Genomic DNA, 55,413 nt, shown 5'->3' on the forward strand with positions numbered 1-55,413 from the left:
GGGCTGATGCTGAAGGCGATCCGCAAGGGGCCGGATCCGGATCATGAGCCGGAAGCGCCGCTCGTTCCTGAAAAACTCGTCGCTGCGGAGTAAATTATCATGATCCTGCACCAACTCATCGACTATGAAATTCTTCGTATCATCTGGTGGCTGCTGCTCGGCGTGCTGCTTATCGGCTTCGCCGTAACCGGCGGTTTCGATCTTGGCACCGGCGCGTTGCTGCCCTTTGTCGCGAAGACGGATATTGAGCGGCGTGTCGTCATCAACTCCATCGGCCCGGTATGGGAAGGCAATCAGGTCTGGCTCATTCTCGGAGCAGGTGCGATCTTCGCCGCCTGGCCGCCGCTTTATGCGGTGTCGTTTTCAGGGTTTTACCTGGCAATGGCGGCCATCATGTTCGCGTTGATCCTGCGGCCGGTCGGTTTCAAATATCGCTCCAAGCGCGAGAGCAAGGCATGGCGCAGCGGCTGGGACTGCGCCTTGTTCGTCGGCGGCTTCGTGCCGACGCTGATCTTCGGCGTGGCCATCGGCAATGTGCTGCAGGGCGTCCCGTTCTACTTCAATGATGACCTGAGGATTTTCTACGACGGCACGACGCTGTTCGAACTTCTGAACCCCTATGCTATTCTCTGCGGCCTCGTTTCCGTCGCCATGCTGGTGATGCATGGCGCGGCCTGGCTGGTGCTGAAAACCGAAGGTCCTGTTGCCACCCGCGCCCGCAGTTTTGGCAGCATCGCGGCACTTGCCACCACCGTTCTTTTCGCGCTTGGCGGCATTCTGCTGTGGTTCGGTGTCGATGGTTATCGTTTCACCTCGGAAGTCGTGACCGATGGGCCGTCCAATCCTTTGGCAAAGACGGTTGAGGTCGCAACCGGCGTCTGGTTCTCCAATTATGCGGCGCATCCGTGGATGATGCTGGCGCCGGCACTCGGTCTGGCCTTCCCGCTGGTCGCCTTCGTCTTGTTCAGGCTCCGCAGGGAAGTGATGGCGTTGCTTGCCAGCTCGCTTGCCATTTTCGGCATCATCGCCACCGTCGGGCTTTCGATGTTCCCCTTCATCCTGCCGTCTTCGGTCGATCCGAAGTCGAGCCTGACGGTGTGGGATGCTTCGTCCAGCCATATGACGCTGTTCAACATGCTGGTCGTCACCCTCATCTTCGTTCCCGTCATCGTCGCCTACACCTCATGGGTCTATCGCGTGTTGTGGGGCAAGGTGGATGAAAAGGCGATCCGCGACGACAGCGGCCACGCATATTGATATCGACAGAAGGAGATCGAACATGTGGTATTTCGCCTGGCTGCTCGGCCTGCCTCTCGCCGCCATCTTCGCCGTCATGAACGCCATGTGGTACGAGCTGATGGAAGAAAACGCCAAAAAGGCTGAGGCAAAGCTGGAAAAATAACACTTCGGCATGAGGCATAAAAGGGCGGCATCCGGTCCGGATGCCGCCCTCTCGTAAAACAGCCGTGCCTGTCGCGCGGCCTTAGTGGATGGCGATGCCGCGCTTGTCCGCTTCTTCCTTGATGATGTCTTCGACGATTGCTCTCTTGAGGTTTGGATTTCCCAGGAGATAGTCGTCGGCGATCTCGAAAATCGACTTCGGGTTGTCGGTCCCGTGCAGGGTGTCGAGGTCCTGGCCGATCTGCTCGCGCAGGCTGGAATAGTCGTCCATTGCGGCTCTCCCGTTTACCGGTTCAATCCAAAAGGTCGGCCGGCACCTTGCCGCCGTTTTCGGAGAGTTTCTTGATGACGGCCTTGTGCAGCCAGATATTCATCGTCGCCGAATCCGAGGTGTCACCGGTGTAACCCAGTTCAGCCGCCAGTTCTTTTCTGGCGGTGAGGCTGCTGTCCAGATCAAGCGCTTTAAGAAGGTCGACGATGGAGTGTTTCCAGTCGAGCTTCTGTCCGTTCTTTTTGACTGCCGCATCCAGAATGGAGGCGACGTCAACGTTGCCGGTGGATGCTGGAGCGCTGGCTGTCGGTGCCGGTGAGGCGGGTTGGGCCGGTGCGGCCGGACTTGCGGCGGTCGTTGGCGTGCCGGCCGGGGCCGAAGTCTGTGGTGCGGCCTCGGCCTTGCCAAAAATCGCGTTTTTGATCTTGTCGAAAAAGCTCATTTTTATGCTCCCTTATCGGCGAAATGCACGCCCGATGGCGATGAGGATGCAGGCGCCGATGAAACCGGCGATGAGATAACCAATCCAGCCTCCCAGCGAGACGCCGATGAGCCCCAGAAGGAAATTCGCGACGATGGCGCCGACAATGCCGAGAATAATGTTCATGAAAACACCCATATTGCTTTTCATGAACTGTTCGGCGAGCCACCCGGCTACGCCGCCGATAATGATTGCTGCAATCCAGCCAACTTGTGCGTCTTCCATAACAGGCCTTTCCTTTGTGAGAGAGGTCCCAGGCATATGGACAGGCTTTTGCGCGCACTGATCCCCCCGCCTTAAATAGACCCCCGGCGGGGTAACAACGAAGATGGGGACATTTGGTTCCGTGTGGTCCGCCCTTACTGCCTTATTTTTTACTCTGGCTTTGAAAGTCCAGCCCGATATCCAGAACCGGTGCGCTGTGGGTCAGCCAGCCGATGGAGATGAGATCGATGCCGCTTGCAGCGATGGCTGCCGCCGTCTGCGGATTGATACGGCCGGAGGCTTCGGTGATGGCGCGCCCGGCGACGATCGCCACGGCCTCGCGCAACTGTTCCGGCGTCATGTTGTCGAGAAGAACCGCGTCGACACCTTCGTCCATCACCTCGCGCAATTGCGTGAGCGTATCAACCTCCACCTCGATTTTGACGAGATGGCCCACACCCTGTTTGGCGCTGTGGATGGCGGCACGCACGCCGCCCGCCACGGCAATGTGGTTGTCCTTGATGAGGACGGCATCATAAAGCGCGAAACGGTGGTTCATGCCACCGCCGGCGCGCACGGCGTATTTTTCCAGCGCCCTGAGGCCGGGCGTCGTCTTGCGGGTGCAGGCGATTGAGGTCTTGGTGCCGGAGATGGATGCGGCGATTTTTGCGGTAACGGAGGCGATGCCCGAGAGATGGCCGAGAAAATTCAGCGCCGTGCGCTCCGCCGTCAGCAGCCCGCGTGAGGGACCTTCGATTGTCGCGATGATATCGCCGGGCACCACGGACGCTCCATCCTCAACGTGCCGCGTTATCATGATCGCCGGGTCCACCAGCTGGAAGGCAAGCTCCGCCGCATCGAGACCGGCGATGACGCCCGGTTCGCGCGCCGCCATGACGACGACCGAGCGATGATCGGCGGGAATGACGGCGGCGGAGGTTATGTCGCCCGCAAGCCCCAGATCTTCCAGAAGGGCGTTGCGCACGAGCGGCTCGATGATGAGGCGTGGCAGGGGGGCAAGGGTCATGTCAGGCGCTCCGCGCAATGCTGGAAGAAGAAAAGCTGGATGAGGAAAGGTCATGGCCGATGGCGATCACTTCGGTCAGGCTCAGCCTGCGTCTTGTGGCGACCGCGTCCTTTCCGGGAAAATCGTCGCGGAAATGCGCGCCGCGCGATTCCGTGCGCAGGGCCGCGAAGACGGCGATGGTGAGGCCGACGAGGGCGGGATCGGATGCCGGGCCTTCCTGTTCGGCAAGCGGCAGCAAGTCCCGGATCGCTTCGCGCAAGCCTGCTGCATGTCTCACAATGCCGAGATGGCGGGAAACGATGGGTCGGACGGCAGCGGGATCGGCGGCTCCACAGTCGGGGGCTGTGCGTGGCGCAACAGCTGCCGGCCCTGCCGTGCGTGCCTGTCGACCGGCGAGATCCTGCGCTGCACGCATGCCCATGGCGGCGGCTTCCAGCAGGGAATTGCTGGCGAGCCGGTTGGCGCCGTGCAGGCCCGTGCAGGCGGTTTCACCGGCAACCCACAGACCCGGCACCGAGCTTTGGCCTCTGCCATCCGTGGCGACGCCGCCCATATGGTAATGCACCGCGGGACGCACGGGCACAAGCTCGCGGGCGGGGTCTATGCCGGCCTCGCGGCAGAGCAGGTCGATGGAAGGGAAGCGGGCGGAAAAGCCGGAACCCAGCGCCTTGCGGGCATCGAGAAAGACCGCGCCGCCGCGCAGGATTTCCCGGTCGATGGCGCGGGCGACAATATCGCGTGACGCAAGCTCGGCGCCCGGCACTGTCGCCATGAAACGTTCGCCGTTTTCATTGAGCAGAAGTGCGCCTTCGCCCCGCACCGCTTCGCTGACCAGCGCCAGCGGCCGTCTGGGCGAGGAAAGCGCGGTCGGGTGGAACTGGACGAATTCCATATCGGCAAGGATGGCGCCGGCGCGCGCGGCGAGCATGATGCCCTGCCCGAAATTGCCGGAAGGATTGGTCGTCGCTTCGTAAAGCCCGCCAAGGCCGCCGGTTGCAAGAATGACCCGTGTGGCCGGCAGAATGAAACTGCCCTTCGGGCCGGCGCAGGCAAGAGCAGCGATCGCGCCCTCTTCCGTCAACAGGCGGCGGACTTCCGTGCCTTCGAGAACCGTGATGGATGGTGTGCGAAGGACTGCGGCTGCGAGCGCCCTGACAATGGCCGCGCCCGAACCGTCGCCTTCCGCATGCAGGATGCGCCGTCGGCCATGGGCAGCCTCCAGCCCGAAGACGAGTTTCCCCTCAGCATCGCGATCGAAGCGCACGCCGGCCCGCTCCAGCGCCTCGATGACGGCGGGGGCGGTGGAGACGATCTCCTCGGCCATATCGGCGTCGCAGAGCCCGTCGCCTGCGGCGAGCGTGTCGGCAAGATGCAGTGCTGCATTATCGTCCGGGCCGAGACTCGCGGCAATGCCACCCTGCGCCCAGGCGCTTGAGGTTTCGCCGCCGAGCGCGCCGCGTGTCAGAAGCAGCACGGGCTGCGGCGCAAGCGTCAGCGCCGCCATCAGGCCCGCAATGCCGCTGCCGACAACGACTGTCCAATCCTGCTGCGGCGGAAGGCGTTCGCTCATACCTCCAGCATCCTCTCCACGGCGCGGCGGGCAGCGACCGCGATTGCCGGGTCGACCGTCACCTCATGGCGGTTTTCCTCCAGTGCCGTGCGGATATTGCCAAGCGTGATGCGCTTCATATGGGGGCAAAGATTGCAGGGGCGGATGAATTCGACATCGGGGTGATGCACGGCGACATTGTCGCTCATCGAGCACTCCGTCAGAAGCACCACGCGGGCGGGCTGCTCCCGGCCGACATAATCCGACATAACGGCGGTGGAGCCGGAAAAATCGGCGGCTTCCACAACATCCGGCGGACATTCCGGATGTGCCAGAACGATGACGCCGGGATGGCTTTCGCGCAATTCCCTGATGTCATCGGCAGTGAAAAGCTCGTGCACCTCGCAATGGCCGCGCCAGGCAATCAGCTCGACATTGGTTTCCCGCGCGACATTCTTCGCCAGATATTCATCCGGCAACATCAGCACACGTGGCACACCGAGCGATTCCACCACCTGGCGGGCATTGCCCGAGGTGCAGCAGATGTCGGAAGCCGCTTTTACCGCTGCCGAGGTATTCACATAGGTGACGACCGGAACGCCGGGGTAGGCCTTGCGAAGAAGGGCGATGTCTTCGGGCGTGATGGAATCGGCCAGCGAACAGCCAGCGGCCATATCCGGAATGAGAACGGTTTTTCCCGGATTGAGCAGCTTTGCCGTCTCGGCCATGAAATGTACGCCGGCAAGAACGATAACATCCGCCTCCACTTCCATCGCCTTGCGCGCAAGGGCGAGGCTGTCGCCGACGATATCGGCGACGCCGTGGAAGATTTCCGGCGTCTGGTAATTATGGGCGAGAATGACGGCGTTGCGTTTGCGCTTCAACTCAAGGATCGCATCCACATCGTCCTGAAAGCCCATCCATTCCGCCTTGGGAATGACGCGGCTGACCCGATCATAAAGGCTTGCGGCAGATATCTGTTCGTTCACGACGCTCTCCCATTTATACTCTTTTTGAGTATATCTAGGACAAAGAGATATTCTCATTGTGAGCATATGTCAATTGCGAGAGAGCGGCAGTTTCGTTCCGGAGAGGGCGCGTTCGTCGAGAACGGTCTGGCGGAAGCGGAAAAGCTTTGCCGGGCGTCCGCCGGTTTCGCTCGTCATGTCGCCGGTCTCTTCCACCAGTTGCTGCTGTTCGATCAGCCGGCGGAAATTCTGCTTGTGCAGGGTCAGTCCCGCCAGCGCTTCGATCGCGCGCTGTAATTGCAGCAGGGTGAAGGTATCAGCCATCAGCTCAAAAACCACCGGGCGATATTTGATCTTGGCCCTCAGGCGAGCGATGCCGGTGGCGAGAATGCGGCGGTGATCGGCAAACATCGGCCTGCCGAAATTGATCCGTGGCTCGCTCTGGGCTTCCTCGACAAGGCCCGCCTCGTACAGCAATTCGTAGCGCTGCAGCGTCAGTTCTTCGTTCCAGCCGCCACCATCGAGGCCGAAGGTGAAATCGGCCCGCAGGTGACGCTGGCTTTTGCAGGCGGGATCGGAATCCGCCCAGGCCCGCAACCTGTCGATGATGGTATCCAGAACCGCCGGGCGGCCCTGCCGATGATCCTCCCAGGGTAGGTATTCATACCAGCCGTGCCAGAGCGCGTGCCCGTTGCCCGACGATTCATGCTCGCGAACCAGCCCCAGATAACCGATGGAGATGGTTCTTCCTCCTGGAATATCGTTGTTACGGTCGCGATCCGCGAAGGTGTAAAGCTGCTCGAGATAACCGACCGGATGATGGGTCTGCTCGTGGATCCACTCCCGCAGCCCGCTTTGCAGCGTTCTGTGCCCGAATTCGAATGGGCCTGAGGGAAGTGCCGCGCCCGCCCGGACGGTCATCACCCGCGGTTCGTCTCGCGTAATGGCGGTGACGACGGCAATGAGTTCTGCATGGGCAAGCCCGATGGTCACGGCGACTCCTGTTTTGGGTTACGATGTCAACCTTCTTTGGCACAGGAAGGCTGCTTCGCCAACAAGGGGCGGGCGGCAAAGTGCTTTCTATATCCGCATGAAGTCTAAAGTAGAATATCATCAAATAAAAGGATAAATTCTTGTGATTAGTCATGCATTTTTTGTTATGTTATAAAAAAGTTATAAGCATTCATGTAGTGTAGAAAGCCGATGTTAGAAGATATATCTCTGGAAGAGACGCTGATTGGTTATTATACGTGGAGCATCGGTCAGAATCTGGTTTATCTGGATGCTGTGGCGTCGCGTTTGCGCGATTTCTCCTTTGAAGAGGCTTCTCGCGGCATTCCGGTGGAGAAGTTCATCGCCCAGGTCGAGGTTGGTTCACAAGCCCGGGTGGCGCGAGCGGTCCATAATTCGCTGATAAGCGGTGAGTTTTATGATCAGGAGAGCCGGATTGATCTCAAGGCTGGTGGGTTTCGTTGGCTCAGGACGACTGGCAGGGTGATTCACGACTGCGACGGCATTCCGATCATGGCAATGGGGACAATTCGCGACGTTACCGCTCGCAAGGTCCTGTTGATGTAATGCTGCGTCTCTTCTACTCTGGAGCGGGATAGGTTCATATTTTATCGCTTTTGATGTTTCGGTGATATGGCTCGGCAGATCGCAATTTTGCTGTTTCAGATCGTTTTGGTGATAGGGCTCGGCATTGCCGGCATGCGCATCGCTTCGTTCCTCAATGGCGAAGATGGCTATGAGACTGCCGGTCTTGCGGCGAACACGGAGATGCTGTGGACGACCTCCCCGGTGAAGGTCGATACCCGTCACCAGAACTATGAGCGCATCCCGACCCCGCCCGACCCCTATCCGCTAAAAATACATGGCGACCAGCGCCTGCGCGTGGTCGCCAGCAATCGCTTCACCTTCAAGGGTCAGGAATTCCGCCTTGCCGGCGTCGAAGACATCGACCGTAATCGCGTCTGCGCCGGCGCTGATGGCCGCCGCTATGCCTGCGGCCTGAACGCCTTCAAGGCGCTGGAGAACCGGCTGCGCGGCAAATATCTCGAATGCCGGGTGGTGGTGGAGGGTGGGGCAGTCCAAATTGTTGAATGCCGGATCAAAGGGCAGGACGTGCGAACGCTATTGCGGGAGACGATCTTGCCGGTAGCCGGCCGATAAGGCGTCCGGGAATGTCCGTCAACGGGTGATTTATCGTGTCTGGGAAGATTTGGTGGAGCTAAGCGGGATCGAACCGCTGACCTCTTGCATGCCATGCAAGCGCTCTCCCAGCTGAGCTATAGCCCCATAAGGGTTCCGGCATTTCGTCCGGTTCCGGGAACCGAAGCGGCTGTTGTTCCGTTCGGTGGCGGCTTACTACTTCGGCTAATCGAAGAGTGCAAGCACAAAAAACAGCCCGGCTTCATTTTTTTGTCGCCGGGCTGGTTTATCCAATAAGATCAAGCTTCTTCGTCGTCGCCCGTAACGCCGATGATGCCGGACATGTCGTCATCGTCGTCGTCTTCGTCGGCTTCGAGGAAGGTGTCGTCTTCGTCGCCGATTTCCACGTCGTCTTCGTCATCACCCATATCGGGGATTTCGTCGCCGCTGTTGTCGCCATCGGCATCTTCCAGCGATACGAGTTCGACTTCCGTGTTCTCGGCGTCGACTTCCGCTACTTCCTCTTCCTCAGCCTGCTCGAGCTTTGCCTGAGCCGTGCTTTCCTCGAAGAAGGAGAGCGGCCAAGACTTGCCGGTATAGGGAGAAACGACCGGATTGCGGTTCAGATCGTAGAACTTCTTGCCGGTATCGGGGTCTGTGCGCTTGGTACCAAGGTCCGCTTTTGCCACTGTCTAAGCCTCAAATTGTCGAATGAGTTTCGGTGTGTACGCCGTAAAACCGGCATAGACTGTAAAATTTCTAGCCGGTCCCCTTAATCGTTGCGGTCTTTCGTGTCAAAGACAAACTTCGGGCGTTGCCCTTGCAACGCACCTTATATGCCGGGCTGCTGATGAAGATTGGAAGCAGCCGAACGCTATATTATATGAATGACGCACACACAGGCAGAGAGCTTCATGACATTCACGATCGCCATAGACGGACCGGCTGCGGCCGGCAAAGGAACGTTGTCGCGCAGGATCGCGGAAATCTATGGGTTCCACCATCTCGATACCGGCTTGACCTATAGAGCCACAGCCAGGGCCCTTCTCGATGCCGGGCTACAGCTGGATGATGAGGCGGTGGCTGAAAAGGTGGCGCTGGAGCTCGACCTTGCCGGTCTCGACCGCTCGGTGCTTTCCCGGCACGATATCGGCGAGGCCGCTTCCAGAATTGCGGTGATGACGCCGGTGAGGCGCGCGCTTGTCAAGGCGCAGCAGCGTTTTGCGACAAAAGAGCCGGGCACGGTTCTGGATGGCCGAGACATCGGGACGGTGGTGTGCCCGGATGCGCCGGTGAAGCTTTATGTCACGGCTTCGCCTGATGTCAGGGCAAGACGTCGTTATGATGAAATACTCGCCAATGGCGGCAGTGCTGATTACGACGCCATTTTTGCAGAAGTGAGGAAACGCGACGAGCGCGACATGGGCCGCGCGGACAGCCCTTTGAAACCGGCTGAAGACGCGCACTTGCTAGATACGTCGGAAATGAGTATAGAGGCGGCGTTTCAGGCCGCGCGGGCGATCATCGACGCCGCCCTGAGGAAATAGGTTTTTCGCGGAACCGCTTCATTTCGGTCCGCGTTTAGTCCGGAATTGCCTGAAGACATGTCCTTGCGCCGGAAAGCCTTTTAAAAAGGCGGGCATGGGTTCGGGTATCAACAACACTAGCCCACCGGCGCTCTTGTATTCGCCCTCGTGCGGATGCAACCAGGAGATTTCATGTCAGTATCTACCCCCACGCGCGAAGATTTCGCAGCGCTTCTCGAAGAATCCTTTGCCTCTAACGATCTTGCCGAAGGCTATGTTGCCAAGGGTATCGTAACGGCAATCGAGAAGGACGTTGCCATCGTCGACGTCGGCCTCAAGGTTGAAGGCCGCGTACCGTTGAAGGAATTCGGCGCGAAGTCCAAGGACGGCACGCTGAAGGTCGGCGACGAAGTCGAAGTTTACGTCGAGCGCATCGAAAACGCTCTCGGCGAAGCCGTTCTGTCGCGCGAGAAGGCTCGCCGCGAAGAAAGCTGGGTCAAGCTCGAAGCCAAGTTCGAAGCTGGCGAGCGCGTCGAAGGCGTCATCTTCAACCAGGTCAAGGGTGGTTTCACCGTCGATCTGGACGGCGCTGTTGCCTTCCTTCCGCGTTCGCAGGTCGACATCCGTCCGATCCGCGACGTTACCCCGCTGATGCACAACCCGCAGCCCTTCGAAATCCTCAAGATGGACAAGCGTCGCGGCAACATCGTTGTTTCGCGCCGTACGGTTCTCGAAGAGTCGCGCGCCGAGCAGCGTTCTGAAATCGTTCAGAACCTCGAAGAAGGCCAGGTTGTTGACGGCGTTGTCAAGAACATTACCGATTACGGTGCGTTCGTTGACCTCGGCGGCATCGACGGCCTGCTGCACGTTACCGACATGGCATGGCGCCGCGTCAACCATCCTTCGGAAATCCTCAACATTGGCCAGCAGGTCAAGGTTCAGATCATCCGCATCAACCAGGAAACCCACCGCATCTCGCTCGGCATGAAGCAGCTCGAGTCCGATCCGTGGGATGGCATCTCCGCCAAGTACCCGGTTGGCAAGAAGATCTCCGGTACGGTCACGAACATCACCGACTACGGTGCATTCGTCGAGCTGGAGCCGGGCATTGAAGGCCTGATCCACATTTCCGAAATGTCCTGGACCAAGAAGAACGTACATCCCGGCAAGATCCTGTCCACGAGCCAGGAAGTCGACGTTGTCGTTCTCGAAGTCGATCCGTCCAAGCGCCGTATCTCGCTCGGTCTCAAGCAGACGCTTGAAAACCCGTGGCAGGCATTCGCTTACAGCCATCCGGCTGGCACGGAAGTCGAAGGCGAAGTCAAGAACAAGACTGAATTCGGCCTGTTCATCGGCCTCGAAGGCGATGTTGACGGCATGGTTCACCTGTCGGATCTCGACTGGAACCGTCCGGGCGAACAGGTCATCGAAGAGTTCAACAAGGGTGACGTGGTCAAGGCCGTCGTTCTCGATGTTGACGTCGAGAAGGAACGCATCTCGCTCGGCATCAAGCAGCTCGGCAAGGATGCTGTCGGCGAAGCCGCATCGTCCGGCGACCTGCGCAAGAACGCAGTCGTTTCGTGCGAAGTCATCGCCGTCAACGACGGTGGCGTGGAAGTGAAGCTCGTCAACCACGAAGACCTCACCTCCTTCATCCGCCGCAACGACCTCGCACGCGATCGCGACGATCAGCGTCCGGAGCGTTTCGCAGTTGGTCAGGTTTTCGACGCCCGCGTCGTCAACTTCTCCAAGAAGGATCGCAAGGTCATGCTTTCGATCAAGGCGCTGGAAATCGCTGAAGAGAAGGAAGCAGTTGCACAGTTCGGTTCGTCCGACTCGGGCGCTTCGCTCGGCGACATCCTCGGCGCGGCTCTGAAGAACCGCGGCGAATAATCGCTCTGATCTTTTGAAATGAAGAACCCGCCGGAATTTTCCGGCGGGTTTTTTATTGGCGCAGTTTTCGCGTCATCGGAGACGGGTCGGTCACTTGAAATTCAGAGCATGCCGCTCATTCTGAGGTAATAATTTTCTGCACCGTCGTCGTACGCCGCTTCCGGTGGGCTTTCCTGTTTGCCGGTCTCGTCATTGGCGGCCACCCGCTCTTCCACCTCGTCCGCCTCGTCCGGGCTTCCGGCGTTTTCGCCCTCCGCCTCGCCTTCCGCTTCATCCTCCGAAAACGGGCCGCCACCACGCGGTGGTGTTTCCGATTCATAATCCTCTTCCGCCGGCGGATAGGTGACCAGCGGCAGCGGCGTGCCGTCTTTTGCGAGAGCGGCGGCGATCAGCGATTGTGAGGCCGATTGTTCGAGCATCGCCATCCTCATTTCCGGATCGAGTGCTGCGCGGGGGAGGGATTGAGCCTCGGGACGATTGGTAACAGTCTCCGTTTCCTCACTGGACGGGCGAAGCGGCGTCGGCGTTGCGGTTTTTTCGGAGAGTTGCTCCTCCGGCTGCTGTGGCGCGACACCCGGCAGCGGAGCGGATGGCTGTGCGGCGGTCGCGGCTTTGGCGGGAAGTTTCCCGGCCATGGCGGCAAGCAGCAGGTTCTCCATATCCTTGACGCTGGCTGTGGGCTGGCTGGATGGCGCTGTCGAGCCTGTGCGGGCTTCCCTCTGTTCCGCTTTGATCATCTCCCGCTGCGCGAGGGCAGGGCGCGTTTCGCTGTTTTCAGCCCTTGGCGGATGTGCCGGTCGGAGCTCCGCCTGTCCTTCTTTTGCCGTGTCGCCCGCATGCGGCAGAGGCGGACGTGCCGCGCTTTCGGTTTCTCCGTCCGATTTTGCAGCGTCGGGCGCAGAAACGCGCGTTTCGGTTGGTGGGGTGGGAAGATTGGGCCGTAGATCCGACGGCGTCGCCTGCGTCATCACCATAGCTTTTATCGCTGCGCCACCCAGGGCAAGGGGGCCGATGAACAGCGGTGAGAGCCGACCGGTCGTGGCGGCATTTGCCAGCTGTGCTGCCGGGGTCACGTTCTGGCGGCCTTCTGTGCCCTGACTTTGGGTGTTTTGCTGTCTTGGTGGTGCTGCTGGCGATGCCGGTACTGGGCTGGAAGGATTATTCTGCTGATAGGAGGAAACCACCGCTTTCGCCGCCAGATCCATTCCCTTGTAGCGGGAAAGCTCGATCAGCAGGGCGAGGCGGGCCGCCTCCGGGCCGGTGGGCTGTTTCAGAATTTCGGCCAGCATCGAAAGGCTCAAGCCCTGCAGGGCCTTGCTGACCTGCTGTTCCAGCGCCAGGCGCTGCGCGGGGGGCATGGCGCGCAGCGCATCCGTCAGGCGTACCACATAAGTCTCGATGGCTTCACCGTCGCGCCGTGGCAGATTCATCAATTTACCGAGCGTTTCCGCAAGCACGGCGGTGCTGCGGGAAAGCCGAAATTCACTGGTCAGCGAGGCGACCGCTGCTTTTGCAAAAATACTGCTGCCATTGTCGGGAGCAGGACTGGTCACGTGGGGCATTGCGGCTTCTTTCGGCTGCCCGCGCGTCGCCGGTGGAATTGTCGCTCCATAGGTGGCATCGGCTGCCGAAATTTTCGGTACAGGCGGTAACATGGGTGCGCTCCGTTCCTATCGATTACCGCCGCTGGCTGCGAAAGGGCCAATCCCTGGCTCTCTTGATCCGCATCTGACCCGTCTGCTGAAAGATTTACCGCGTCGGTGATGTACAGGTGTCATCTCGCCCGCTCATGCGGGAGCGCCCGTATATGCCGCTGGCGCGAATGCCAGCTCTCTTCGGCACACACAGAATCATCAAGTTGAAGCTTGCCGCGCAGATATTAATATTTGGCTAACCATAAATTATGCCGGACGGCGTCGCTCAGGGCGAAACGCCGATGAACATGCGGTAAAGTCCGTTATCGTCGGAGTTGACCGAAGAAATGTGGTCGGGTTCGCTGAGGGGCACTTCCATGGCCTCCGGTGGCATGGCATCGAGCCAGCTCGCCTTGGGAAAACGTCTCTCCGGCCGAATTTCCACGGGATCGATGGCTTCATCGTCTTCGCCGGGCGTGAGGAAGGTTGTGTTATCTGGGGCGAGCGGCGGGGCGGCCATCGAGAGCAGCGCCTGCGCTGCATTCGGTTCGGCATCGAGACCGGCGCTGCCGGATAGGCCGGAAATATCTGACATGTCTGAACTCACATCATGTTTCGCTCAAATACGGTCGGAAGCGGCAATCATGCCGCCTTTTTCTTCAGCAGTTCATAAAGGCCATTATCGTCGATCGAGATCGGCAAAATGGCGCTGCGGGCGTCATCGACAACCGCCATCGCATCCAGCAATGCTTCCGCATCGGCCGGTGTGGTGGTCGCGTCTGTTTTGGCCTTGTTCGCCTTGGCAGGCGCGTTGTCGTTTTCAGTCGGAGCAGCTTCTTCGTCCGGCGCGGCCGCAAGCACCGAAATCAGGGCGATTTCCGATGAAATATCGACCGGACCTTGCCCCTCCGTGCCATCGGTTTTTTCCCCGGCTGAAGCGTCGATGTGTTCCTTCACGACATCCTGAAGTTCCTGCACATCTTCGAGTTTGCCCTGCGCATCACGGGTCTGGATATCCTGTTCCCGCTCGGCCTTCACTTCGGCATCATTGACTTCGCCGATGCGATCTTCGCCGCGCTCAGCCTGCAATTCTTCCTTGGTTTTCGGGTCGGCGACATCTTCCAGGCGCTGGATGACCTTCAGGGTCTCGCGTGTCATGAAGCGGGTGCCCTGTGCCTGCTCGTTCAGGGCATCCTTGACGGCGCGCGCCGCGTCGCCGAAGGGGTTGGCGATGGCGGCGATCATCTGCTGCGCTGAAACGCCGAGTTCCTTCAGGCCGGTGGATTCCTCCAGATCATTGACACTTTTTGGCAAGGTCGCACGCACCGCCATGATGGCGTCCGACATCTGCACGCCGAAATCTTCTTCCTTGCCCGTCAGGCCGGCACTCTCTGCAATGCGCGCGGCAAGGGCGGCCATCGGGTCGGTCTTGGCGGTGACGCCATTGTTCAGGATGTCTACGACCTGCGCTTCCGAAACGCCGAAGGATTTCAGGGAAATTGTCGTGGCTTTTCCCTGTGCGTCGGCCTTTTCGAAGCTGCCTGTCAAGGTCAGCGCGTCCTGAAGCCTTCGCGAAAACGAGAAGCTCGATTCATCGTTTTCCTGGGTGACGCCAAGGGCGGAGGAGAAGCGGGAGACGAGCGAGGCAAAGGCATCGGCGTCCGGTTTCATGATGCCGAACAGATAGGCGCTTATCTTTTCATTGGCGACACGCAGGCTTTGGTCCGGCTGCGGCTGGGTCTTGACCGCCTCATCCTTTTTGGTGCCGTTCGCCTTTTCCTGCTCTTCGCGCTGGCGTTCCTCGATGGTCTCGACCATCGACCTCATGAGGTCGCTGACGGCTATGCTGGCTGTCTGCTGCAGCGGAGTAATCATCTGAAAAATCCCGGCCACCCAAAGTTGCGGCCGAGAATAGGCAATTCTGGTAAATCAGAGCTTAAACCAAGCGTAAAAACGCTCAGCTATGGGCGAAAATATCCGTTTCTTCCCAGCCGAGAAGATCGAGCTTGGCGCGGGTCGGCAGAAACGCGAAACAGGCGTCGGCATGATCAAGGCGGCCATCGCGCACAAGGCGGTGGGTCAGCTTGTCGCGCAGCGCATGCAGGTGGAGCACATCGGAGGCGGCATATTCGAGCTGCGCGGGCGATAGCGTCTCTGCGGCCCAGTCGGACGATTGCTGCGCCTTGGAAATATCGACTTCCAGCATTTCCTTCAGATTGTCCTTCAGTCCGTGTCGGTCTGTATAGGTGCGGGTGAGGCGCGAGGCGATCTTGGTGCAGAAAACCGGCGTGGTTGTCACGCCAAAGGTGTGGAACAGAACGGCGATATCGAAACGCCCATAATGAAAAATCTTCTGGTGGGCGGGATCTTCGAGCATGCGCACGAGGTTGGGGGCCTGTTTCTGGCCGGCGGCGATGCGGATGACATCCGCGGTGCCGTCGCCCGGCGAAAGCTGGACGACGCAAAGACGGTCGCGGCGCGGCACCAGCCCGAGTGTTTCCGTATCGATTGCGATGGCCCCGGTATAACGCGCGGTATCTTCGGCGGAAATATCGCCTTCGTGATAGCGAATGGTTGCGGCCATGTCTTGCTCCAGAAATTGCAGTCGGTTGCTCCGGCTATAACGGAAAGAATGGCCTGATGATACCGTTTTATGGGCCGGTTCGGCGCGGCTTCGCGCTTGCCTTTGCGAAAGTCTCCGGGTTAGGTTCGGGAAATCCTTTTCTTACAAAACGCATGAATTCCCGATGACAAAGAAAATCTATCTCGCCGGACCGGAAGTTTTCCTCCCGAACGCGCGTGAAATGCTCGATCTCAAGGCCTCACTTGCGCGGGACGCCGGTTTTACGCCGCTTTCACCGGGTGATCTGCAGATTCCGCCGGCCGATACCCGGATCGGCCATGGCTGCAACATCAATGCCGTTGACGAGCGGATGATGCTGGAAGCGGATGCGGTGATTGCCAATCTCACACCGTTTCGCGGTGTCGCCGCTGATACGGGAACAAGCTTTGAGCTGGGTTTCATGTGCGCGCTGGGCAAGCCGGTTTTCGCCTATACCAATGTTGCTGCCAATCATTTCACCCGCATCAAGGCGCATTATGGCGGCGTTGCCACCATCGATGAAACGGGCCGGTATCGCGGGCCGGACGGGCTGTCGATCGAGAATTTCGACATGGTCGACAATCTCATGCTGCATGGTGGAATCCTGCGGCGCGGTGGGGTCATCATTGTCGGCAATGCGCCTGAAGAGGCGCTCTATACCGACCTCGACGCCTATAAACGGTGCCTTGAGGCAGCGGCGGAGAAATTATTGGGACAGACTGATCCTGACAGAGCGAAATTAGCGGAGACATCATCATGAGCGGTACCATTCTCATCACCGGCGCTACATCCGGCTTCGGCCAGGCCACGGCACGGCGTTTCATTGGGGAAGGCTGGAAGGTCATTGGCACCGGCCGGCGGGCGGAAAGGCTGGAGGCGCTGGCGGCCGAACTCGGTTCAGCCTTTCATGGCGTCGCCTTCGATATTACCGATGAGGATGCGACGGCAAAGGCGCTGGCCGCTTTGCCGGAGAGTTTCCGGGACATCGATATTCTCGTCAACAATGCCGGCCTCGCGCTTGGCACTGCGCCCGCGCCGCAGGTACCGCTGAAAGACTGGCAGACCATGGTGAATACCAATATCACCGGCCTGTTGAACGTCACTTACCTTCTCTTGCCGACGCTGATCGAGCGTAAGGGCATCGTCGTCAACCTCTCTTCGGTCGCTGCGCACTGGCCCTATGCCGGCGGTAATGTCTATGCCGGAACGAAAGCTTTCCTGCGGCAATTCTCACTCGGCCTTCGCTCGGACCTGCATGGCAAGGGCGTGCGGGTGACCTCCATCGAACCCGGCATGTGCGAGACCGAATTCACGCTGGTTCGCACCGGCGGCAACCAGGGTGCTTCGGACAATCTCTATAAGGGCGTCAATCCGATCACGGCCGACGATATTGCCAATACGATCCATTGGGTCGCCTCGCAGCCGAAACACATCAACATCAACAGCCTCGAACTCATGCCGGTCAACCAGTCCTTTGCCGGTTTTCAGGTCCATCGCGAAAGTTGATTTCAGTGGCTTTCAGGGAGTGCTGAAAAACCGGGCAGGTATTTTTGAGCTATGCAAAAATGCAATGCTGCATTGCGAGACTTGCTCTGTTAAAAATCACAAATGTCGCTATATTCAAATCATCGAAGCGGCGCACTCCTCCTCCCAGTGCCGCTCGATGTGGATCGGTGGCACTCCTCCTCCCAGTCGCCGATCAAGTTTGAAGCCTGCCGCACCTCCTCCCGCGGCAGGCTTTTTCCTTTTTAGAGCTATTTTCCCGGAGCAATCTCTCGCTGAGTTCCGCCTGATGCCATAGCTGCTGGCGGCTTACCTGCGTTTCCCCCTTGGATTTCCGGGGGATTTTAGATTTCTGCGTCAAGGCGATGAGTGCGGGAATCGGACGCGTGTCGATCACGATTTCGTTATGTCTAGATGAATATGCACAGTTTTGTGGCGGTGCGTGGTGCTGGCCCATTGCTTAGCCCCCGGCCTGTGGTTATTCATGGGCAAAAGAACGCTTGGGAGGTGGCCGACACGCTTGTGTCTGTGCGCCCGAAAGCGGCGGGGAGAGAATGGCAGACTTTCAAGAGGCGCTGAAGCGGTTTCAGCCGATCGCGGTTTCATCGATCGCTGAAGACGAGCTCAGGTTGCGGCTACGCGGCCTTCAAGCGCGGATGATCCAGGACAATGTCAAGGCGGTCTGGCTCGATGCATCATCGTCGCTGACCTATTATACCGGTCTGTCGCTTGGCCTTTCCGAGCGAATTCATGGCGCTTTGGTGCCGGCCGAGGGGGCACCGGTCTATATCAGCCCGACATTCGAAGAGCCGAAACTCCAGACCCTAATCCGTATTCCGGGGACGGTTGCCGTCTGGGAAGAGGATGAAAATCCCTTCGACCTGATGGCAGGACGCGTTGCGGCGCTTTCCTGTCCCGGCCATCTTGTCGCCATCGATCCCGCTACCCCGTTTGTTTTCGCATCCGCCCTGATGCAGCGTCTGGAAGGACGGATCATTTCCGCCCAGCCGATGATCGTTGCCCAGCGACAGGTCAAGTCTGCGGCTGAAATTGCCCTTATCCAGACGGCGATGGACGCAAGTTACGGTGTGCAGATGGCCGTATTCGAAGGGCTTCGTCCCGGCATTTCCACCACCGAAGTGGCTGATTTCGTTAACGCCGCGCATATCGCCCTTGGCATGAAACCGCTTTTCGTGGCGGTTCAGTTCGGCGAGGCGACGGCCTATCCGCATGGCGTTCCCTATGCGCAGACGCTGAACGAAGGCGATATGGTGCTGGTTGATCTCGGCGCCATTCTTCATGGTTATCGGTCCGACATCACCCGCACCTATGTCTTCGGCAAGCCGACAGATAGGCAGCGTTTCCTCTGGAACGCTGAACGCGATGCGCAGGCTGCGGCTTTCGCCGCGGCCCACGTCGGTGCCGCGTGTTCGGATGTCGACAAGGCCGCGCGCGACAGCCTGAAGGCGGCCGGTTTCGGCCCTGGTTATCAGCTTCCCGGCCTGCCGCACCGCACCGGCCACGGCCTTGGGCTGGATATTCACGAAGAACCCTATATCGTTGCAGGAAATGCGACGGCGCTTGAACCGGGCATGTGCTTTTCCATCGAGCCGATGCTGTGCGTTTATGGGGAATGCGGCGTTCGTCTTGAGGACATTGTTTATATGACGGAGGCGGGACCGCGCTGGTTCTGCCCGCCGGAAAAGAACCTCGATCGGCTGTTTCAGCCGGTCGCCGGGTAATTGGTCGGGAGGCAAAGACCGAACGGCGGCGCGGGTTCCCGTGTTGCTGCTGACCAGAAGAGGTAGGCCCCCAAACGGGGCCGCAGGAACTCAGAAAAAGAGGGAAAGGACCACCAGATGAAAACGCTGACCCGCAGTTTGCTTATCGCCTCTGCGATTGCGATGACTTCCGCCGTGCCTGCCATGGCGAAGACCTTCGTTTATTGCTCCGAGGCGTCGCCGGAAGGCTTCGATCCGTCGCCTTACACCGCCGGCGGCACCTTCGATGCCTCCGCGCATCCGGTATACAACCGTCTGGCCGAGTTCAAGAAGGGCACGACCGAAGTTGAGCCGGGCCTTGCGGAAAAATGGGATGTTTCGAGCGATGGCCTCGAATACACGTTCCACCTGCGCAAGGGTGTCAAGTGGCACTCCAATGAGAAGTTCACGCCGAGCCGCGATTTCAACGCCGATGACGTGATCTTCAGCTACAACCGCCAGGGCGACGCGAAGAACCCGTGGAACCAGTATATCGCAGGCATCACCTACGAATATTACAATTCCATGGAAATGCCGTCGTTGATCAAGGAAATCGTCAAGGTTGACGATTACACCGTCAAGTTCGTGCTGACGCGCCCGGAAGCGCCATTCCTCGCCAACATCGCCATGCCTTTCGCTTCGATCGTGTCGAAGGAATATGCCGACACGCTTGATAAGGCCGGCACTAAGGAAGACTTCAACAACCTGCCGATCGGCACCGGTCCGTTCAAGTTCGTCGCCTATCAGAAGGACGCGGTCATCCGCTACCAGAAGAATGCCGACTACTGGGGTGACGCGCCGAAGATCGACGACCTGATCTTCGCGATCACGCCTGATGCCGCCGTGCGTCTGCAGAAGCTGAAGGCCGGCGAATGCCACCTGATGCCTTACCCGGCTCCGGCCGATCTCGAAACCATCCGCGCCGACAAAAACCTCAAGCTCGATGAGCAGCCGGGTCTGAACGTTGCCTACTTCGCTTACAACACCACCGTTGCGCCTTTCGACAAGCCGGAAGTCCGCAAGGCGCTGAACATGGCGATGAACAAGCAGGCGATCATCGACGCCGTGTTCCAGGGCGCCGGCCAGGTTGCCAAGAACCCGATCCCGCCGACAATGTGGTCCTACAACGACAGCATCAAGGACGATCCGTATGATCCGGAAGCCGCCAAGAAGGCTCTCGAAGCCGCTGGCGTCAAGGATCTGACGATGAAGATCTGGGCGATGCCGGTGCAGCGTCCCTACATGCCGAACGCGCGCCGCACGGCCGAGCTGATCCAGTCGGATTTTGCGAAGGTTGGCGTCAAGGCCGAGATCGTCTCCTTTGAATGGGGTGAATATCTCAAGAAGTCGACCGAAGTGAACCGCGACGGTTCTGTCATCCTCGGCTGGACCGGCGATAACGGTGACCCTGATAACTTCATGGGCGTTCTGCTCTCCTGCGCCGCGACCGGCGAAGGCGGTGCAAACCGTGCTCAGTGGTGCAACAAGGAGTTCTCCGAGCTGCTTTCCAAGGCAAAGCAGACCACTGACGTTGCCGAGCGCACCAAGCTTTATGAGCAGGCGCAGGTAATCTTCAAGGAACAGGCTCCGTGGGCGACGCTTGCGCACTCCACACAGTTCGTTCCGATGTCCGCCAAGGTTTCCGGCTTCACCATGAGCCCGCTTGGCGATTTCACCTTCGAATCCGTCGATATCGCTGAATAATCCCAAACAACAGGACGCGCGGAAGAACCCTGTTCTTCCGCGCGTCTTTTCAGGAAAAAACCATGATCCGGTTCATTTTCGGCAAACTTCTCTATCTCGTTCCGACCTTCCTCGGGATCACCATGGTCGCCTTCGCCTTCGTGCGTGTTCTGCCGGGCGACCCTGTACTGTTGATGGCGGGTGAGCGCGGCATTTCGCCTGAAAGGCATGCGCAGCTTGCCGAACAGCTCGGCTTTGCCCAGCCCATCTGGCAGCAATATCTGCATTTTCTCGGACGGCTGCTTCAGGGCGATCTCGGCAATTCGCTGGTCACCAAGAAGCCTGTCTTGACCGAGTTCCTGTCGCTCTTCCCCGCGACGGTCGAGCTTGGCCTCGTTGCCATTATCATCGCAACGCTGATCGGCGTGCCGGTCGGCGTCATCGCCGCCATTCGCCGTGGCTCGTGGTTCGACCAGATTTCAATGACGACCGCGCTGATCGGCTTCTCCATGCCGATCTTCTGGTGGGGTCTGCTGCTGATCATCATGTTCTCCGGCATCCTGCAATGGACGCCGGTGTCGGGCCGCATCTCGCTGATGTATTTCTTCCCCTCCGTCACCGGTTTCATGCTGATCGACAGCCTGATTTCGGGGCAAAAGGGCGCTTTCGCCTCGGCCTTGTCGCATCTCATCCTGCCCTCGGTGGTGCTTGCCACTATTCCGCTGGCGGTAATTGCGCGACAGACACGCTCGGCCATGCTGGAAGTTCTGGGTGAGGATTATGTCCGCACCGCCCGTGCAAAAGGCATGTCGGCCTCCCGCGTCGTCGGCGTTCATGCGTTGCGCAACGCCATGATCCCGGTCATCACCACCATCGGCCTGCAGATTGGCGTGCTGATGGCGGGTGCCATCCTGACCGAAACCATCTTTTCCTGGCCGGGCATCGGCAAGTGGATGATCGATTCCATCTCGCGCCGCGACTATCCGGTCGTGCAGAGCGGCCTGCTGCTGATTGCGGGCCTGGTGATGGTCGTCAACCTGCTTGTCGATCTGACCTATGGCCTCATCAATCCGAGGATCCGTCACAAATGAGCGATGTGACCACCACCCCCGGCGTCCGCCTTTCGGACGCCGCCATCCGCCGCCGGATGATCGCCGATTTCTGGTTCTACTTCCGCCAGAATCGTGGCGCCGTCATCGGCCTTGCCGTTTTCCTTCTTCTGGTGCTGGTGGCGGTTTTCGCAGCCGTGATTGCGCCGCATGATCCGACGCAGCAATATCGCGATGCGCTGCTCGTCCCGCCGGTCTGGCAGGATGGCGGCCGTGCGGCATTCCTGCTCGGCACCGATGCGGTCGGCCGTGACATGCTGTCCCGGCTGATCTACGGCGCGCAATATTCGCTGTTCATCGGCGTCGTCGTCGTTTCCATCGCCCTTGTCGGCGGCATCGTCATCGGTCTCGTCGCGGGCTTCTTCGGCGGCTGGGTGGATAGCGTCATCATGCGCGTGATGGACGTTATCCTGGCGTTTCCTTCGCTGTTGCTGGCGCTGGTGCTGGTCGCCATTCTCGGGCCGGGCCTTACCAACGCCATGATCGCCATCGCCATCGTCTATCAGCCGCATTTCGCGCGTCTGACGCGCGCGGCTGTCATGAGTGAATTGCGCCGCGAATATGTCACGGCCGCCCGCGTGGCGGGTGCTGGCAATTTCCGGCTGATGTTCAAGACCATTCTGCCGAATTGCCTTGCACCGCTGATCGTGCAGGCGACGCTGTCCTTCTCGTCCGCGGTTCTCGATGCGGCGGCCCTCGGCTTCCTCGGCATGGGCGCCCAGCCGCCCGCCTCCGAATGGGGCACGATGCTGGCCGAAGCGCGTGAATTCATTCTGCGCGCCTGGTGGGTTGTCACCCTTCCCGGTCTGACGATCCTCATTTCGGTACTCGCCATCAACCTGATGGGCGACGGTCTGCGTGATGCGCTCGATCCTAAACTGAAGCGGAGCTGAGCGATGAGCCTGCTGAAAATCAAGAACCTCACCGTCAAATTCGCCACCGCCACCGGCGCCTTCACCGCCGTCAATGGTATCGACGTCTCCGTCGACAAGCATGAAGTATTGGCCATCGTCGGTGAGTCCGGTTCCGGCAAGTCGGTGTCGATGCTCGCCGTCATGGGGCTTCTGCCCGATACGGCAACGATTACCGCCGATGAGATGACCTTCGACGGCAAGAACCTGCTGGCGCTGACGCCGCAGGAGCGCCGCAGGGTGATCGGCCGCGAGATCACCATGATCTTCCAGGAGCCCGTCGCCTCGCTCAACCCGTCCTTTACGGTCGGGTTCCAGATCGAGGAAGTGCTGCGCCTCAATCTCGGCATGGGCCGCTCCGCCGCCCGCGCCCGGGCGCTGGAACTGTTCCGCGCTGTCGGCATTCCCGAGCCGGAAACCAAGCTTAACGCCTATCCGCACCAGATGTCCGGCGGCCAGTGCCAGCGTGTGATGATTGCCATCGCGATCGCCTCCAAGCCGCGCCTGCTGATTGCTGACGAGCCGACCACCGCGCTCGACGTTACGATCCAGAAGCAGATCCTCGATCTCTTGATGAACCTGCAGGCGGAATACGGCATGGCGCTCATCCTCATCACCCATGATATGGGCGTGGTGGCGGAAACCGCAGACCGCGTCGTTGTGCAATATAAGGGTCGCAAGATGGAGGAGGCCGATGTCTTAAGCCTCTTCGAGGCCCCAAAGCATCCCTATACCAAGGCATTGCTTGCGGCTCTGCCCGAAAATGCTACCGGCGACCGGTTGCCCACGGTTTCCGATTTCTTCGGCAAGGAGGGCGTTCAATGAGCATTGTTGTCGAAGGCAAGGGCATTACCCGCGATTATCATGTTCCGGGCGGCCTGTTCGGTGGCGCCAAGACGGTTCAGGCGCTGAAAGGCATCGATTTTGCCGTCGAGCGTGGCAAGACGCTCGCCATCGTCGGCGAATCCGGTTCGGGCAAGTCGACACTTGCCCGCATCATTGCGCTGATCGATCCCGCATCCGGTGGCGAGTTGAAGATCGATGGCCAGCCGGTCGATATCGCCAGGCGTCGTCCGGACACGCAGATGCGTTCCAAGGTGCAGATGGTGTTCCAGAACCCCTATGGCAGCCTCAATCCGCGCCAGAAGGTGGGTGACGTGCTGATGGAACCGCTTATCATCAACACGAAAATTCCGGCTTCCGAGCGTCGCGAGCGGGCGGAAGCCATGCTGGTGAAGGTCGGCCTCGGTCCTGAACATTTCAACCGCTATCCGCACATGTTCTCCGGCGGCCAGCGCCAGCGCATCGCCATTGCGCGCGCGCTGATGCTCAATCCGGCGCTGCTGGTGCTGGACGAGCCGGTTTCCGCGCTCGATCTTTCGGTGCAGGCGCAGGTCTTGAACCTGCTCCGGGATTTGCAGGAGGAATTCGAGCTGACCTACGTCTTCGTCAGCCACGATCTCTCGGTGGTCCGTTACATCGCCGACGATGTGATGGTCATCTCCAAGGGCGTGGCGGTGGAGCAGGGAACACGCGAGGAACTCTTCGCCGATCCGAAGCACCCCTATACGCGCCAGCTCTTCGCCGCGACACCGATCACGGATGTCGATGCCATCCGCGCCCGCGTGGAACGCCGCAAGGCAGCGCGGCAGGCCGCAACGGCCTGAGCGTAGAAACATCAAGTTAGAAAACAGGCCGGTTTTCCGGCCTGTTTGTTTTTCAGGACCTCAAAAACATGCCGATGGCGGCGAGTGCCCCTTGTTCGCGGATGTCGCGATAGGCGGCTTTCAGGGTGGGCACGAAGTTTTCGTTGCCCGGCAGGTCGTCGCCGAATGTGCGCCTGAAGGTGAGAAAGCGGTCAACGACAGCATCCGGCGCCATTGCCAGCTGGTCCGGCGCATCCCACTCCTTGAAAGCGGGGTCGAGGATGGTGATCGGCTGATCCTTTTCATCCTTGTCCGCACAGGATCTGATCCACAAAGCGACGGCAAAAATAACGGCGCGACAGGCGGCCTTTTCTTCCAGCAGTTCGCGTAACGGGCCAAGAATGCGCAGCAGCACTTTCTGTGAGGCATCGGAGGCGATCTGCATCGTCTTGTGCTGCAGGGAGGGGTTGGCGAAACGCTCTCTGAGGCCGGCTGCGAATTCCGCGCCGTCGACGGCAGGGTCCAACGTCCGGCCGACTTCGCGCCAATAGGCGTCGATGAAATCGCGCACGGTTTTTTCGCCCCATGCATCGGCAACCGTTTTAAGGCCGGCGATCTGACCTATGGCGGCGATGGCGCTGTGGGAACCGTTCAGCATTCTGAGCTTCATATGTTCGTAAGGCTCGACATCGCTGACGAACTCCACGCCCGATCTTTCGAGCGCCGGCCTTCCATGCGGAAAATTGTCCTCGATGACGAAGCGGAAATAGGGCTCCGCCACCACCGGCCAGGCGTCACGCACCCCAAGTGCTGTCGATATCGTATCCCGGTCCGCATCGGTGGTGGCGGGAACGATGCGGTCCACCATGGAGCAGGGGCAGGCAATATTGGCTTCGATGAAGGGTGCCAGTTCCGCGTCGGCGAGTTCCGCAAATTCCAGCAGCAGCTTTTGCAACACATGCCCGTTGGCGGGCAGGTTATCGCAGGAAAGCAGCGTCAGCGGCAGCGAGCCTTCTTTGCGTCTGCGTCGTGTAGCGGCGAGAATGAAACCGAAGATGGAGCGTGGCCGGTTCGGGTTTTCAAGATCGTGGAGAATATCGGGATGGTCACGCAGCAGGCTGCGGGAAGCGAGATTGGTGAGATAACCCTTCTCCGTCACGGTCAGAGTGATGATGAGCACGCGCGGATCGGATAGCCGCTCCACCAGCCTCTCGGGATCTTCCGGCGCAACAATGGTTTCCATGATGGAGCCGATGATGCGCAGGTGCTCGCTCTGGCCGTCGCGTAAGCAGAATGTGTAGAGATTGTCCTGCGGTTCGATGGCGTCGCGTGTGTCCGGGCTGCGCAGCGATGCGGCGACGATACCCCATTGTGTCTCACCACGATTGAGGCAGTCATCAATGAAAACCGCTTGGTGCGCCCGGTGAAACGCACCCACTCCAAGATGCACGATGCCGGGTGTGACCGTTTGGCGATCATAGGCGGGTGTTGCCACGGATTGCGGCAGGCAGGGAAGGGTGGCAGCGGAAAGCCGGTCTGTCATCAATGCGAAATCCCCATGCGGAGCAAGATGGTAGTGGCGGCATCCGGGTATTCGCGCATCATGTCAGTTCCTCCATTTGTCCCTGAATAGGTCGTATTTTGAATGGATCAGGCCCGAGCCTCTTTGAGCAGCCGGACCTGGCGCAGCGTATTCTGCCGGCTGCGCTCGAGATGCCGCCACAGGGCATCGACGATCTGGGCCTTGCTGCCGGCGGCGATGGCGTCGGCGATATTCTGGTGCTCTTCCACCGAACGGGCGTAATCCCCGAGGATCGAGACGAAAACCGTGTGGGTCTGGTCGAGAATGCGCTCATGCGAGCCGGAGATGACGGGAATGCGCGCGGCTGAAACCAGTGTCGTATGAAAGCTGCGGTCGTAAAAAAGCGCTTTCGACAATTCGTCGAGCGTCGGGCCTTTGGCGAATTCACGATGTTTGGCAAGGCTTTCCAGCAGCTGCGCATGCAGCGTTCCGTCCAGTTGCCCGGCATCGAAAGCCACTTCGACGGCGCCTTTTTCAAGCAGCATTCTGGCGGCGTAGAGCTCTTCCACATCTTCCACGGTGAAATCGCGCACTACCATACCGCGCCTTGACGAGTTGACCACCAGCCCGTCGGCCTCGAGTTTCACGCAGGCTTCTTTGACCGGCGTGGGGCTGATGCCGAGATCGGCGGCAAGCTCGTTGGGCAACAGGCGTTCGCCGCCGCGCAATTTGCCACTGACGATGCGCGCGCGCAGTTCCCGGTGCGCCTGTTCGGCGAGCGTGACTTTGACGAGTGTGTTCATGGCCGCATCATTGCCCAGCTTTGAGGGACAGGCAACAATCAAATATTAAAAATAAAAAATTTTTTATTTTACAAAATCCGTTTTTCCGTTAGCTCTATCTGCCATCGGAAGCTGGCTGCCGGAGGAGGGTGGTTCGGCAATCCCCTGACGGCTCAATTCCCGCAGTCATTGGATGTGGGACAATAACGTGACTTCACCAGCCAATCGGTGAAGCGTCGCTCAGAAAAGGGACTTCCGCCTTTCCTCCCCAGAAGCGTTCAAGCATCGAGGAATGACCGATCATGAAAATTACCGCTGTCGAACCTTTCATCCTGCATCTGCCGCTGACATCGGAGTCGATTTCCGATTCCACCCACAGCATCACCCATTGGGGCGTCGTCGGCGCAAAAATCACGACGAGTGACGGCATTGAGGGTTATGGTTTCACCGGCACCCACGCGCATCTGCCGTCCGACAGGCTGATTACGTCCTGTATCAGCGATTGTTATGCTCCTCTGTTGCTGGGTGAGGATGCGTCGGAACATTCGAGACTCTGGACGAAACTTGCCCGTTACCCCTCGCTGCAATGGGTCGGCCGGGCGGGCATCACCCATCTGGCGCTTGCCGCCATCGACGTGGCGCTGTGGGATATCAAGGCGAAAAAGGCGGGCGTGCCGCTCTGGCAATATCTCGGCGGTGCGCGCACGGCAGGCGTGGAAGCCTATAACACCGATATTGGCTGGCTTTCCTTTACGCTGGAGAACCTGTTGGCCGGCAGTGCAAAGGCCGTGGAGGAGGATGGCTTCACCCGCCTGAAGCTCAAGGTCGGTCATGATGATCCGAATATCGACATTGCGCGGCTCGCCGCTGTCCGGAAACGTGTCGGCTCCTCCATCCGCATCGCCATTGACGGCAATGGCAAGTGGGATCTGCCGACATGCCAGCGTTTTTGCGCGTCGGCCAGAGATCTGGATATCTACTGGTTCGAGGAACCGCTGTGGTATGACGACGTCACCAGCCACGCCCGGCTGGCGCGCAGCACATCCATTCCGATCGCGCTCGGCGAGCAGCTTTATACGGTGGATGCGTTCCGCTCATTCATCGATGCCGGCGCAGTCACCTATGTCCAGCCGGATGTGACCCGGCTTGGCGGTATCACCGAATATATTCAGGTGGCTGATCTCGCACTCGCCCATCGCCTGCCGGTGGTGCCGCATGCCGGGGAAATGAGCCAGGTGCATGTGCATCTGAGCTACTGGCATCCGGCTTCGACCATTCTCGAATATATTCCGTGGATCAAGGATCATTTCGAAGAACCGATCCAGGTGCGGGATGGTGTTTACAAACGTCCGGAGCACCCCGGCGCCAGCACGACGCCGCTGGCGGAAAGCTTCGCCCGTTATGGCAAGGCGGTAAAATGAATAAAGGCGGCGCATGGGAATGCGCCGCCTTGCTTATTTTCAGGAACAGCCGTTAGCGCCAGCCAAGAGCCGGGGCTACCTGCTTCAGGATCGTCTCGATCACATGGGCGTTGTAGTCGACGCCCAGCTGGTTCGGCACGGTCAGGAGCAGCGTGTCGGCCTCGGCAATGGCTTCGTCGGCTTTCAGCTGTTCGATCAGCGCTTCGGGCTCGGCGGCATAGCTGCGCCCGAAGATCGCGCGCGTCTTGTCGTCGATATAGCCAATCTTGTCGTCGCCTTCATTGCCGTAACCGAAGTAGGCCCGGTCACGGTCGCTGACGAGGGCGAAGATGCTGCGGCTGACCGAAACACGGGGCTCACGGGCATGTCCGGCTTCCTTCCAGGCTTCCCGGAAGGTGCGGATCTGCTGCGCCTGCTGGACGTGGAAAGGTTCGCCCGTTTCATCCGTCTTCAGGGTGGAGCTTTGCAAGTTCATGCCAAGCTTGGCCGCCCAAACCGCCGTCGCGTTGGAACTCGAACCCCACCAGATGCGCTCGCGCAGCCCTTCGGAATGCGGCTCCAGCCGCAGAAGGCCGGGCGGGTTCGGGAACATCGGTCTCGGGTTCGGCTGGGCAAACCCTTCGCCCTTGAGAAGTTCAAGGAACACCTCGGTATGTTGCCGCGCCATATCTTCTTCAGTTTCGCCCTCGGCGGGGCGAAAGCCGAAATAACGCCAGCCGTCGATCACCTGTTCCGGTGAGCCACGGCTGATGCCGAGTTGCAGGCGTCCGCCGGCAATGAGGTCGGCCGAACCGGCGTCTTCCGTCATGTAGAACGGGTTTTCATAACGCATGTCGATGACGCCGGTGCCGATCTCGATGCTCTTCGTTCTGGCGCCAACGGCAGCCAAAAGCGGAAAAGGCGAGGCAAGCTGGCGGGCGAAATGGTGGACGCGAAAATAGGCGCCGTCGGCGCCGAGTTCTTCGGCGGCCACGGCAAGGTCTATCGATTGCAGCAGCGTGTCGGCCGCTGAGCGGGTCTGCGATTGGGGCGAGGGCGTCCAGTGACCAAAGGATAAAAATCCGATCTTTTTCATGATGACCTTCCAGATGTCGGAGGATGCCGGCTTTCACAACCGGCTTCGTTGTTGTCAGTCATATAAGCAACCGCGCACATCCTCCAATGCGCCACCCGTAAACACGGTGTCGCCGAAATGTGAACGATGGCCGTTTCAGGCAATCGTCCTGCGGTTGAGGATGAAGAGATTTTCATGCGCGCGCGCAGTCGTCAGAATGAAATCCATCAGCGAGCGCACGCGCGGCACGTTGGCAAGGTCCTGATGGCTGGTCAGCCAATAGCCTCGCCGCAATTCCACTTCGTCGGCAAGAACCATCTGCAAGTCCGGAAAACGGGCGGCGATGAAGTTCGGTAATATACACAGGCCACGGCCGCTCAGCGTGGCGGTTAGCTGGGCGAAAATGCTCGATGACTGAAAGTTGGGGCGCAGGCCGGGCATCACGTCGCGCATATAATCGAGACCCGGCGAAAAAATCAGGTCCTGCACGTAACCGATGAAAAAATGGTCGGGCAAATCCTCACGCCGCGTGATTTTCGGATGTCCGGCGAGATAGGAACGCGAAGCATAGATATGCAGCGTGTAATCGATGATCTGTTCGTTGATGTAAGGACCGGCTTTCGGCGGATCGAGCGTGACGGCCACATCCGCTTCCTTTCTGGAAAGCGCCATGATCTGCTGGATCGTCACCATCTCCACCATGATGTGGGGATGGGTGGCGGCGAAGTCTTTCAGCCTCTCCACGAAGAAAAAATTGGAAAAACCTTCAGGGGCGCTTAAGCGCACCACGCCGCGCAGCAGGCTGCCGCTTTCGGAAATATCCGATTGCAGTCTTTCAGCCTCCGCCTCGATACGCTCGACCGTATCGACCAGCCGCCGCCCCACCGTCGTCAGTTCGTAACCACGCGGGTTTCGCTCGAACAGCTTGGTTTTTAGGGAGAATTCCAGGCGGTCGATGTGGCGGGAGACGGTCGCGTGGCTGGTGCGCAGGCTGCGGGCAGCCGACGAGAGTTGTCCGGTGCGGGCCACGGCCAGAAAATATTGCAGATCGTCCCAGGTAAAAGGCGTGGCCATTTTCGTCTCCCATCACGAGTTCTGTTCAAAAATGAACAGTCCCTGTTCGCAATTTGATGATGCCCGGCTCTTGTGTCAACGGACGAATTCGAGAAGTCTAGGCTCAGGATGCGCCGCTTTGAGGAGGGCGGCGTGACCATTCGAGTGCAACGCCGGAGAAGTGCGCCGCACTGCTTCGTTCACCGTTGCACAGACCAATCTGAGGCTCGCAATCATCTCTGGGAGGAGAAGTCATGCGCAAGAGTATCGTTTTATCCACGGCCATGGCACTGGCCGCTGGCACTGCCGCCTATGCTGCCGATGTTTCCGACGGCAAGGTCAAGATCGGCATCCTGAACGACCAGTCGGGTGTCTATGCCAACTTTGGCGGCAAATACTCTTACGAGGCCGCGAAGATGGCGGTTGAGGATTTCGGCGGCAAGGTGCTGGGTGCGCCGGTGGAAGTGGTGACCGCCGACCATCAGAACAAGGCGGATGTCGCCTCCAACATCGCAAGACAATGGTACGACACCGAACAGGTCGATTCGATCATGGAATTGACCTCGTCGTCGGTGGGGCTTGCCGTGCAGGCGCTCTCCAAGGACAAGAAGAAGATCACCGTCAACACCGGCGCGGCGACGACCGAGCTGACGGGGAAACAATGCAGCCCCTATGGTTTCCACTGGGCCTATGACACCTATTCGCTGGCGGTCGGCACCGGCGGCGCACTGGTGAAGCAGGGCGGCGACAGCTGGTTCTTCCTGACTGCGGACTATGCTTTCGGTTACTCGCTGGAAGAAAACACCGCCAATTTCGTCAAAGCCAATGGCGGCAAGGTTCTTGGTTCCGTGCGGCATCCGCTGGCGACAACGGATTATTCCTCGTTCCTGTTGCAGGCGCAGTCTTCGGGCGCGAAGGTCATCGGTCTTGCCAATGCCGGCCTCGACACCTCCAACGCCATCAAGCAGGCGGCTGAATTCGGCATCGTTGCCGGCGGCCAGCGGCTTGCCGCCCTTCTCTTCACACTTGCCGAAGTGCACGGGCTTGGTCTCGAAGCGGCTCAAGGGTTGACGCTGACGGAAGGTTTTTATTGGGACCGTGACGATGAATCGCGCAAATTCGGCGAGCGGTTCAAGGAACGCACCGGCGCCATGCCGAACATGGTGCATGCCGGCACCTATTCCGCCGTGCTGCATTATCTGAAGGCCATCGAAAAGGCCGGCACTGACGATGCCGATGCCGTCGCCAAGGCCATGAAGGAAATGCCCGTCAACGACGTGTTCTCCAAGGACGGTCACGTGGCCGCCAATGGCCGCATGATCCACGACATGTATCTCATGGAAGTGAAGAAGCCGGATGAGAGCAAGCAGCCGTGGGATTATTACAAGGTGCTCGCCACCATCCCCGGCAAGGAAGCCTTCATGGACCCCGCAAAAAGCGGTTGCCCGCTGGTAACGCAATAAAAGACTGACGCAATAAAGGGAAAAGTTTCATGACGATCGCTCCCGCCCTTGCCGGGCAGGCGGAACCTCGCGTCGTGCTGTCGGCGCGCGGTCTCTCCAAGACCTTCGGCGCATTCGCGGCCGTGAAGAATGTCGATCTCGATGTTCACCATGCCCGCGTGCATGCACTGATTGGTCCGAACGGCGCTGGCAAAACCACGGTCTTCAACCTGTTGACCAAGTTTCTCCAGCCGACAGGCGGGGCGATCACCTTCATGAGAACGGACATAACAAAGACGCCGCCGGACAAGGTGGCGCGGCTCGGCCTCGTCAGGTCTTTCCAGATATCGGCGGTATTTCCGCACCTGACGGTTCTGGAAAATGTGCGGGTTGCGTTGCAGCGGCCGAATGGCCTTGCAACGCAATTCTGGCTGCCGCTCTCCTCTCTCGACAGGCTGAATGCCCGCGCCGAGGAGCTGATCGCAACGGTTGGCCTGACCAGGGAAAAACATGCGCTTGCGGCCGATCTTTCCTATGGCCGCAAGCGGGTTCTCGAAATTGCCACCACGCTTGCGCTTGATCCGAAGGTTCTGCTGCTGGACGAGCCGATGGCCGGCATGGGTGGGGAGGACGTCTCCCATGTCGCCGAGCTTATCCGTGAGGTGGCCAAAACCCGCGCGGTGCTGATGGTCGAACATAATCTGAAAGTCGTTGCCGATATCTGCCATCACGTCACGGTGCTGCAGCGCGGTGAAATTCTGGCGGAGGGCGATTATGCCGCGGTTTCCGCCGATCCGCGTGTGCGCACAGCCTATATGGGCACGGAGGAGGCTTGATATGGCGGCAATGCTCGAAGTCTCCAACCTGAAATCCTGGTATGGCGAAAGCCAGGCCCTGCACGGCGTCGATCTGACGGTCGGCGAAGGGGAAACCATCACCATTCTCGGCCGTAACGGTGTAGGTAAAACCACGACGCTGCGCACCATCATGGGCATCATCCGCAATCGCAAGGGCGTCATCAAGCTCGGCGGCAAGGACATGATGCCGGTGCCGCTGCATCGCACGGCGAAATACGGCATCGGTTTCGTGCCGGAAGAGCGCGGTATCTTCGCAACGCTGAGTGTCGAGGAAAATCTGAAGCTGCCGCCCGTCGTTGCACCCGGCGGCATGACGCTCGATGAAATATACGAACTGTTTCCAAACCTTTACGAACGCCGCACCAGCCCCGGCACCAAGCTTTCCGGTGGCGAGCAGCAGATGCTGGCCATGGCGCGCATCCTGCGTACCGGCGTGAAGGTGCTGCTGCTTGACGAACCGACCGAGGGACTGGCGCCTGTCATCGTGCAGCGCATCGGCGAAGTGCTGCAAAAGCTGAAGAGCCGCGGCATGACCGTTGTTCTGGTCGAGCAGAATTTCCGTTTTGCCAGCCGCATTGCCGACCGTTTCTACCTGATGGATCATGGCCAGATGGTCAGCAGTTTTCCGGTGGGTGAGCTGTCCGCCCGCATGGGCGAACTCAATAAAGTGCTGGGGGTTTAACGATGACGATGATCTTCGGCATTCCGGTTCAGGCCCTGCTCGGGCAATTGCTGATCGGCCTCATCAACGGCTCGTTTTATGCCCTGCTGTCTTTGGGCCTTGCCGTCATTTTCGGCCTGCTGCGCGTCATCAATTTCGCCCATGGGGCGCAATATATGCTCGGCGCTTTCGTCGCTTTTCTAGGCCTGCAATATTTCGGCATCAATTTCTGGGTGGCGCTGGTGGTGACGCCACTGGTCGTTGCGCTTTTCGGCGCGATCGTTGAGCGTCTCATGCTGTCGCGACTTTATGATCTCGATCCACTTTACGGGCTGCTCTTCACTTTCGGTTTGGCGCTGGTGGTGGAAGGCACGTTCCGCTGGCTCTACGGTGCGGCGGGCCAGCCCTATTCGGTGCCGCGTGAGCTTGCCGGCGGCACCAATCTCGGCTTCATGTTCCTGCCGAATTACCGCGCCTTCGTCGTCGTCATCTCAATGGTCGCCTGCCTTGCCACCTGGGCGCTGATCGAAAAAACGAGGCTTGGCTCCTATCTGCGGGCGGCGACGGAAAACCCGACGCTGGTGCAGGCCTTCGGCATCAACGTGCCGGTGCTCTTGACGCTGACCTACGCACTGGGTGCGGGCCTTGCAGGCTTCACCGGCGTGCTGGCGGCGCCCATCTATCAGGTCTCGCCGCTGATGGGCACCAACCTCATCATCGTCGTCTTCGCCGTGGTCGTCGTCGGTGGCATGGGGTCGATCATGGGGGCCATTGTCACCGGTTACATGCTCGGCATCGCCGAAGGGCTGACCAAGGTGTTTTACCCGGAGGCCTCCAACATCGTCATTTTCGTCATCATGGCCTTTGTGCTGCTCATCCGCCCCGCCGGACTTTTCGGAAAGGACGCCTGATATGTCCAAAGCCTCCCATAACCCCACTGCCGGTGCGATGCCGCAGGCCGAAGTTTCGACGACTGCGGGAACCATCAAGACCGTGCTCATTCTGGCGGGGCTTGCCCTGCTCATCGCCGCGCCGATGTTTGTCTATCCGATCTTTCTGATGAAGCTCCTGTGCTTTGCGCTGTTTGCCTGCGCCTTCAATCTGCTGATCGGTTACACAGGATTGCTGTCCTTCGGCCATGCGGCGTTTTTCGGCGGTGCGGCCTATTTCACGGCCTATTCGGTGAAGGAATGGGGCGTGACACCGGAAATCGGCCTTGTCATCGGCATGGCCGGCGCTGCCCTTCTCGGCCTCGTTATCGGCTTTTTCGCCATCCGCCGCCAGGGCATCTATTTCGCCATGATCACGCTGGCGCTATCGCAGATGTTTTATTTCTTCTGCCTTCAGGCTCCGTTTACCCATGGTGAGGACGGCTTGCAGGGCGTGCCGCGCGGCCATCTCTTCGGCCTTCTCGATCTCAACGCGCCACTCAACATCTATTACACGGTGCTGGCCGCCTTTGTGCTGGCGCTTCTGGTCATCTGGCGTTTCGTCAACTCGCCCTTCGGCATGATCCTGAAATCCATCCGCGAAAACGAGCAGCGCGCCATTTCGCTTGGCTACAGCGTGCAGCGTTACAAGCTCGGCGCCTTCGTCATGTCGGCGGCGCTTGCCGGGCTTGCGGGCGGTCTGAAAGCGCTGGTCTTCCAGTTCGCGACGCTGACCGACGTCACCTGGCAGATGTCCGGCGAAGTGATCCTGATGACGCTGCTCGGTGGCATCGGCACCATGATCGGCCCGATTTTTGGCGCGGGCCTCGTGGTCACCTTGCAGAACTATCTCGCGACATCGGATTTCCCGGTCACCATCATCACCGGCCTTGTGTTCATGGCCTGCGTTCTGGTGTTCCGGCGCGGTTTGATCGGCGAGTTTTATGCGTCGCGTCTGGGGAGAAAACTCGGCTTCCAGCACCGCGGCTAGACATTTTTGAAAACACTGGAAAGGCCTCCCCCGCGTCCGGGACGACGCGGCAAGGGCGGCGCATGGAGAAGAGCATGGGCGAATATGACTATATCGTCATCGGAGCGGGGAGTGCCGGATGCGTTCTCGCCAACCGCCTTTCGAAAGATCCGAGCAACCGCGTGCTGCTCTTGGAAGCGGGCGGCAATGACAATTACCACTGGATCCATATTCCAGTCGGTTATCTCTATTGCATCAACAACCCGCGCACCGACTGGTGTTTCAAGACGGCGGAAGAGCCGGGGCTGAACGGCCGCGCGCTGATCTATCCGCGTGGCAAGGTTCTAGGCGGCTGCTCCTCCATCAACGGCATGATCTATATGCGCGGCCAGGCGCGGGACTATGACGTCTGGCGTCAGCTCGGCTGCGAGGGCTGGGGCTGGAACGACATCCTGCCCTATTTCTTGAAGTCGGAGGATTTTTATCGCGGCAAGAGCGACCTGCATGCCGCCGGTGGCGAGTGGCGCGTGGAAAAAGCCCGTGTGCGCTGGGATGTGCTTGATGCCTTCCAGAAGGCGGCGGGTGAAGCGGGTATTCCCGCGACCGAGGATTTCAACCGCGGCGACAATGAGGGTGCCGGTTATTTCGATGTGAACCAGCGCTCTGGCTGGCGCTGGAACACGGCCAAGGCATTTCTGAAGCCGGCGCTTGGTCGCAAGAACCTCACGGTCCTCACCAAGGCGCATGTCAAGCGGCTGATCATCGAAGAAGGCCGGGTCACGGGCGTGGAGTTTCACCATGACGGTGTCTTGAAAAAGATGCGGGCGCGGCGCGAGACGGTGCTTTCCGCGGGGGCAATCGGCTCGCCGCATGTTCTGGAGCTTTCCGGTGTCGGCCGTGGCGATGTGCTTCAGGCTGCCGGTATCGACACCGTGGCCGAGGTTCAGGGCGTGGGAGAAAACCTGCAGGATCACCTGCAATTGCGCATGGTCTACAAGGTCTCCGGCGTTCTGACGCTGAATGAGAGGGCCTCCACCCTGTTCGGCAAGGCGCGGATCGGTCTTGAATATGCGCTGACCCGCTCCGGGCCGATGTCGATGGCGCCCAGCCAGCTTGGCGTCTTCACCCGTTCTTCGCCGGAAAAGGAAACCGCCGATCTGGAATATCATGTCCAGCCGGTTTCGCTCGACAAGTTCGGTGATCCGGTTCACACTTTTCCGGCCATTACCGCAAGTGTCTGCAATCTGCGGCCGGAAAGCCGGGGCTCAGTGCATGTGAAAGGACCGGATTTCGCCATGCAGCCGGAAATCCGCCCGAACTATCTGTCCACGGAAGGCGACCGCCAGGTGGCCATCGATTCCATGCGGCTGACACGCCGCATTGTCGCCCAGCCGGCCTTTGCCCGGTTCAAGCCACAGGAATACCGGCCCGGCCCCTCCTTCGAAAACGACAATGATCTCGCCAGGGCGGCGGGTGACATTGGCACCACCATCTTCCACCCCGTCGGCACGTTGCGTATGGGGTCGGATGTGGAAAGTGTCGTCGATAACAGGCTGAAGTTCCGCAGGCTTGCCGGGCTGCGTGTCGCGGACGCCTCCATCATGCCGCGGATCACATCCGGAAATACCAATTCGCCGACGATCATGATTGCTGAAAAGGCTGCCGACATGATCCTTGCGGATAATCGCTGAAAGGAACGCTCCCATGAAGACCGTCGCTTTTATCGGACTTGGACATATGGGCCTGCCGATGGCCGCCAATCTCGTCAAGGCGGGTTATGCCGTGAGGGGTTTTGACCTTTCCGAAACCTGCCGCGCGGCGGCGATGGAAGCCGGCATTCCCGTTGCGGCGGATTCCGCCGAGGCGACGGCAGCGGCTGATGTGATCATCACCATGCTGCCGAAGGGCGAACATGTGGTTTCGGTCTATGGTGATCTGGTACAAAAAGTCTCCGCCGGGACGCTCCTTATCGATTGCTCGACGGTGGATATGGAAAGCGCCCTGAAGGCGCATGAATTGGCCGTTTCCGCCGGTTGCCCCTCGGTCGATGCGCCTGTCTCCGGCGGCACGGGTGGGGCGGCAGCAGGCACCCTGACTTTCATGTGCGGCGGCGAGGCCGACGCCTTTTCGGCGGCAAGGCCGGTGCTGGAGGCGATGGGCAAAAAGATCGTCCATTGCGGCAAGGGTGGCAACGGCCAGGCGGCGAAGATCTGCAACAACATGATCCTCGGCATTTCCATGATCGCGGTCTCTGAAGCCTTCGTGCTTGGCGAAAAACTCGGTCTTTCGCATCAGGCGCTGTTCGATGTCGCCTCCACCTCCTCGGGGCAATGCTGGTCGCTCACCACCTATTGCCCGGTGCCGGGGCCGGTGCCGACATCGCCCGCCAACAAGGATTACCAGCCCGGATTTGCTGCGGCCCTGATGCTCAAGGATCTGAAGCTTTCGCAGGAGGCCGCCAATGGAGCGGGGGCTTCGACCCCGCTTGGCGCAGCGGCATCGGCGCTTTATGAGACCTTCGTCGGCGAGGGCGGCAGTGGGCGCGATTTTTCCGCCATCGTCGAGATGCTGCGCGGGGGCGAAGCATGATAGACGCCACGCCTTCCGATATTTTGTGGGTACCGCCGAGGGAAAGGCTGGAGCGCTCGGCGCTTTTTTCCTTCGCGGAGAAAACGGCAAAACTGCACGGGCTGGCCGCCGATGACTATGCCGGCCTGTTGCGCTGGTCCATCGACGCTCCGGATGACTTTTACGATGCGCTGTGGGACGAACTCGGCATTATCGGCACACGCGGAGAAACGGCGTTCAAAGCCGGTGCGACGATCCGGGATGTTGAGTTTTATCCCGGCGCGAGGCTCAACTATGCCGAAAACCTGCTGCGCGATGCCGACGAGCGCCAGGCCATCATCGCCCATCGCGACGATGGCACCCGGCGCGAGATAAGCCGGAGGGAACTTTACGACGATGTTTCCCGCATGGTGCAGGCGCTCACCCATGCGGGCGTGAAGGAAGGCGACCGCGTTGGGGCCATCGTCACCCATGATATCGAGGCGATCGTCAGCTATCTGGCCGTCAGCGCCATCGGCGCCATCTGGTCGTCCTGCTCGCCGGATTTCGGCCCGGCCGGCGCTTCCGACCGCCTGTCACAGATCGACCCGAAAATCCTCATCGCCGTGCCGGAATATGGTTATGCCGGCAAGCGCATCGATGTCGGCCCCACCATCCGTGCCGTGGCGGAAAGTGCGAGACCCGAAAAGATCGTGCTGATCGGTGATGTGGTTTCTTCCGGCCTTGCCGATCTCGGCTGTGTGACGCTCACGGATTTCGTCTCGCCACATAAGGTGGGGGAGATTACCTTCAACCGGCTGCCCATCAAGGCGCCGTTGGCGATCCTTTATTCCTCCGGCACAACCGGCAAACCGAAATGCATCACCCATTCCGGCGGCGGGCTGCTGCTTCAGCACATGAAGGAGCAGAAGCTGCAATGCGATATCAGGCAGGGCGAGCGCTTCTTCTACTTCACCACCTGCGGCTGGATGATGTGGAACTGGCAGGTCTCCGGTCTGGCGCTTGGCGCAACGCTCGTCACCTATGATGGCAACCCCGGTTATCCCAACCCTGCGCGGCTGATCGATCTCATCGACGCCGAACGGATCGCTACCTTTGGCACATCGGCGAAATTCATCGATGCCTGCCTGAAGGCAGGGTTGAAGCCGCGCGAAAGCCACGATCTTTCATCGTTGCGGACGATCCTTTCCACCGGCTCGCCGCTTATCCCGCAATCCTTCGATTATATCTATCGCGACTGGAAGGATGATGTGCATCTCGCCTCCATTTCCGGCGGTACTGACATCTGCGCCTGTTTCCTTGGCGGCAATCCGTTGCAGCCGGTTCATCGTGGTGAATTGCAGGGCGCGATGCTGGGCATGGATATCGATACGCTGGATGATGAGGGCCGTTCCGTTCGCGGCGTTGCCGGTGAGCTTGTCTGCCGCAATGCGCACCTGTCCATGCCGGTCAAATTCTGGGGCGATGAGGATGGTTCGCGCTATCAGGCTGCCTATTTCGACCGCTTCCCCGGTATCTGGGCGCATGGCGATTTTGCCGAAATGCGCCCATCCGGCGGTTATGTCATCCATGGCCGTTCGGACACGACGCTCAATCCCGGTGGGGTCCGCATTGGTACGGCTGAGATCTATCGGCAGGTGGAAACGGTACCTGATGTGGAGGAGGCGATTGCCGTGGGGCAGGACATCGATGGAGACCAGCGGGTCATCCTTTTCCTGCGCATGAAAGGTGGCGCGGCCCTGACGGAAGAGCTGGAAAAGACCATCCGCAGCCGCATCCGCTCGGGTGCCACGCCACGACATGTGCCGGCAAGGATCATCGCCGTCAGTGCCATTCCCCGCACCCGTTCGGGCAAGATTTCCGAAATCGCGGTGCGCGATACCATTCATGGCCGGCCGGTGAAGAATGCCGAGGCGCTCGCTAATCCCGAGGCACTCGATCTTTTCCGCAACCTGCCGCAACTGAAGGACTAGGCCGATGGAGGATCAACCGAAAACCGTGCTCGTCACGGGTTCCACCAGCGGCATCGGGCTCGCCATCGCCAAACGTTTTGCCGAGGCGGGGTATCTGGTCGCGGTGCATGGCATAGAGACGACGGAAGAGGCGACGCAGGCCCTGGAGATGGTCGCGCAGGCGGCGCGGCACAGGCCGGTCTATTTTTCGGCTAATCTCGCCCACTATGACGAGAGCGCGCATCTGCCGGAAACCGTCATTGCCGAGTTCGGCCACATCGACGTGCTGGTCAACAATGCCGGCATCCAGAAGGTCGCGCCGATCGACGAGTTCGATTTCGCCGATTTTTCCCGCATCGTCGCCATCTCGCTCGACAGCGCTTTTCACACCATCCACGCGGCCCTGCCGGGCATGAAGGAAAGGGGCTGGGGCCGCATCGTCAACATCGCCTCCGCCCACGGCCTGCGTGCCTCGCCCTTCAAGGGGCCTTATGTGGCGACTAAACATGCGGTGGTGGGGCTGACGAAAAGCGTGGCGCTGGAGGTGGCCGAACTCGGCATCACCTGCAATGCGATCTGCCCTGGTTATGTCTGGACCCCGCTCGTTGCCGCACAGGTCGCGGATCAGGCGCGGGTGCATGGCATGAGCGAGGAGGATGTGGTGAAGAAGGTGATGCTTGCGCCGCAGCCGACCAGACAATTTGTGCAACCGGAAGAAGTGGCGGAGATGGCGTTTTATCTCGCGGGTGACATGGCGCGATCCATCACAGGAACGACTATCTCCATCGACGGTGGCTGGACCGCAAAGTAATTTCTGCCGGCGTGCCCTTCGAAGCCGTCGCTTGCTTCCGGCATTATTCTGCGATTTTCCATTCCATAGCTTTGTCGGGGCGCTGAAACGCGATGATGTAGGCTGCTGATCTGACGCTTTATGACGTATTATTAGCACAATCTGACTATTCGCTGTGGTTGTGGCGCAATAGGGGGTGCACATTGCCGGCGAACATGCCACAGTGGGACATTGTTTTTAATTGATCTATTTTTCTGATAATCATGATGTTGAAATTTTTTACTTTTCTGGAGATTCTGCCGGTATGGCGCAGCCGTCGCCTTGAGGCAAAAAAATATCGGGCGGCCGGCGGTCATTCCGAATTTGGTGGCATGCGAGCGTCTGTGCGGTTGAACCAAACCCCTGCCGCCGCGAGCGCTGAAACCTTCCCGGATAAGCCATGCGAAACGGCGGATGCCGATGCCCGGCAAACAACATCCTGGCTGGGACTGAGGCAAAGCTTCAGCGCGCTCGGGACGGCAGCTGATCCCTATCTGGATACGCCCCGTCCGGCCGAATGTGCCTGAAGGCTCTCTCTTCTATCTGGAACAAAACCCTGACCCTGTGGATTAAATTGGCAGGTTACAGGGAGTAAAAGATATGGCCAGAGAAAATGCCAGCTATCTCCACGGTCGGGACGCTCCGAAAACGGAGACGGCAACCCGGGCGCGGCAGGGGTCCAGAGGACGGCCGGTTCTTGTCATTCTGATCGTCAGCTTTTTTCTTGCGCTGGTCGTCTGGGCGGTCGTTGAATATTCGGTTTTTGAGCCGGATGAAAATCGTCCGCAAAGCACGCAGACCGAGACGGCACCTGTGCCGCAGCAACCTTCCGGCTCCGGAAGCTTCGACAACAACCCTGCAAATGGCCGTGTAGCGCCGCCAGCTTCCACCGATACAAATCCCTCACGACAGGACTCGACGGGGGCGCCGCAAAACCCTTAACGACCATGACGTGAAATTTTTCATGACAAATGAATAGTTTGTGTGGAACCAGATTGGCCCCGATTTCATTTCACCCAAAGTGACAGGAATCGGGGGTTTCATTCATGGCAGTCACCGTCACTGCGGTTGTTCTCACGCTGATCGGCCTTGCGCTGTTTGGTTTCGGCTCCCAGCTCGTAATGCTGGGCGGCAGTTTTTATTATGTCCTTTCTGGTTTGGCCTTCCTGTTGACGGCCACTCTGCTCTTCAAGCGCAATCGCGCCGCACTCCATGTTTATGCTGTTTTCATTGTCGCAACGCTCGCCTGGGCAGTCTGGGAAGTGGGTTTCGACTGGTGGCAGCTTGGTCCGCGTGGCGGCATCGTCATTCTCATCGGTCTGTGGCTGCTTGTGCCCTGGGTCAGAAAGCCGCTCGGGTTTTCCAGCCCAACGGGGCTTAACTACGGCCCGAACGCTTGGCCGCTCGCCTTGTCCGTTCTCGCTTCGATCGTGGTCGCCGGATATTCCATGACGCAGGATCCGCACGGCAAGTCCGGTTCATTGTCGCAGGAGACAGTGTCGGCGACGCCCGCCTATGGCGGCAACGTGCCGGATAGCGAATGGCACCAATATGGCCGCACGCCTTATGGCCAGCGTTATTCGCCACTCACGCAGGTCAATGTCGACAATGTCTCGCAGCTGAAGGAAGCCTGGCGTTACCAGACGGGCGACGTGAAACTGCCTGACGACGTGGGTGAAACCACCTATCAGGTGACGCCGCTCAAGGTTGGCAATTCACTTTACATCTGCACGCCGCATAATTGGGCGATCGCCATCGATGCGGCAACCGGCAAGGAAAAGTGGAAATACGACCCGAATGTCGGTCTCAATCCGGACCGCCAGCACCAGACGTGCCGTGGCGTTTCCTATTATGCCGAGCCGAATGCCGCTCAAGGCACGGCATGCGCCGAGCGCGTCTACCTGCCGACTTCGGATGCGCGGCTGATCGCGCTTGATGCTGCGACCGGTCAGGTCTGCACCTCCTTTGCCGATCAAGGTGTTCTGCACCTCGAACAGGGCATGAAGTACAATCCTGCCGGTTACTATTATTCGACCTCGCCGCCCGTCATCGCGGCGGGCAAGATCATCATCGGCGGTGCGGTGAATGACAATTATTCCACGCAGGAACAGTCCGGCGTCATCCGTGCTTTCGATGTGAACAGCGGTGCCCTGATCTGGAACTGGGATTCCGGCAATCCGGAAAAGACCGAGCCGATTGCGGCGGGCGAGACCTATACGACCAACTCGCCGAACAGCTGGTCGGTACTGAGCTATGACGAGGGCCTCGGCCTGGTTTATGTCCCGCTCGGCAATCAGGTGCCGGACCAGCTTGGCATGGGCCGCAGCGAGAATGTGGAGAAATATTCCTCCTCCATTGTTGCGCTCGATATCAACACCGGCAAGGACCGCTGGGTGCGCCAGACGGTCCATCACGATCTCTGGGACATGGACGTTCCCGCACAGCCTGTGCTGCTCGACATTACGAAGGACGGCCAGAGCGTGCCTGCCCTTGTCGGTCCGACCAAACAGGGCGATATCTATGTTCTCGACCGGCGCACCGGCGAGCCGCTTCTGCCGATTACGGAAGAGCCGGCACCGGGTGGTGCGATCCCTGAAGACTTCACCTCCCCGACGCAGCCGACGACGGCCCTGTCTTTCAAGCCGGAGCCGCTGAAGGAAAAGGACATGTGGGGCGTCTCCATGTTCGATCAGCTCGCCTGCCGCATCCGCTTCCATCAGCTGGACTACAAGGGCCGTTATACGCCGCCCTCGCTTAATGGCTCGATCATCTATCCGGGCAATTTCGGCACGTTCAACTGGGGCAGTGTCGCGGTGGATCCCGAGCGGCAGGTCATGTTCGGGATGCCGACATATCTTGCCTTTACCTCCCAGCTCGTCCCGCGGGCCGACATCCCCCCGAAGGGACAGGATGAGAAGGGCAGCGAGCAGGGCCTGAACCGCAATGACGGCGCGCCTTATGGCGTGTTCATGGGACCGTTCCTCGGTCCGTTGAAAATCCCCTGCCAGGCGCCGCCATGGGGTTATGTCGCGGGTGCTGATCTGCGCACCGGCGATATCGCCTACAAGCACAAGAACGGCACGGTCTATGACATGACGCCGCTGCCGTTGCCCTTCAAGGTGGGCGTGCCGGGCATTGGCGGGCCGATGATCACCAAGGGCGGCGTGGCCTTCCTCGGTGCTGCTGTGGATAATTTTCTGCGCGCTTACGACCTCACAACCGGCAAACAGCTCTGGGAAGCGCGCCTGCCGGCCGGTGGTCAGGCAACGCCCATGACCTATGCGCTGGAAGGCGGCAAGCAATATGTGGTGATGGTTGCGGGTGGTCATGGTTCCGTCGGCACCAAACCGGGCGACTATGTGATCGCTTATACGCTGCCGTAAAACGCGGCAGCTTCAGATAAAAAAAACCGGAATGGGAGACCATTCCGGTTTTTGCTTGTGCGGTCGAAGAGGTGATCATGCCGCCTTTTTCTGAGCCGCAGCATTGATCGAGGTCTTGGCTAGCGACGTCAGTGCATCGTCGGTCTTGGTTTCTTCCTTGAGCGTGGCGTCCAGCAGCGAAACCGCCTTTGTGTGCCCAAGCTTTTCCGCCCAGGCTTTCAGCGTGCCGTAACGGGCGATTTCATAATGCTCGACGGCCTGGGCCGACGAAATGAGACCGGCATCGAGCGCCGCAGTGCCCTTGAACTCATCAATGATCTCTTCGCCCTCGGCGATGATGCCCTGGATCGCTTCACAGGTCTTGCCCTGCGCCCGCTTGCCGATGACTTCGAATACTTCCTGCAGGCGCTCCACGTGACCCTGCGTCTCTTCCTTGTGTTTTTCAAAGGCCTGTTTCAGCTTCGGATCGGTCGCTGCCCGGGCCATTTTCGGCAGGGCTTTCAGAATCTGCCTTTCGGCGTAATAGATATCCTTCAGCGTATCATAAAACAGGTCGTCGAGTTTCTTCTCGGCCATTGTTCCTTCTCCCATGGTGTGAAAATTCACGATGTGCGCGTATGCGCACGGGAGACAAACCCTTCGCAGTCCCTATGGTTCCGGCTCCGTTGCGCGCAACGTTTATATTGCCGCGCGGAACCAACCGGCCTTCCCGAACTTACTGGTGATGAAATTTCGGGAGGAGACGCGATAGTGCCCCAGAGCCTTGCAGAAGAATTTTCCATGAATGTTTCCATGCCCTTCGAGGTGCTGCTGGTGCGCGTGTTCGGTGCCGTCATCCTGTGCGGCCTGATCGGGCTGGAGCGGGAGTTTCACAAGAACACCGCCGGTCTGCGCACCAACATGCTGATCGGCCTTGCCGCCGTCACCTTCTGTGTCATCACCATCCACATGATGGAGACGATGGCGGAAGGCCATGAGGCGGCGCGGCTCGATCCCATCCGGCTGGTGGAGGCCGTGACGGCCGGCATCGCCTTTCTAGCCGCGGGCGTGGTCGTTTATACCAAAGGTGACGTCAAAGGCCTGACGACGGGGGCCAGCATGTGGCTTTCGGCCGCGATCGGCCTCTCTGCCGGGCTCGGCATGTGGCCGCTCGCGCTGTTAGCCTCCAGCGTCGGGATTATCGTTCTCTGGACGCTTCGCCGCATGCAGGTGGCCGCCGGCATCAAGGAAGACTGACCGGGCATCAACCGAAGCGGAAAAGATCGGCGTCTGGGTCCTTGCCGCCATTAACGGCGGCGGCGACGATTTCGGCAGCGATCTGGCTGAAAGTGATGCCGTTGCCGCCAAAACCCATGACGGCATAGACATTCTTCATGCCGGGAACCGCGCCGATCAGCGGCAGGCCGGTGGTGGTGGTGCCAAACGCTGCCGCCCAGCGATATTCCGGTTCACCGATATCGACGCCCAGCAGTTTTTCGATCTTGCTGCGGATAATCTTCGTTTTAGTGGCCAGCTTGCGCTCCGACTGGAAGGAGGTAGGATTTTCCTCATCTTCGCCGCCGGCAATCATGCGTCCGTTTCGATCGGTGCGCAGATAAAGATAGGGGTCGGAAGCCTCCCAGACGATGTGGGTCTCCAGCCAGTCCGGCAGCTCAAGTCCTTCCCTGCTCGCCAGGGCCCAGGTGGAAATGATCTGGTGTTGCGGGCTTTCGAGCATTTTCAGGAATTGATATCCGGTGCAGAAGACGACATTGCGGGCGGACAGGATTTTGCCCTCAGCGGTCGCAAGGACCACCTCGTCACCCAGATTTCTAAGATCGGTAATTTCAAGCTGTGAGACAATTTCACCGCCTGCACCCGCCGTGTGGCGCAACAGGCCTGCCGTCAGCTGCGCGGGGTTGGCGGAAGCCGAGATGTCGCTGAGAATGGCGGCGGTCCGCTCCAGGCCATATTGTTCTTTCAGTTCCGCAGCACTGAGGAACCTGGCCTCGATGCCGGCCTCCCCGCGCGCAGCCGCTTCCGCCTTCAGCGCACGCGAACCCATTTCATCTCCGGCAAGGTAAAGTGCCTGCTTGCGCGCCATGCTGCAGGAGATGCCGAGCGACGTGACGATTTCTTCGAGACGCAAGACGGCGCGGGCCGAGCGCTGCCATGCCCTGTCGGCGGCATCCTTGCCGATCATCTTCCTGAGTTCCGTCAGCGGCGTGTCGATCTCGTGCTGGATCATCGCGGTGCTGGCCACGCTGCTGCCCATCACCGGTTCGCTTTTGTCGATAATCAGCATGGATTGCCCCGGGCGATGCAGCGCGTGCGACACCAGCGCGCCGCTGATGCCGGCGCCGACGACGATCGTGTCGTAACGGTCGGCTTTTGGCGTCTTTCCGCTGCGGATGCCGATGCGCGGGCTATCGGCCCAGAGTGGCTTGGAATCCCTGAGATCGCGTTCTTTCGTCAGTTTGGATGTTGGCATGAAATAGTCCTGAAAGGTCTCACGGCTCGGTATAGCCGGAGACGTTGAGATTGAGTGTGCCGCGGCGGGGGTCGTTGCGGAAGAAAAGCGTGCCGGCATCCTTTGATTCCGAGGCGACATAATCGAATGTCACATCAGCGCTTTCCTGCATCGTGCCGTCTTGCTGCAGGTCGCCGCGCACCTGCACCTGCGCCGCCGTCGTCATCGAGAGATTGCGGATATCGAACTTCACGCGGTACGAACCGGATTGCCCCTCCACGCCGGTGACGGCTATTTCGAAACGGGCATCCTCAGGCTGGTAACGATAGATGTCGTAGGCGATCCAGCCGAGCATGGCCGCAACGAGAAGGGTGCAGATCGCGCCTGTCACCCATTCTATCCAATGGGGATCGGAACTTTCGGTGTGTTTGTTACCCTTCGATATCGTCATCTTGTCCTCACAGGATCAATCGGGCAGAGGCCGCGCCGATCGAAGCCGGAACGCCGAGAATGACGGCGGCGCTCATGATCTGCGACAGCGACGTATGGTCGAGACGCTCGAAGGTCCAGAGCGTGTAGATGCTGATGGCGATGGCGATGACATAGCCCGGCAGGGTAAAACGGATGAAGGATTGCCACCATTGCTGCCCCTCATGCAGCTGGTGAGAGCCCTTGAAATGAAGCGCATAGACAAAGCCATGCATGATGGCGATCGACAGCAGGCAGAGCGCCAGAATGTGATAGGGCGTCACCTTATAGGCGATCAGGATCATCTCTTCCGTCGGCGCGACATTGAGGCTCAGAAACAGCGCGCCGACCATCATCATGAACAGTTCGTGCAGATAACCGGTCTCGCCGGAATATTCGCCTTCGTCTTCGTCCTGCGCATCCGAATGCTGGCCGAGCTGACTGCGGCCGAGCAGCGCGCCGATGCTCGCCGGCACGGATTGCAGCGCAATCTTGATGATGATGGTGGAGACGGTGATCTGGTCGTTCAGGATACCGAACAGCAGCAGCACAGCGGCACTGACGGCTATGCCAAGCCCATAGGCCGTGATCGCGTCGCGTAGCGCCTGGCCCCAGGAATGAATATTCTCAAAGCCGATGCGGCGGGCGAGAAGCAGCAGCAGCGGCAAGTTGAGGATACAGAGCAGCAGCAGCCGCCACGGATTGATGTAAAGACCGAGAAACCACATTTCCATGGTCATCAGCATTGGCAGGGCAAACAGCAGAGCACCCGCCGTGCCGCGTGCCAGACCGGTCAGAAACTGTCTGACCTCATCGTCACCGGTGTCTTTTCGATTGATCGCTGCCGCCATGCCGCCCCTCACATGGGGGAATAACGCAATGGTGTTTTTCCGGTTCCGCCGTTTATTTAGCGGGATCGATAAGGGCGATGCCGAATTCCGGGCGATAGCTGCGCCGCAATTCCGCGGGTGTTTCGCGGATGACCACTTCCAGAGTTGGTCGCACCACACCCTTCAGAAAATGGCCGCCCCTGGTGGATCCATCGGCAAAGCCCAGAACCACATGCAGATGCGGATTGGGGTCATCGTTTTCATCTAGGGCAATATCGCCGAGCAGGCTCAGAACCTCGCTCTGCTCGGCAACCGGTATTTCCTTGTACTCCCGCGTCGAAAGATCGAAAAAGGCGAGGGTTGCCGTTGCAAAGGCACCGATGGCCGTCACTGATGCAGCGTTGATGTTTTCCGTGCCCGCAAAACGGCGGATGGCCTCGAAGGCTTCTTCCTCCGGCTCGATGACGAGAATGAAAGTGCGCTCAGCGCCACCTGAAAGCAGTCTGCTTTTCATGGATGTCTCCCACTAAGAGTGCCGCCGGAGAAACCGGCGGCACAGGTTTGTATGGTCCTCAGGCGGCGCGGCGCTCGTGGCGGCCTTCCTCGATCTCTTCGACGATCTTGGCGACGAAGGCGTCCAAGTCCTCGGGACTGCGGGAGGTGATGATGCCTTTGTCCGTCACCACCTTTTCGTCCTTCCAGTTGGCGCCGGCGTTTTTCAGGTCTGTCTTGATCGACCAATAAGAGGTGGCGTCACGACCGCGCAGGGCATCTGCTTCAACCAGCAGCCATGGCGCATGGCAGATGGCGGCCACCACCTTGCCGGATTTGACGAAATCGCGCACCACGCGCATCGCATCCTCATCATGGCGCAAAATATCCGGGTTGATCTGGCCACCCGGAAGAACCAGCGCGTCAAAATCATCCGATTTGACGTTCCTGGCGGAAAGATCGACGGCGATGCTGTCACCCCAGTTCTTTTCATCCCAGCTCTTGATTTCGCCTGTTTTGATTGAGGCGATCTTTACATCCGCACCTTTGGCCTTCAGCTGATCGTAGGGTACCCTGAGTTCCGAGCGCTCATAGCCGTCGGTTGCGAGAATGACGATTTTTGCAGCGTTGATTGAAGTCATGTCTGTCTCCTTCTGTGTTCAGTCGTCCTTGTCCGAATTCACGGAGGGCAGGAAAAATTCCACGTCCTTGCGGCGTTCGGCCTCGAGATTTTCGATGTGCGTTTGCCAGAATGTCTCGGCCTCTGCCGGTTCGTTTTCCCATTGGCGCACGAAGGTCTTGTTGTCGTCGATCATCACCTGACGTGTGCCGCCGAGCCGCAGATATTCTTCCGCAAGTTTGCGCGTTTCGGTCTTTTCCATGTCGCAGCTCCTTGTGCGCGGAAAGTGAGGACGGAGGGACGCCGGATGGGTAAGAAGCTCGACTGCCGCTTCGTTGGCCACCAGGAGAAAACGGAAAAATCCCGATGTTCTTCGGCACCATCGCGTCCGTTTGACACGGCGGCCCTCCTGTCAGAACAACGTGAGCTTTCCGGTATGGTTCCGCAGTTTTTCGGGCGGTGTCTGTGCAGGGGGGCAAATGTATCGTGCGCAATTTTTCCCGGAACAAACGGGCGAGTCGCGTTGTTTTACACCCGATGCAGGGGAGGCAGCATGGCAGCCAGACACAGCGACGGCGAACATTACGGTCACAACAAAAACAGGGGTTTCTGGTCGATCGACTTCGGCAATTCCCCCGTTGTCGGCACGGCCATTCATGACGGCCATTTCATTCGCCCGGAGGTGGCGGGGCTGATGGCCCTTTCAGCCGAACAGAGGCTGCGCGAGGAAGATCCCTTCACCGGCGAGATGATTTCGGGGCTGACTAATCGTCTCGTCGTTCATCATTCTCGCTTCGAAATCGATCTCAACCGCGCTGCCGATCAGGCGATCTACCTGAAGCCCGAGCAATCCTGGGGGCTTGAGGTCTGGAACGAGGAGCCGGCAGAGGAAGCGCTCCGGCAATCGCTCGACTTCCACGCCGATTATTATGCGATGCTGGAGACGGTTCTGTCCGCGGTGGAACGGCGGTACGGAGCTTTCGTGGTGCTGGATGTGCACAGCTACAATCATCGCCGGCAGGGCGCTGCCGCGCCCGCGACGGCGCAGGTGGAAGCGCCCGACATCAATATCGGTACATTTTCCATGGATCGCAGCCGCTGGAGCGATGTGGTCAGCGCCGTCGGTCATCATTTCGCTTCAGCGACCATTGGTGGTCGACGCCTTGATGTTCGCGAGAATGTGGCGTTTCAGGGCAAAGGGGAGCAGACCCGCTTCATCCACGAACGATTTGCCGAAAACGGCTGCGCGATTGCAATCGAGTTCAAGAAATTCTTCATGGATGAATGGACGGGAAAGCCGGACACACGGGTGATCTCGGATATCCGTGATACGATCGCCGCCCTTCAGCCGGTTCTTGAGAAATGCCTGGGGTCGCGGCGATGAGTGTTTCCTCCGCCCGCAGCGAGCCTTCCCCCATCGCCGATCTGGTGGATGATGTCGTCTCCTGCCTGGAGGCCGGCAAGGCTATCCGCCGGGATGTCGGAAAAAACGGCAGGCTGCACATCGACCGGCCGCTGCCGTTCCTCTGCCTGCATCTGACGGGCGGCACGAAAGACCTCGCTGCACGGGATATCGCCGCCGCCCACGCCTCCTATCTCATAGCGTCGAACATTCAGGAGGCTGCGCCGCTGATCGAGGCTGTTGGCATGGCCATGCGGCAGCGCTTCGGCGCTTTCTTGGTAATCGATATAGGCGAGCTGGAACACGATATTCTGCTGGCCGACGATTCCCCCTTCCTGCCGCATTATGAGGTTTCCGTTTCAGCGACGTCAGAACCGGAAACGCAGAAAGCCCGCCGGGTCTTCATCAAGGCGGTCTGTGATGCCGAAGTGCGTTTTCGCACGCCGCGCATCACCCGGCCGGAACCGGAAGCCGATCCGATCCTCAGGTTTCAGAATGCCGGTCTGGATTTTCCCTGCATCAGCGTGCGCTTCGCGCCGATCTATCGACAACCGGAATCCGGCGCCGATTATCCCGGCCTGCGTGAGACGATGATCGCCGATCTTTTCGATGCTGGTCTGCAAGCCTTCTCGTCATTTGCTTCCGGCATGGATGCGCTGAAAGTCACCAGCCACCGGGCGCTTGGCCGTAAGGCCTTTGTCGATGCCGTCCGGCGCGCCGACCGCTCAGTGGATGAGATCGTTTCATCGTTCGATTTTCTTCTGTCCGTTACACCGATCAATGCCCGCCGGGCGTTTGAGGAGTTTCGCGATGGCAGCTTTCAATTTGCGCCACGCCTGCTTTATCGGCCGCTCGGCGTTGATGTCGAGGAGCAGAAACGCAGGCTCTATTCCGTCGTTTTTGATCATCTGGAAGACCCGGTGCTCTATCATCTCTACCGGGAGAAACAGCAGGAGATCGATCTGCAGCTAACGATGCTTGCGAACCTGCATCATCGAACCTTCACCGATTTTTCGCGCGCCCTCTATGGCGCCGTCGAACCCGCTCTTCTGACGCTGGCGCTTCGTGTGCTTGAGGACTGCCCACGCGCCCAGGAAAGCGGCGAAATCGCCATGGTCGATTGTTACGCGGTCGCCAGGAAATCGCGCGAGATGGTCGAGACCTATCTGGCGGAAGAACCGGAATTCAAGGCCCGCGTTGAAATCCGCGACGACCTGCCGCCCGGCCTGATGGTGACGGGCGAGAAGCTTTTGATTTCCCGCCACACCGTCATGGAACAGCGCCGCGTCGAGGCACTGCTGTCGCATGAGATCGGCGTGCATCTTCTCACCTATTTCAACGGCTCGTCTCAGGGTCTGCGGCTCTTCCGCACCGGCCTTTCCGGTTATGAGGGCGTGCAGGAGGGGCTGGCGGTGCTGGCGGAACATCTGGCCGGTGGCATGACGCGCGAGCGCCTGCGGCTGATTGCCGGGCGCGTCGTCGGCTGCGCCACCATGCTTGATGGCGCGACTTTCGTTGAGACCTTCCGCATCATGACCCGCGATCACGGTTTCGACGAGGCCGGCGCTTTCAACATGGTGCTGCGCATCTATCGCGGCGGCGGCCTGTCGAAGGATGCGATTTATCTGCGTGGGCTGGCCGAGGTGCTGGAGCATTTGCGCAGGGGCGGGGCGCTCGATCCATTCTGGATGGGCAAGATCGCTGCCGCCCATTTCCCTGTCATGCAGGAGCTTGCCCTGCGCGGTCTCTTGCGACCGCCGGGTGTCAGGCCCGCTTTCTTACTGCCCGCTAAGGCCAATGAGCGGCTCGAAAAAATACGGGCGGGATTATCCATTGCCGAACTGGCGACATTATAGGAGGGGCTTCATGCGTATCGCATTTTTCGTCAATTCCATCGAGACCGAGGGACCAAATTACGCTACCGGCCTGCTGGCCATGGCGGCGCTCAATCGCGGCCATGAGGTGGTTTATCTCACACCCGGCGACTTCACCTTGCGGTCGGATGACAGCCTGACCATCCATGCCACCGTACTGCCGAAGGCGAAAATCAAAAAGGGCGAGACATTCCACACCACGCTTCAGGATAAGGCGCTGGAGCGGCGGACCATGGATATCGAGGAAATCGACGCGCTGATGCTGCGCAACGACCCGTCGCTCGACCAGACGACGCGGCCATGGGCCGTGCATGCCGGCATTCTGTTCGGGCGGCTTGCCGAACAGCGCGGCGTCGTGGTTCTGAACGATCCGGAAGGTCTGGCGCTCGCCCAGAACAAGCTCTATTTCCAGAGCTTTCCCGAAATCGTCCGGCCGACCACGATCATTTCGCGTAATGTCGAGGAAATCCGGGCCTTTGCCGATGCCCATCCCAAGGGCGTCATCGTCAAGCCGTTGCAGGGCTCCGGCGGCAAGAACGTCTTCAAGATCGGCTCCAGCAAAGAAGCCAACCTCAACCAGATTTTCGAGGCGGTCAGCCTTGAGGGTTATCTGATCGCGCAGGCCTATCTGCCGGCCGCCAAGGACGGCGATATTCGCTTCTTCATGATGAATGGCCGGCCGCTGATGCGGGACGGCCAATATGCAGCGCTTCGCCGCGTGCCGGCCAAAGGCGATCTGCGCTCCAACATCCACGCCAAAGGCACGGCGGAAGCGGTGAAGGTGACGGACGACATCGTGGCGCTGGCCGAAATGATGCGGCCGAAGCTGGTGGAGGACGGCATGTTCCTCGTGGGGCTTGATATCGTTGGCGATAAGATACTGGAGGTGAACGTGTTTTCGCCCGGTGGGTTATCGAATATCCTCGAACTCACCAATGTCGATTTCAGCGATACGATCATCGAAGCGGTGGAAACCAAAGTCTCCATGCAGGCCGCATCGGGTGGCGCGCTCTCCAACCGGTTGCTCGCAACGCTCTGAACTACTCCCGCAGTTCGGATGATTGCATTTGCCGATACCAGGCGACGAGGGCCTTGATGCCCTCCTCGACCGGGGTTTGTGGCACATAACCGGTCAATGCCCTCAGAAGATCGGGCGAGGCAAAGGTGCGGGGAACATCTCCCTGCTGCATCGGCAGCATGTTGCGGATAGCAGGCTTGCCGACTGCCTTCTCGATCGTTTCGACGAAATGCATCAGCTCCACCGGCTGGCCGCCGCCAATATTGACGACGCGGAAGGGCGCGTGGTGCGAGAGTGTGTCGGTGACGCCCTCTTCGGCCACGCGGTTTTCCTCCGACGGGATGATCTGGCTCAGCCTGACGATGCCCTCAACCAGATCATCGATATAGGTGAAGTCACGGCTCATATTGCCCTGCCCGTAAATGTCGATCGGCCGGCCGTTGGAGACGGCATCGACAAATTTGATCGGGGCCATGTCCGGCCGTCCCCACGGCCCATAGACCGTGAAGAAGCGGAATGCTGTGGTGGGCAATTTGTGCAGATGCGCATAGCTATGCGCCATCAGCTCCATCGATTTTTTGGTGGCGGCGTAGAGCGTCATCGGCTCGTCGGCCTTGTCGCTCTCCGCAAAGGGGATTTTTTCGTTGGCGCCGTAGATGGAGGAGGTCGATGCCAGCATCAGGTGCTTGACCTGTAGGCTTCTCGCCAGCTCCAGCATGTTGAACGAACCGATGAGATTGGAATCGATATAGGCGCGCGGATTTTCAAGGCTGTAACGAACACCGGCTTGGGCGGCGAGATGGATGATGATTTCCGGTTCGGCGGCCTCCGCCGCCCGCGTCAGCGCATCGGTATCCTCCAGCATGCCGATTTCGGCCCGGAAGCCGTTTGAGCGGGAAAGGATGGCGTGGCGCTTTTCTTTCAGGCTGACATCATAATATTTCGTCATGCCGTCGAAGCCGGTCACGAAGTGGCCGGCATCCAGCAGCCGCTTTGCGACGTAAAAGCCGATGAAGCCAGCCGTGCCGGTAACCAGATAACGCATGATGACTATATCCCGAATCTGTTGGTGCGTTTGCGGTTAAACCGAAGCGCGAAAATTGTTTCAGTGAAATTCCAGACGACAGATCGCTAAAGTTCTTTGCCGGAGCCACCCTCATGCGGGCGGCCGACGGCAGCATAGATGAAGCCATGCGCGGCGACTTCATCCGTGCGGTAAATATTGCGCAGGTCCACCAGAACAGGGTTTTTCATGATCGCCTTCAGGCGCGGCAGATCAAGCGCGCGGAACTGGTTCCATTCGGTCACGATCACCACCGCATCGGCATCTTCCGCCGCCTCGTAGGGACCTGTTGCGTATTCGATATCCTCCATCAGATGGCGGGCATTCGCCATGCCTTCGGGGTCGTAACCCACTACCCGTGCACCGCCATCCTGCAGGGTCTGGATGATGGCGATTGCCGGGCTGTCGCGCATGTCGTCGGTATTCGGCTTGAAGGTAAGGCCAAGCACGGCGATCTTCTTGCCGCGCACGTCGCCGCCCATGGCGTTGATGACCTTGCGGCCCATGGCGCGCTTGCGGTTGTCGTTGATGGCGATGGTGGTTTCGATCAGCCGCACCGGCGCGTCATAGTCCTGCGCGGTCTTGGCAAGCGCCAGCGTATCCTTTGGGAAACAGGAGCCGCCATATCCCGGGCCGGCATGCAGAAACTTCGAGCCGATGCGGCCATCGAGACCGATGCCGCGCGACACGTCCTGCACATTGGCGCCGACCTTTTCGCAGAGGTCGGCCATTTCGTTGATGAAGGTGATCTTCATCGCCAGAAAAGCGTTGGCGGCGTATTTGATCAGTTCCGAGGCGCGCCGCGTGGTGAAGAGCAGCGGCGACTGGTTGAGGTAGAGCGGACGGTAAACCTCCGTCATGACAGGGCGGGCGCGCTCGTCCGAAAGGCCGACGACGATGCGGTCCGGTCGCTTGAAATCCTCGATGGCGGCACCTTCGCGCAGGAATTCCGGGTTGGACACCACGGCGAAATCGGCGGAAGGGTTTTCCTCGCGAATGATGCGCTCCACCTCATCGCCGGTGCCGACGGGAACGGTGGATTTGGTGACGATGACGGTGAAACCATCCAGCGCATGGGCGATCTCTTTTGCTGCCGCATAGACATAACCGAGATCGGCATGGCCATCGCCGCGCCGCGAGGGCGTGCCGACCGCGATGAAGACGACCTCGGCATTGGCGACGGCAGCGGTTAGATCGGTGGTGAAACTCAACCGGCCAGCCCTGGCATTGTTGGCGACGATCGTCTCCAGACCCGGTTCGAAGATCGGAATTTGGCCTTTTTTCAGGGCCTCGATCTTCTCCGGCATCTTGTCGACGCAGACCACATCGTGACCGAAATCTGCAAAACACGCGCCGGACACGAGGCCGACATAACCTGAACCGATCATCACAATCCGCATTCTTTTTCCTTTCGGTTAGCGAGGCCATGTTAACGCGGTAATACCAGCCGGGGAAA

General features: G+C 59.5%; 57 protein-coding genes and 1 tRNA gene (1 of these 58 only partly in view). 32 read left to right on the top strand and 26 right to left on the bottom strand.

From position 1 onward, the window contains the following. The 3 genes in view from JZX89_RS20080 to cydX are tightly spaced (at most 22 nt apart) and all read left to right on the top strand, a layout consistent with a single transcriptional unit that may run on beyond the window. Positions 1–93, top strand: the final stretch of a protein-coding gene (locus tag JZX89_RS20080) for a cytochrome ubiquinol oxidase subunit I (protein WP_207135150.1). 1,485 nt of this gene lie to the left of the window's left edge; only the last 93 of its 1,578 coding nucleotides appear in the window; its start codon lies beyond the left edge, outside the window; its stop codon occupies positions 91–93. 6 nt (positions 94–99) lie between these two features. Further along, positions 100–1,257 carry a cytochrome d ubiquinol oxidase subunit II gene (gene cydB, locus JZX89_RS20085; RefSeq protein ID WP_207135151.1) on the top strand — a complete coding sequence of 386 codons (1,158 nt, stop codon included), beginning with the start codon at positions 100–102 and terminating at the stop codon, positions 1,255–1,257. A 22-nt stretch (positions 1,258–1,279) separates the two neighbouring features. Then, the gene (gene cydX / locus JZX89_RS20090; protein ID WP_045015706.1) at positions 1,280–1,402 is read left to right on the top strand and encodes a cytochrome bd-I oxidase subunit CydX; all 123 of its coding nucleotides are present in this window, start codon (positions 1,280–1,282) and stop codon (positions 1,400–1,402) included. 81 nt (positions 1,403–1,483) lie between these two features. Here the strand turns inward: cydX and JZX89_RS20095 are convergent, their stop codons facing one another. The 7 genes from JZX89_RS20095 to JZX89_RS20125 form a co-directional block, all read right to left on the bottom strand. Beyond that, on the bottom strand, positions 1,484–1,672 hold the full coding sequence (locus JZX89_RS20095; RefSeq protein ID WP_142842456.1) for a hypothetical protein: 189 nt from the start codon (positions 1,670–1,672) through the stop codon (positions 1,484–1,486). A gap of 22 nt (positions 1,673–1,694) precedes the next feature. Next, complete coding sequence (locus tag JZX89_RS20100) at positions 1,695–2,114, bottom strand: DUF3597 domain-containing protein (RefSeq protein WP_207135152.1); 420 nt, start codon at positions 2,112–2,114, stop codon at positions 1,695–1,697. Between the two features lie 12 nt (positions 2,115–2,126). Next, complete coding sequence (locus JZX89_RS20105; RefSeq protein WP_080828456.1) at positions 2,127–2,378, bottom strand: GlsB/YeaQ/YmgE family stress response membrane protein; 252 nt, start codon at positions 2,376–2,378, stop codon at positions 2,127–2,129. Between the two features lie 142 nt (positions 2,379–2,520). Continuing rightward, positions 2,521–3,384, bottom strand: coding sequence for a carboxylating nicotinate-nucleotide diphosphorylase (gene nadC / locus JZX89_RS20110; RefSeq protein ID WP_207135153.1), 864 nt, complete (start codon positions 3,382–3,384; stop codon positions 2,521–2,523). 1 nt (position 3,385) lies between these two features. Further along, positions 3,386–4,954, bottom strand: coding sequence for an L-aspartate oxidase (locus JZX89_RS20115; protein WP_207135154.1), 1,569 nt, complete (start codon positions 4,952–4,954; stop codon positions 3,386–3,388). Further along, positions 4,951–5,922 (bottom strand): quinolinate synthase NadA, encoded by a 972-nt coding sequence (gene nadA, locus JZX89_RS20120; RefSeq protein ID WP_207135155.1) that lies wholly within the window; start codon positions 5,920–5,922, stop codon positions 4,951–4,953. Before nadA ends, JZX89_RS20115 begins: the two co-directional genes overlap by 4 nt. Before the next feature lie 69 nt (positions 5,923–5,991). Then, positions 5,992–6,894 carry an NUDIX hydrolase gene (locus JZX89_RS20125; protein WP_207135156.1) on the bottom strand — a complete coding sequence of 301 codons (903 nt, stop codon included), beginning with the start codon at positions 6,892–6,894 and terminating at the stop codon, positions 5,992–5,994. Positions 6,895–7,104: 210 nt separating this feature from the next. Between JZX89_RS20125 and JZX89_RS20130 the strand changes: the two genes are divergently transcribed. Beyond that, positions 7,105–7,479: a PAS domain-containing protein gene (locus JZX89_RS20130; RefSeq protein WP_149901200.1), complete on the top strand. Its 375-nt coding sequence runs from the start codon at positions 7,105–7,107 to the stop codon at positions 7,477–7,479. Between the two features lie 66 nt (positions 7,480–7,545). Further along, on the top strand, positions 7,546–8,073 hold the full coding sequence (locus JZX89_RS20135; protein ID WP_207135157.1) for a thermonuclease family protein: 528 nt from the start codon (positions 7,546–7,548) through the stop codon (positions 8,071–8,073). 50 nt (positions 8,074–8,123) lie between these two features. On the opposite strand, the gene JZX89_RS20140 is transcribed toward JZX89_RS20135, so the two are convergent. Continuing rightward, positions 8,124–8,199: transfer RNA gene (locus JZX89_RS20140), tRNA-Ala, on the bottom strand. 152 nt (positions 8,200–8,351) lie between these two features. Then, entirely contained in the window at positions 8,352–8,741 is a 390-nt protein-coding gene (locus JZX89_RS20145; protein ID WP_149901198.1) for a TIGR02300 family protein, read from the bottom strand. A gap of 198 nt (positions 8,742–8,939) precedes the next feature. Here JZX89_RS20145 and cmk point away from each other — a divergent pair, with 198 nt between their 5' ends. Beyond that, positions 8,940–9,599, top strand: a complete 660-nt coding sequence (cmk, locus tag JZX89_RS20150; RefSeq protein ID WP_207135158.1) for a (d)CMP kinase — start codon at positions 8,940–8,942, stop codon at positions 9,597–9,599. Between the two features lie 171 nt (positions 9,600–9,770). Next, a complete protein-coding gene (rpsA, locus tag JZX89_RS20155; RefSeq protein ID WP_149901196.1) occupies positions 9,771–11,471 on the top strand; it encodes a 30S ribosomal protein S1 in 1,701 nt (566 codons plus the stop codon). Between the two features lie 101 nt (positions 11,472–11,572). Here rpsA and JZX89_RS20160 read toward each other — a convergent pair whose 3' ends face one another. The 4 genes from JZX89_RS20160 to JZX89_RS20175 all read right to left on the bottom strand — a co-directional run bounded on the left by JZX89_RS20160 (position 11,573) and on the right by JZX89_RS20175 (position 15,689). Then, positions 11,573–13,126 (bottom strand): hypothetical protein, encoded by a 1,554-nt coding sequence (locus tag JZX89_RS20160; protein ID WP_207135159.1) that lies wholly within the window; start codon positions 13,124–13,126, stop codon positions 11,573–11,575. A 265-nt stretch (positions 13,127–13,391) separates the two neighbouring features. Then, positions 13,392–13,700, bottom strand: a complete 309-nt coding sequence (locus tag JZX89_RS20165; protein ID WP_207135160.1) for a hypothetical protein — start codon at positions 13,698–13,700, stop codon at positions 13,392–13,394. A 47-nt stretch (positions 13,701–13,747) separates the two neighbouring features. Continuing rightward, a complete protein-coding gene (locus JZX89_RS20170) occupies positions 13,748–14,980 on the bottom strand; it encodes a hypothetical protein (RefSeq protein ID WP_207135161.1) in 1,233 nt (410 codons plus the stop codon). An 82-nt stretch (positions 14,981–15,062) separates the two neighbouring features. Next, entirely contained in the window at positions 15,063–15,689 is a 627-nt protein-coding gene (locus tag JZX89_RS20175; RefSeq protein ID WP_046801718.1) for a ribonuclease D, read from the bottom strand. A gap of 163 nt (positions 15,690–15,852) precedes the next feature. On the opposite strand from JZX89_RS20175, the gene JZX89_RS20180 reads away from it, so the two are divergent. The 8 genes from JZX89_RS20180 to JZX89_RS20215 all read left to right on the top strand — a co-directional run bounded on the left by JZX89_RS20180 (position 15,853) and on the right by JZX89_RS20215 (position 24,340). Further along, on the top strand, positions 15,853–16,467 hold the full coding sequence (locus tag JZX89_RS20180) for a nucleoside 2-deoxyribosyltransferase (RefSeq protein WP_207135162.1): 615 nt from the start codon (positions 15,853–15,855) through the stop codon (positions 16,465–16,467). Next, on the top strand, positions 16,464–17,213 hold the full coding sequence (locus tag JZX89_RS20185) for an SDR family oxidoreductase (RefSeq protein ID WP_207135163.1): 750 nt from the start codon (positions 16,464–16,466) through the stop codon (positions 17,211–17,213). The genes JZX89_RS20180 and JZX89_RS20185 overlap by 4 nt, the downstream gene beginning before the upstream one ends. A gap of 551 nt (positions 17,214–17,764) precedes the next feature. After that, on the top strand, positions 17,765–18,952 hold the full coding sequence (locus JZX89_RS20190; RefSeq protein WP_207135164.1) for a M24 family metallopeptidase: 1,188 nt from the start codon (positions 17,765–17,767) through the stop codon (positions 18,950–18,952). A 117-nt stretch (positions 18,953–19,069) separates the two neighbouring features. Next, a complete protein-coding gene (locus tag JZX89_RS20195) occupies positions 19,070–20,674 on the top strand; it encodes an ABC transporter substrate-binding protein (RefSeq protein WP_149901189.1) in 1,605 nt (534 codons plus the stop codon). 62 nt (positions 20,675–20,736) lie between these two features. After that, a complete protein-coding gene (locus JZX89_RS20200; protein ID WP_149901188.1) occupies positions 20,737–21,744 on the top strand; it encodes an ABC transporter permease subunit in 1,008 nt (335 codons plus the stop codon). After that, a complete protein-coding gene (locus tag JZX89_RS20205) occupies positions 21,741–22,655 on the top strand; it encodes an ABC transporter permease subunit (protein ID WP_149901187.1) in 915 nt (304 codons plus the stop codon). Before JZX89_RS20200 ends, JZX89_RS20205 begins: the two co-directional genes overlap by 4 nt. A gap of 3 nt (positions 22,656–22,658) precedes the next feature. Then, positions 22,659–23,498 (top strand): ABC transporter ATP-binding protein, encoded by an 840-nt coding sequence (locus JZX89_RS20210; protein ID WP_207135165.1) that lies wholly within the window; start codon positions 22,659–22,661, stop codon positions 23,496–23,498. After that, positions 23,495–24,340 carry an ATP-binding cassette domain-containing protein gene (locus JZX89_RS20215; protein ID WP_149901185.1) on the top strand — a complete coding sequence of 282 codons (846 nt, stop codon included), beginning with the start codon at positions 23,495–23,497 and terminating at the stop codon, positions 24,338–24,340. The genes JZX89_RS20210 and JZX89_RS20215 overlap by 4 nt, the downstream gene beginning before the upstream one ends. A 52-nt stretch (positions 24,341–24,392) precedes the next feature. Here JZX89_RS20215 and JZX89_RS20220 read toward each other — a convergent pair whose 3' ends face one another. Continuing rightward, positions 24,393–25,862, bottom strand: coding sequence for a mannitol dehydrogenase family protein (locus JZX89_RS20220; RefSeq protein ID WP_207135166.1), 1,470 nt, complete (start codon positions 25,860–25,862; stop codon positions 24,393–24,395). A gap of 107 nt (positions 25,863–25,969) precedes the next feature. Further along, positions 25,970–26,644: a GntR family transcriptional regulator gene (locus JZX89_RS20225; protein ID WP_207135167.1), complete on the bottom strand. Its 675-nt coding sequence runs from the start codon at positions 26,642–26,644 to the stop codon at positions 25,970–25,972. Positions 26,645–26,925: 281 nt separating this feature from the next. On the opposite strand from JZX89_RS20225, the gene JZX89_RS20230 reads away from it, so the two are divergent. Further along, positions 26,926–28,044, top strand: coding sequence for a mandelate racemase/muconate lactonizing enzyme family protein (locus tag JZX89_RS20230; protein ID WP_174374624.1), 1,119 nt, complete (start codon positions 26,926–26,928; stop codon positions 28,042–28,044). Positions 28,045–28,096: 52 nt separating this feature from the next. On the opposite strand, the gene JZX89_RS20235 is transcribed toward JZX89_RS20230, so the two are convergent. Further along, positions 28,097–29,119, bottom strand: coding sequence for an LLM class flavin-dependent oxidoreductase (locus JZX89_RS20235; protein WP_207135168.1), 1,023 nt, complete (start codon positions 29,117–29,119; stop codon positions 28,097–28,099). A 135-nt stretch (positions 29,120–29,254) separates the two neighbouring features. Continuing rightward, entirely contained in the window at positions 29,255–30,172 is a 918-nt protein-coding gene (locus tag JZX89_RS20240; RefSeq protein WP_149901180.1) for a LysR family transcriptional regulator, read from the bottom strand. A 233-nt stretch (positions 30,173–30,405) separates the two neighbouring features. Between JZX89_RS20240 and JZX89_RS20245 the strand changes: the two genes are divergently transcribed. From JZX89_RS20245 to JZX89_RS20300, 12 genes are all read left to right on the top strand, one after another. Then, a complete protein-coding gene (locus JZX89_RS20245; protein ID WP_153515760.1) occupies positions 30,406–31,614 on the top strand; it encodes an ABC transporter substrate-binding protein in 1,209 nt (402 codons plus the stop codon). Positions 31,615–31,643: 29 nt separating this feature from the next. Continuing rightward, positions 31,644–32,429 carry an ABC transporter ATP-binding protein gene (locus JZX89_RS20250; RefSeq protein WP_207135169.1) on the top strand — a complete coding sequence of 262 codons (786 nt, stop codon included), beginning with the start codon at positions 31,644–31,646 and terminating at the stop codon, positions 32,427–32,429. 1 nt (position 32,430) lies between these two features. After that, positions 32,431–33,132, top strand: a complete 702-nt coding sequence (locus tag JZX89_RS20255) for an ABC transporter ATP-binding protein (RefSeq protein WP_207135170.1) — start codon at positions 32,431–32,433, stop codon at positions 33,130–33,132. Between the two features lie 2 nt (positions 33,133–33,134). After that, complete coding sequence (locus tag JZX89_RS20260; RefSeq protein ID WP_149901176.1) at positions 33,135–34,022, top strand: branched-chain amino acid ABC transporter permease; 888 nt, start codon at positions 33,135–33,137, stop codon at positions 34,020–34,022. A 1-nt stretch (position 34,023) separates the two neighbouring features. Next, complete coding sequence (locus tag JZX89_RS20265) at positions 34,024–35,031, top strand: branched-chain amino acid ABC transporter permease (protein ID WP_207135171.1); 1,008 nt, start codon at positions 34,024–34,026, stop codon at positions 35,029–35,031. 74 nt (positions 35,032–35,105) lie between these two features. Beyond that, a complete protein-coding gene (locus tag JZX89_RS20270) occupies positions 35,106–36,701 on the top strand; it encodes a GMC family oxidoreductase (RefSeq protein WP_207135201.1) in 1,596 nt (531 codons plus the stop codon). 13 nt (positions 36,702–36,714) lie between these two features. Next, the gene (gene mmsB, locus JZX89_RS20275) at positions 36,715–37,599 is read left to right on the top strand and encodes a 3-hydroxyisobutyrate dehydrogenase (RefSeq protein WP_207135172.1); all 885 of its coding nucleotides are present in this window, start codon (positions 36,715–36,717) and stop codon (positions 37,597–37,599) included. Beyond that, positions 37,596–39,551: an acetoacetate--CoA ligase gene (locus tag JZX89_RS20280; RefSeq protein ID WP_207135173.1), complete on the top strand. Its 1,956-nt coding sequence runs from the start codon at positions 37,596–37,598 to the stop codon at positions 39,549–39,551. The genes mmsB and JZX89_RS20280 overlap by 4 nt, the downstream gene beginning before the upstream one ends. 4 nt (positions 39,552–39,555) lie before the next feature. Further along, complete coding sequence (locus JZX89_RS20285; protein WP_207135174.1) at positions 39,556–40,341, top strand: 3-hydroxybutyrate dehydrogenase; 786 nt, start codon at positions 39,556–39,558, stop codon at positions 40,339–40,341. 242 nt (positions 40,342–40,583) lie between these two features. Then, positions 40,584–40,886, top strand: coding sequence for a hypothetical protein (locus JZX89_RS20290; protein WP_207135175.1), 303 nt, complete (start codon positions 40,584–40,586; stop codon positions 40,884–40,886). Between the two features lie 73 nt (positions 40,887–40,959). Next, entirely contained in the window at positions 40,960–41,301 is a 342-nt protein-coding gene (locus JZX89_RS20295) for a flagellar basal body-associated FliL family protein (protein WP_153515767.1), read from the top strand. A 104-nt stretch (positions 41,302–41,405) separates the two neighbouring features. Beyond that, positions 41,406–43,742 (top strand): glucose/quinate/shikimate family membrane-bound PQQ-dependent dehydrogenase, encoded by a 2,337-nt coding sequence (locus JZX89_RS20300; RefSeq protein WP_207135176.1) that lies wholly within the window; start codon positions 41,406–41,408, stop codon positions 43,740–43,742. A 75-nt stretch (positions 43,743–43,817) separates the two neighbouring features. Here JZX89_RS20300 and JZX89_RS20305 read toward each other — a convergent pair whose 3' ends face one another. Beyond that, positions 43,818–44,318, bottom strand: coding sequence for a YciE/YciF ferroxidase family protein (locus JZX89_RS20305; RefSeq protein ID WP_142842422.1), 501 nt, complete (start codon positions 44,316–44,318; stop codon positions 43,818–43,820). A 174-nt stretch (positions 44,319–44,492) separates the two neighbouring features. Here JZX89_RS20305 and JZX89_RS20310 point away from each other — a divergent pair, with 174 nt between their 5' ends. Then, on the top strand, positions 44,493–44,978 hold the full coding sequence (locus JZX89_RS20310) for an MgtC/SapB family protein (RefSeq protein ID WP_207135177.1): 486 nt from the start codon (positions 44,493–44,495) through the stop codon (positions 44,976–44,978). Between the two features lie 7 nt (positions 44,979–44,985). Here the strand turns inward: JZX89_RS20310 and JZX89_RS20315 are convergent, their stop codons facing one another. Genes JZX89_RS20315 through JZX89_RS20340 form a run of 6 tightly spaced genes read right to left on the bottom strand, consistent with a single transcriptional unit; the run spans position 44,986 to position 48,862 of the window. Then, complete coding sequence (locus tag JZX89_RS20315) at positions 44,986–46,212, bottom strand: NAD(P)/FAD-dependent oxidoreductase (RefSeq protein ID WP_207135178.1); 1,227 nt, start codon at positions 46,210–46,212, stop codon at positions 44,986–44,988. 19 nt (positions 46,213–46,231) lie between these two features. After that, the gene (locus JZX89_RS20320; protein ID WP_207135179.1) at positions 46,232–46,642 is read right to left on the bottom strand and encodes a TIGR02588 family protein; all 411 of its coding nucleotides are present in this window, start codon (positions 46,640–46,642) and stop codon (positions 46,232–46,234) included. A 7-nt stretch (positions 46,643–46,649) separates the two neighbouring features. Then, positions 46,650–47,510, bottom strand: a complete 861-nt coding sequence (locus JZX89_RS20325) for a TIGR02587 family membrane protein (RefSeq protein ID WP_207135180.1) — start codon at positions 47,508–47,510, stop codon at positions 46,650–46,652. A 52-nt stretch (positions 47,511–47,562) separates the two neighbouring features. Next, positions 47,563–48,003 (bottom strand): PPC domain-containing DNA-binding protein, encoded by a 441-nt coding sequence (locus JZX89_RS20330; protein ID WP_207135181.1) that lies wholly within the window; start codon positions 48,001–48,003, stop codon positions 47,563–47,565. 58 nt (positions 48,004–48,061) lie between these two features. Further along, positions 48,062–48,622: a type 1 glutamine amidotransferase domain-containing protein gene (locus tag JZX89_RS20335; protein WP_207135182.1), complete on the bottom strand. Its 561-nt coding sequence runs from the start codon at positions 48,620–48,622 to the stop codon at positions 48,062–48,064. Between the two features lie 18 nt (positions 48,623–48,640). After that, positions 48,641–48,862: a hypothetical protein gene (locus JZX89_RS20340; protein ID WP_149901161.1), complete on the bottom strand. Its 222-nt coding sequence runs from the start codon at positions 48,860–48,862 to the stop codon at positions 48,641–48,643. Positions 48,863–49,153: 291 nt separating this feature from the next. On the opposite strand from JZX89_RS20340, the gene JZX89_RS20345 reads away from it, so the two are divergent. From JZX89_RS20345 to JZX89_RS20355, 3 genes are read left to right on the top strand one after another with little or no spacing between them, the layout of a single operon-like run. Then, positions 49,154–49,984: an N-formylglutamate amidohydrolase gene (locus tag JZX89_RS20345; protein ID WP_207135183.1), complete on the top strand. Its 831-nt coding sequence runs from the start codon at positions 49,154–49,156 to the stop codon at positions 49,982–49,984. Then, positions 49,981–51,858, top strand: coding sequence for a flavohemoglobin expression-modulating QEGLA motif protein (locus JZX89_RS20350; RefSeq protein WP_207135184.1), 1,878 nt, complete (start codon positions 49,981–49,983; stop codon positions 51,856–51,858). The genes JZX89_RS20345 and JZX89_RS20350 overlap by 4 nt, the downstream gene beginning before the upstream one ends. A 10-nt stretch (positions 51,859–51,868) precedes the next feature. Beyond that, entirely contained in the window at positions 51,869–52,915 is a 1,047-nt protein-coding gene (locus JZX89_RS20355) for a glutathione synthase (protein WP_149901158.1), read from the top strand. A gap of 1 nt (position 52,916) precedes the next feature. On the opposite strand, the gene JZX89_RS20360 is transcribed toward JZX89_RS20355, so the two are convergent. Together JZX89_RS20360 and JZX89_RS20365 are read right to left on the bottom strand one after the other, a co-directional pair. After that, on the bottom strand, positions 52,917–53,939 hold the full coding sequence (locus JZX89_RS20360) for an NAD-dependent epimerase (protein WP_207135185.1): 1,023 nt from the start codon (positions 53,937–53,939) through the stop codon (positions 52,917–52,919). Between the two features lie 86 nt (positions 53,940–54,025). Then, on the bottom strand, positions 54,026–55,357 hold the full coding sequence (locus tag JZX89_RS20365) for a UDP-glucose dehydrogenase family protein (RefSeq protein ID WP_149901156.1): 1,332 nt from the start codon (positions 55,355–55,357) through the stop codon (positions 54,026–54,028). Positions 55,358–55,413: the final 56 nt, after the last annotated feature.

The sequence above is a fragment of the Agrobacterium burrii genome (assembly GCF_017313405.1).
Lineage (GTDB): Bacteria > Pseudomonadota > Alphaproteobacteria > Rhizobiales > Rhizobiaceae > Agrobacterium > Agrobacterium burrii.

Bases quoted from the DNA above. Each gene is read 5' to 3' on its own strand.
- JZX89_RS20160 (WP_207135159.1), bottom strand. From the start codon at position 13,126: ATGTTACCGCCTGTACCGAAAATTTCGGCAGCCGATGCCACCTATGGA.
- JZX89_RS20195 (WP_149901189.1), top strand. From the start codon at position 19,070: ATGAAAACGCTGACCCGCAGTTTGCTTATCGCCTCTGCGATTGCGATG.
- JZX89_RS20205 (WP_149901187.1), top strand. From the start codon at position 21,741: ATGAGCGATGTGACCACCACCCCCGGCGTCCGCCTTTCGGACGCCGCC.
- JZX89_RS20165 (WP_207135160.1), bottom strand. From the start codon at position 13,700: ATGTCAGATATTTCCGGCCTATCCGGCAGCGCCGGTCTCGATGCCGAA.
- JZX89_RS20260 (WP_149901176.1), top strand. From the start codon at position 33,135: ATGACGATGATCTTCGGCATTCCGGTTCAGGCCCTGCTCGGGCAATTG.
- JZX89_RS20225 (WP_207135167.1), bottom strand. From the start codon at position 26,644: ATGAACACACTCGTCAAAGTCACGCTCGCCGAACAGGCGCACCGGGAA.
- JZX89_RS20290 (WP_207135175.1), top strand. From the start codon at position 40,584: ATGATGTTGAAATTTTTTACTTTTCTGGAGATTCTGCCGGTATGGCGC.
- JZX89_RS20350 (WP_207135184.1), top strand. From the start codon at position 49,981: ATGAGTGTTTCCTCCGCCCGCAGCGAGCCTTCCCCCATCGCCGATCTG.
- JZX89_RS20345 (WP_207135183.1), top strand. From the start codon at position 49,154: ATGGCAGCCAGACACAGCGACGGCGAACATTACGGTCACAACAAAAAC.
- JZX89_RS20255 (WP_207135170.1), top strand. From the start codon at position 32,431: ATGGCGGCAATGCTCGAAGTCTCCAACCTGAAATCCTGGTATGGCGAA.
- JZX89_RS20115 (WP_207135154.1), bottom strand. From the start codon at position 4,954: ATGAGCGAACGCCTTCCGCCGCAGCAGGATTGGACAGTCGTTGTCGGC.
- JZX89_RS20285 (WP_207135174.1), top strand. From the start codon at position 39,556: ATGGAGGATCAACCGAAAACCGTGCTCGTCACGGGTTCCACCAGCGGC.
- JZX89_RS20365 (WP_149901156.1), bottom strand. From the start codon at position 55,357: ATGCGGATTGTGATGATCGGTTCAGGTTATGTCGGCCTCGTGTCCGGC.
- JZX89_RS20215 (WP_149901185.1), top strand. From the start codon at position 23,495: ATGAGCATTGTTGTCGAAGGCAAGGGCATTACCCGCGATTATCATGTT.
- JZX89_RS20295 (WP_153515767.1), top strand. From the start codon at position 40,960: ATGGCCAGAGAAAATGCCAGCTATCTCCACGGTCGGGACGCTCCGAAA.
- JZX89_RS20190 (WP_207135164.1), top strand. From the start codon at position 17,765: ATGGCAGACTTTCAAGAGGCGCTGAAGCGGTTTCAGCCGATCGCGGTT.
- JZX89_RS20340 (WP_149901161.1), bottom strand. From the start codon at position 48,862: ATGGAAAAGACCGAAACGCGCAAACTTGCGGAAGAATATCTGCGGCTC.
- JZX89_RS20220 (WP_207135166.1), bottom strand. From the start codon at position 25,862: ATGACAGACCGGCTTTCCGCTGCCACCCTTCCCTGCCTGCCGCAATCC.
- mmsB (WP_207135172.1), top strand. From the start codon at position 36,715: ATGAAGACCGTCGCTTTTATCGGACTTGGACATATGGGCCTGCCGATG.
- JZX89_RS20325 (WP_207135180.1), bottom strand. From the start codon at position 47,510: ATGGCGGCAGCGATCAATCGAAAAGACACCGGTGACGATGAGGTCAGA.
- JZX89_RS20280 (WP_207135173.1), top strand. From the start codon at position 37,596: ATGATAGACGCCACGCCTTCCGATATTTTGTGGGTACCGCCGAGGGAA.
- cmk (WP_207135158.1), top strand. From the start codon at position 8,940: ATGACGCACACACAGGCAGAGAGCTTCATGACATTCACGATCGCCATA.
- JZX89_RS20170 (WP_207135161.1), bottom strand. From the start codon at position 14,980: ATGATTACTCCGCTGCAGCAGACAGCCAGCATAGCCGTCAGCGACCTC.
- JZX89_RS20185 (WP_207135163.1), top strand. From the start codon at position 16,464: ATGAGCGGTACCATTCTCATCACCGGCGCTACATCCGGCTTCGGCCAG.
- JZX89_RS20320 (WP_207135179.1), bottom strand. From the start codon at position 46,642: ATGACGATATCGAAGGGTAACAAACACACCGAAAGTTCCGATCCCCAT.
- JZX89_RS20200 (WP_149901188.1), top strand. From the start codon at position 20,737: ATGATCCGGTTCATTTTCGGCAAACTTCTCTATCTCGTTCCGACCTTC.
- JZX89_RS20355 (WP_149901158.1), top strand. From the start codon at position 51,869: ATGCGTATCGCATTTTTCGTCAATTCCATCGAGACCGAGGGACCAAAT.
- rpsA (WP_149901196.1), top strand. From the start codon at position 9,771: ATGTCAGTATCTACCCCCACGCGCGAAGATTTCGCAGCGCTTCTCGAA.
- JZX89_RS20270 (WP_207135201.1), top strand. From the start codon at position 35,106: ATGGGCGAATATGACTATATCGTCATCGGAGCGGGGAGTGCCGGATGC.
- nadC (WP_207135153.1), bottom strand. From the start codon at position 3,384: ATGACCCTTGCCCCCCTGCCACGCCTCATCATCGAGCCGCTCGTGCGC.
- JZX89_RS20235 (WP_207135168.1), bottom strand. From the start codon at position 29,119: ATGAAAAAGATCGGATTTTTATCCTTTGGTCACTGGACGCCCTCGCCC.
- cydB (WP_207135151.1), top strand. From the start codon at position 100: ATGATCCTGCACCAACTCATCGACTATGAAATTCTTCGTATCATCTGG.
- JZX89_RS20130 (WP_149901200.1), top strand. From the start codon at position 7,105: ATGTTAGAAGATATATCTCTGGAAGAGACGCTGATTGGTTATTATACG.
- JZX89_RS20100 (WP_207135152.1), bottom strand. From the start codon at position 2,114: ATGAGCTTTTTCGACAAGATCAAAAACGCGATTTTTGGCAAGGCCGAG.
- JZX89_RS20305 (WP_142842422.1), bottom strand. From the start codon at position 44,318: ATGGCCGAGAAGAAACTCGACGACCTGTTTTATGATACGCTGAAGGAT.
- JZX89_RS20105 (WP_080828456.1), bottom strand. From the start codon at position 2,378: ATGGAAGACGCACAAGTTGGCTGGATTGCAGCAATCATTATCGGCGGC.
- JZX89_RS20135 (WP_207135157.1), top strand. From the start codon at position 7,546: ATGGCTCGGCAGATCGCAATTTTGCTGTTTCAGATCGTTTTGGTGATA.
- cydX (WP_045015706.1), top strand. From the start codon at position 1,280: ATGTGGTATTTCGCCTGGCTGCTCGGCCTGCCTCTCGCCGCCATCTTC.
- JZX89_RS20230 (WP_174374624.1), top strand. From the start codon at position 26,926: ATGAAAATTACCGCTGTCGAACCTTTCATCCTGCATCTGCCGCTGACA.
- JZX89_RS20240 (WP_149901180.1), bottom strand. From the start codon at position 30,172: ATGGCCACGCCTTTTACCTGGGACGATCTGCAATATTTTCTGGCCGTG.
- JZX89_RS20210 (WP_207135165.1), top strand. From the start codon at position 22,659: ATGAGCCTGCTGAAAATCAAGAACCTCACCGTCAAATTCGCCACCGCC.
- JZX89_RS20300 (WP_207135176.1), top strand. From the start codon at position 41,406: ATGGCAGTCACCGTCACTGCGGTTGTTCTCACGCTGATCGGCCTTGCG.
- JZX89_RS20180 (WP_207135162.1), top strand. From the start codon at position 15,853: ATGACAAAGAAAATCTATCTCGCCGGACCGGAAGTTTTCCTCCCGAAC.
- JZX89_RS20265 (WP_207135171.1), top strand. From the start codon at position 34,024: ATGTCCAAAGCCTCCCATAACCCCACTGCCGGTGCGATGCCGCAGGCC.
- JZX89_RS20245 (WP_153515760.1), top strand. From the start codon at position 30,406: ATGCGCAAGAGTATCGTTTTATCCACGGCCATGGCACTGGCCGCTGGC.
- JZX89_RS20315 (WP_207135178.1), bottom strand. From the start codon at position 46,212: ATGCCAACATCCAAACTGACGAAAGAACGCGATCTCAGGGATTCCAAG.
- JZX89_RS20175 (WP_046801718.1), bottom strand. From the start codon at position 15,689: ATGGCCGCAACCATTCGCTATCACGAAGGCGATATTTCCGCCGAAGAT.
- JZX89_RS20250 (WP_207135169.1), top strand. From the start codon at position 31,644: ATGACGATCGCTCCCGCCCTTGCCGGGCAGGCGGAACCTCGCGTCGTG.
- JZX89_RS20360 (WP_207135185.1), bottom strand. From the start codon at position 53,939: ATGCGTTATCTGGTTACCGGCACGGCTGGCTTCATCGGCTTTTACGTC.
- JZX89_RS20335 (WP_207135182.1), bottom strand. From the start codon at position 48,622: ATGACTTCAATCAACGCTGCAAAAATCGTCATTCTCGCAACCGACGGC.
- JZX89_RS20095 (WP_142842456.1), bottom strand. From the start codon at position 1,672: ATGGACGACTATTCCAGCCTGCGCGAGCAGATCGGCCAGGACCTCGAC.
- JZX89_RS20330 (WP_207135181.1), bottom strand. From the start codon at position 48,003: ATGAAAAGCAGACTGCTTTCAGGTGGCGCTGAGCGCACTTTCATTCTC.